At 61.3% G+C, this 54,409-nt stretch carries 55 protein-coding genes (2 of these 55 cut by a window edge); 20 read left to right on the top strand and 35 right to left on the bottom strand.

Annotated features, from left to right (window positions below; genetic code table 11):
- The 8 genes in view from rpsC to rpsJ are tightly spaced (at most 22 nt apart) and all read right to left on the bottom strand, a layout consistent with a single transcriptional unit that may run on beyond the window.
- Positions 1–635, bottom strand: the 5' portion of a protein-coding gene (gene rpsC, locus AB7E19_RS18740) for a 30S ribosomal protein S3 (protein ID WP_005331168.1). 79 nt of this gene lie to the left of the window's left edge; only the first 635 of its 714 coding nucleotides appear in the window; its start codon is at positions 633–635; its stop codon lies beyond the left edge, outside the window.
- 3 nt (positions 636–638) lie between these two features.
- The gene (gene rplV, locus AB7E19_RS18735; RefSeq protein ID WP_010672561.1) at positions 639–983 is read right to left on the bottom strand and encodes a 50S ribosomal protein L22; all 345 of its coding nucleotides are present in this window, start codon (positions 981–983) and stop codon (positions 639–641) included.
- Between the two features lie 10 nt (positions 984–993).
- On the bottom strand, positions 994–1,272 hold the full coding sequence (gene rpsS, locus AB7E19_RS18730) for a 30S ribosomal protein S19 (protein ID WP_005307960.1): 279 nt from the start codon (positions 1,270–1,272) through the stop codon (positions 994–996).
- A gap of 22 nt (positions 1,273–1,294) precedes the next feature.
- Positions 1,295–2,116: a 50S ribosomal protein L2 gene (rplB, locus tag AB7E19_RS18725; protein WP_010672560.1), complete on the bottom strand. Its 822-nt coding sequence runs from the start codon at positions 2,114–2,116 to the stop codon at positions 1,295–1,297.
- A gap of 15 nt (positions 2,117–2,131) precedes the next feature.
- Complete coding sequence (rplW, locus tag AB7E19_RS18720; RefSeq protein WP_005307955.1) at positions 2,132–2,434, bottom strand: 50S ribosomal protein L23; 303 nt, start codon at positions 2,432–2,434, stop codon at positions 2,132–2,134.
- A complete protein-coding gene (gene rplD / locus AB7E19_RS18715; protein ID WP_005340616.1) occupies positions 2,431–3,036 on the bottom strand; it encodes a 50S ribosomal protein L4 in 606 nt (201 codons plus the stop codon). The genes rplW and rplD overlap by 4 nt, the downstream gene beginning before the upstream one ends.
- 17 nt (positions 3,037–3,053) lie before the next feature.
- Positions 3,054–3,686: a 50S ribosomal protein L3 gene (gene rplC, locus AB7E19_RS18710; protein ID WP_010672559.1), complete on the bottom strand. Its 633-nt coding sequence runs from the start codon at positions 3,684–3,686 to the stop codon at positions 3,054–3,056.
- 22 nt (positions 3,687–3,708) lie between these two features.
- Positions 3,709–4,020, bottom strand: coding sequence for a 30S ribosomal protein S10 (gene rpsJ, locus AB7E19_RS18705; protein WP_005307944.1), 312 nt, complete (start codon positions 4,018–4,020; stop codon positions 3,709–3,711).
- Positions 4,021–4,374: 354 nt separating this feature from the next.
- On the opposite strand from rpsJ, the gene AB7E19_RS18700 reads away from it, so the two are divergent.
- Positions 4,375–5,289, top strand: a complete 915-nt coding sequence (locus AB7E19_RS18700; protein ID WP_322131264.1) for a DMT family transporter — start codon at positions 4,375–4,377, stop codon at positions 5,287–5,289.
- Between the two features lie 35 nt (positions 5,290–5,324).
- Here the strand turns inward: AB7E19_RS18700 and envZ are convergent, their stop codons facing one another.
- Both envZ and ompR read right to left on the bottom strand, forming a co-directional pair.
- A complete protein-coding gene (gene envZ, locus AB7E19_RS18695; RefSeq protein ID WP_010672557.1) occupies positions 5,325–6,635 on the bottom strand; it encodes a two-component system sensor histidine kinase EnvZ in 1,311 nt (436 codons plus the stop codon).
- Positions 6,632–7,351 carry a two-component system response regulator OmpR gene (ompR, locus tag AB7E19_RS18690; protein WP_010672556.1) on the bottom strand — a complete coding sequence of 240 codons (720 nt, stop codon included), beginning with the start codon at positions 7,349–7,351 and terminating at the stop codon, positions 6,632–6,634. Before ompR ends, envZ begins: the two co-directional genes overlap by 4 nt.
- 202 nt (positions 7,352–7,553) lie before the next feature.
- Between ompR and greB the strand changes: the two genes are divergently transcribed.
- A complete protein-coding gene (greB, locus tag AB7E19_RS18685; RefSeq protein ID WP_045522388.1) occupies positions 7,554–8,027 on the top strand; it encodes a transcription elongation factor GreB in 474 nt (157 codons plus the stop codon).
- 268 nt (positions 8,028–8,295) lie between these two features.
- Entirely contained in the window at positions 8,296–10,602 is a 2,307-nt protein-coding gene (locus tag AB7E19_RS18680; RefSeq protein ID WP_322131265.1) for a Tex family protein, read from the top strand.
- A gap of 58 nt (positions 10,603–10,660) precedes the next feature.
- Here AB7E19_RS18680 and AB7E19_RS18675 read toward each other — a convergent pair whose 3' ends face one another.
- The 3 genes from AB7E19_RS18675 to bioH form a co-directional block, all read right to left on the bottom strand.
- Entirely contained in the window at positions 10,661–11,422 is a 762-nt protein-coding gene (locus AB7E19_RS18675) for a putative metalloprotease CJM1_0395 family protein (RefSeq protein ID WP_236275850.1), read from the bottom strand.
- A gap of 1 nt (position 11,423) precedes the next feature.
- Complete coding sequence (locus AB7E19_RS18670) at positions 11,424–11,657, bottom strand: hypothetical protein (RefSeq protein WP_010672552.1); 234 nt, start codon at positions 11,655–11,657, stop codon at positions 11,424–11,426.
- Positions 11,658–11,729: 72 nt separating this feature from the next.
- Positions 11,730–12,494, bottom strand: a complete 765-nt coding sequence (gene bioH, locus AB7E19_RS18665; RefSeq protein ID WP_322131266.1) for a pimeloyl-ACP methyl ester esterase BioH — start codon at positions 12,492–12,494, stop codon at positions 11,730–11,732.
- 38 nt (positions 12,495–12,532) lie between these two features.
- On the opposite strand from bioH, the gene AB7E19_RS18660 reads away from it, so the two are divergent.
- A complete protein-coding gene (locus AB7E19_RS18660; RefSeq protein ID WP_427936204.1) occupies positions 12,533–13,261 on the top strand; it encodes a ComF family protein in 729 nt (242 codons plus the stop codon).
- Positions 13,262–13,409: 148 nt separating this feature from the next.
- Positions 13,410–13,988 carry a Fe-S biogenesis protein NfuA gene (nfuA, locus tag AB7E19_RS18655; RefSeq protein WP_010672549.1) on the top strand — a complete coding sequence of 193 codons (579 nt, stop codon included), beginning with the start codon at positions 13,410–13,412 and terminating at the stop codon, positions 13,986–13,988.
- Between the two features lie 83 nt (positions 13,989–14,071).
- Here the strand turns inward: nfuA and gpsA are convergent, their stop codons facing one another.
- From gpsA to AB7E19_RS18640, 3 genes are read right to left on the bottom strand one after another with little or no spacing between them, the layout of a single operon-like run.
- The gene (gene gpsA, locus AB7E19_RS18650) at positions 14,072–15,076 is read right to left on the bottom strand and encodes an NAD(P)H-dependent glycerol-3-phosphate dehydrogenase (RefSeq protein WP_214005877.1); all 1,005 of its coding nucleotides are present in this window, start codon (positions 15,074–15,076) and stop codon (positions 14,072–14,074) included.
- 2 nt (positions 15,077–15,078) lie between these two features.
- Complete coding sequence (gene secB / locus AB7E19_RS18645) at positions 15,079–15,549, bottom strand: protein-export chaperone SecB (RefSeq protein ID WP_010672547.1); 471 nt, start codon at positions 15,547–15,549, stop codon at positions 15,079–15,081.
- 47 nt (positions 15,550–15,596) lie between these two features.
- On the bottom strand, positions 15,597–16,028 hold the full coding sequence (locus AB7E19_RS18640) for a rhodanese-like domain-containing protein (RefSeq protein ID WP_010672546.1): 432 nt from the start codon (positions 16,026–16,028) through the stop codon (positions 15,597–15,599).
- A 348-nt stretch (positions 16,029–16,376) separates the two neighbouring features.
- On the opposite strand from AB7E19_RS18640, the gene gpmM reads away from it, so the two are divergent.
- Both gpmM and AB7E19_RS18630 read left to right on the top strand, forming a co-directional pair.
- Positions 16,377–17,906 carry a 2,3-bisphosphoglycerate-independent phosphoglycerate mutase gene (gene gpmM / locus AB7E19_RS18635; RefSeq protein ID WP_052816405.1) on the top strand — a complete coding sequence of 510 codons (1,530 nt, stop codon included), beginning with the start codon at positions 16,377–16,379 and terminating at the stop codon, positions 17,904–17,906.
- Between the two features lie 9 nt (positions 17,907–17,915).
- On the top strand, positions 17,916–19,319 hold the full coding sequence (locus AB7E19_RS18630; RefSeq protein WP_322131267.1) for a peptidoglycan DD-metalloendopeptidase family protein: 1,404 nt from the start codon (positions 17,916–17,918) through the stop codon (positions 19,317–19,319).
- Between the two features lie 205 nt (positions 19,320–19,524).
- Here AB7E19_RS18630 and AB7E19_RS18625 read toward each other — a convergent pair whose 3' ends face one another.
- Positions 19,525–20,175 (bottom strand): Qnr family pentapeptide repeat protein, encoded by a 651-nt coding sequence (locus AB7E19_RS18625; protein WP_322131268.1) that lies wholly within the window; start codon positions 20,173–20,175, stop codon positions 19,525–19,527.
- 88 nt (positions 20,176–20,263) lie between these two features.
- On the opposite strand from AB7E19_RS18625, the gene AB7E19_RS18620 reads away from it, so the two are divergent.
- Positions 20,264–21,271 carry a substrate-binding domain-containing protein gene (locus tag AB7E19_RS18620; protein WP_045522401.1) on the top strand — a complete coding sequence of 336 codons (1,008 nt, stop codon included), beginning with the start codon at positions 20,264–20,266 and terminating at the stop codon, positions 21,269–21,271.
- Positions 21,272–21,381: 110 nt separating this feature from the next.
- Entirely contained in the window at positions 21,382–21,771 is a 390-nt protein-coding gene (locus AB7E19_RS18615; protein WP_041214080.1) for a nuclear transport factor 2 family protein, read from the top strand.
- A gap of 55 nt (positions 21,772–21,826) precedes the next feature.
- Here the strand turns inward: AB7E19_RS18615 and AB7E19_RS18610 are convergent, their stop codons facing one another.
- The 4 genes from AB7E19_RS18610 to AB7E19_RS18595 form a co-directional block, all read right to left on the bottom strand.
- Complete coding sequence (locus AB7E19_RS18610) at positions 21,827–22,519, bottom strand: AraC family transcriptional regulator (RefSeq protein ID WP_322131269.1); 693 nt, start codon at positions 22,517–22,519, stop codon at positions 21,827–21,829.
- Between the two features lie 138 nt (positions 22,520–22,657).
- Positions 22,658–23,299 (bottom strand): bifunctional 4-hydroxy-2-oxoglutarate aldolase/2-dehydro-3-deoxy-phosphogluconate aldolase, encoded by a 642-nt coding sequence (locus AB7E19_RS18605; RefSeq protein WP_322131270.1) that lies wholly within the window; start codon positions 23,297–23,299, stop codon positions 22,658–22,660.
- A 9-nt stretch (positions 23,300–23,308) separates the two neighbouring features.
- Positions 23,309–25,105: a phosphogluconate dehydratase gene (edd, locus tag AB7E19_RS18600; protein WP_322131271.1), complete on the bottom strand. Its 1,797-nt coding sequence runs from the start codon at positions 25,103–25,105 to the stop codon at positions 23,309–23,311.
- A gap of 60 nt (positions 25,106–25,165) precedes the next feature.
- Positions 25,166–25,675, bottom strand: coding sequence for a gluconokinase (locus AB7E19_RS18595; RefSeq protein WP_039039504.1), 510 nt, complete (start codon positions 25,673–25,675; stop codon positions 25,166–25,168).
- A gap of 165 nt (positions 25,676–25,840) precedes the next feature.
- Between AB7E19_RS18595 and AB7E19_RS18590 the strand changes: the two genes are divergently transcribed.
- The 4 genes from AB7E19_RS18590 to AB7E19_RS18575 all read left to right on the top strand — a co-directional run bounded on the left by AB7E19_RS18590 (position 25,841) and on the right by AB7E19_RS18575 (position 33,271).
- Positions 25,841–27,202, top strand: a complete 1,362-nt coding sequence (locus AB7E19_RS18590; RefSeq protein WP_223931884.1) for a GntP family permease — start codon at positions 25,841–25,843, stop codon at positions 27,200–27,202.
- A 152-nt stretch (positions 27,203–27,354) separates the two neighbouring features.
- Positions 27,355–28,704 (top strand): CDP-diacylglycerol--serine O-phosphatidyltransferase, encoded by a 1,350-nt coding sequence (gene pssA, locus AB7E19_RS18585; RefSeq protein WP_427936197.1) that lies wholly within the window; start codon positions 27,355–27,357, stop codon positions 28,702–28,704.
- 176 nt (positions 28,705–28,880) lie between these two features.
- Positions 28,881–30,950 (top strand): ATP-dependent DNA helicase RecG, encoded by a 2,070-nt coding sequence (gene recG / locus AB7E19_RS18580; RefSeq protein WP_201970212.1) that lies wholly within the window; start codon positions 28,881–28,883, stop codon positions 30,948–30,950.
- Positions 30,951–31,204: 254 nt separating this feature from the next.
- A complete protein-coding gene (locus tag AB7E19_RS18575) occupies positions 31,205–33,271 on the top strand; it encodes an AsmA-like C-terminal region-containing protein (protein ID WP_322131273.1) in 2,067 nt (688 codons plus the stop codon).
- A 46-nt stretch (positions 33,272–33,317) separates the two neighbouring features.
- On the opposite strand, the gene AB7E19_RS18570 is transcribed toward AB7E19_RS18575, so the two are convergent.
- A complete protein-coding gene (locus AB7E19_RS18570) occupies positions 33,318–34,226 on the bottom strand; it encodes a bifunctional GNAT family N-acetyltransferase/hotdog fold thioesterase (protein WP_010672532.1) in 909 nt (302 codons plus the stop codon).
- Between the two features lie 173 nt (positions 34,227–34,399).
- Between AB7E19_RS18570 and AB7E19_RS18565 the strand changes: the two genes are divergently transcribed.
- The gene (locus tag AB7E19_RS18565) at positions 34,400–35,080 is read left to right on the top strand and encodes a methyltransferase domain-containing protein (RefSeq protein WP_319885385.1); all 681 of its coding nucleotides are present in this window, start codon (positions 34,400–34,402) and stop codon (positions 35,078–35,080) included.
- A gap of 66 nt (positions 35,081–35,146) precedes the next feature.
- Here AB7E19_RS18565 and dtd read toward each other — a convergent pair whose 3' ends face one another.
- The 3 genes from dtd to typA all read right to left on the bottom strand — a co-directional run bounded on the left by dtd (position 35,147) and on the right by typA (position 38,572).
- Entirely contained in the window at positions 35,147–35,584 is a 438-nt protein-coding gene (gene dtd, locus AB7E19_RS18560) for a D-aminoacyl-tRNA deacylase (RefSeq protein WP_319860251.1), read from the bottom strand.
- A gap of 126 nt (positions 35,585–35,710) precedes the next feature.
- On the bottom strand, positions 35,711–36,583 hold the full coding sequence (locus AB7E19_RS18555; RefSeq protein WP_039039511.1) for a virulence factor BrkB family protein: 873 nt from the start codon (positions 36,581–36,583) through the stop codon (positions 35,711–35,713).
- Between the two features lie 177 nt (positions 36,584–36,760).
- Complete coding sequence (gene typA / locus AB7E19_RS18550) at positions 36,761–38,572, bottom strand: translational GTPase TypA (RefSeq protein ID WP_043153538.1); 1,812 nt, start codon at positions 38,570–38,572, stop codon at positions 36,761–36,763.
- Positions 38,573–38,922: 350 nt separating this feature from the next.
- On the opposite strand from typA, the gene glnA reads away from it, so the two are divergent.
- The 5 genes from glnA (at position 38,923) to add (ending at position 44,806) form a co-directional block, all read left to right on the top strand.
- Positions 38,923–40,332 (top strand): glutamate--ammonia ligase, encoded by a 1,410-nt coding sequence (gene glnA / locus AB7E19_RS18545; RefSeq protein ID WP_010672526.1) that lies wholly within the window; start codon positions 38,923–38,925, stop codon positions 40,330–40,332.
- 191 nt (positions 40,333–40,523) lie between these two features.
- The gene (locus AB7E19_RS18540) at positions 40,524–41,093 is read left to right on the top strand and encodes a DUF4124 domain-containing protein (RefSeq protein WP_266109835.1); all 570 of its coding nucleotides are present in this window, start codon (positions 40,524–40,526) and stop codon (positions 41,091–41,093) included.
- Between the two features lie 86 nt (positions 41,094–41,179).
- The gene (glnL, locus tag AB7E19_RS18535; protein ID WP_010672524.1) at positions 41,180–42,235 is read left to right on the top strand and encodes a nitrogen regulation protein NR(II); all 1,056 of its coding nucleotides are present in this window, start codon (positions 41,180–41,182) and stop codon (positions 42,233–42,235) included.
- Positions 42,236–42,244: 9 nt separating this feature from the next.
- On the top strand, positions 42,245–43,663 hold the full coding sequence (gene glnG / locus AB7E19_RS18530; protein WP_010672523.1) for a nitrogen regulation protein NR(I): 1,419 nt from the start codon (positions 42,245–42,247) through the stop codon (positions 43,661–43,663).
- 141 nt (positions 43,664–43,804) lie between these two features.
- Positions 43,805–44,806: an adenosine deaminase gene (gene add / locus AB7E19_RS18525; RefSeq protein WP_124244936.1), complete on the top strand. Its 1,002-nt coding sequence runs from the start codon at positions 43,805–43,807 to the stop codon at positions 44,804–44,806.
- A gap of 67 nt (positions 44,807–44,873) precedes the next feature.
- Here add and hemN read toward each other — a convergent pair whose 3' ends face one another.
- The 4 genes from hemN to AB7E19_RS18505 form a co-directional block, all read right to left on the bottom strand.
- A complete protein-coding gene (gene hemN, locus AB7E19_RS18520; protein WP_041212163.1) occupies positions 44,874–46,247 on the bottom strand; it encodes an oxygen-independent coproporphyrinogen III oxidase in 1,374 nt (457 codons plus the stop codon).
- 28 nt (positions 46,248–46,275) lie between these two features.
- The gene (locus AB7E19_RS18515) at positions 46,276–46,716 is read right to left on the bottom strand and encodes a DUF2489 domain-containing protein (RefSeq protein WP_322131288.1); all 441 of its coding nucleotides are present in this window, start codon (positions 46,714–46,716) and stop codon (positions 46,276–46,278) included.
- Positions 46,717–46,727: 11 nt separating this feature from the next.
- Entirely contained in the window at positions 46,728–47,309 is a 582-nt protein-coding gene (yihI, locus tag AB7E19_RS18510; protein ID WP_042882258.1) for a Der GTPase-activating protein YihI, read from the bottom strand.
- An 800-nt stretch (positions 47,310–48,109) separates the two neighbouring features.
- Positions 48,110–48,727, bottom strand: a complete 618-nt coding sequence (locus AB7E19_RS18505) for a c-type cytochrome (RefSeq protein ID WP_266109836.1) — start codon at positions 48,725–48,727, stop codon at positions 48,110–48,112.
- Between the two features lie 143 nt (positions 48,728–48,870).
- Here AB7E19_RS18505 and yihA point away from each other — a divergent pair, with 143 nt between their 5' ends.
- Positions 48,871–49,524 carry a ribosome biogenesis GTP-binding protein YihA/YsxC gene (gene yihA, locus AB7E19_RS18500; RefSeq protein ID WP_128272511.1) on the top strand — a complete coding sequence of 218 codons (654 nt, stop codon included), beginning with the start codon at positions 48,871–48,873 and terminating at the stop codon, positions 49,522–49,524.
- A gap of 981 nt (positions 49,525–50,505) precedes the next feature.
- On the opposite strand, the gene aroE is transcribed toward yihA, so the two are convergent.
- The 6 genes from aroE to dprA all read right to left on the bottom strand — a co-directional run.
- A complete protein-coding gene (aroE, locus tag AB7E19_RS18495; RefSeq protein WP_201970206.1) occupies positions 50,506–51,327 on the bottom strand; it encodes a shikimate dehydrogenase in 822 nt (273 codons plus the stop codon).
- A 103-nt stretch (positions 51,328–51,430) separates the two neighbouring features.
- On the bottom strand, positions 51,431–52,339 hold the full coding sequence (gene hemF / locus AB7E19_RS18490) for an oxygen-dependent coproporphyrinogen oxidase (protein WP_103244068.1): 909 nt from the start codon (positions 52,337–52,339) through the stop codon (positions 51,431–51,433).
- 100 nt (positions 52,340–52,439) lie between these two features.
- A complete protein-coding gene (locus tag AB7E19_RS18485; protein WP_039039520.1) occupies positions 52,440–53,000 on the bottom strand; it encodes a Sua5/YciO/YrdC/YwlC family protein in 561 nt (186 codons plus the stop codon).
- 273 nt (positions 53,001–53,273) lie between these two features.
- On the bottom strand, positions 53,274–53,831 hold the full coding sequence (locus AB7E19_RS18480) for a DNA topoisomerase family protein (protein ID WP_080769941.1): 558 nt from the start codon (positions 53,829–53,831) through the stop codon (positions 53,274–53,276).
- Between the two features lie 55 nt (positions 53,832–53,886).
- A complete protein-coding gene (locus AB7E19_RS18475) occupies positions 53,887–54,360 on the bottom strand; it encodes a DUF494 family protein (protein ID WP_010672510.1) in 474 nt (157 codons plus the stop codon).
- Positions 54,353–54,409, bottom strand: partial view of a DNA-processing protein DprA gene (gene dprA, locus AB7E19_RS18470; protein ID WP_041212158.1) — the final stretch only. It continues 1,059 nt past the right edge of the window; the window shows 57 of its 1,116 coding nt (coding positions 1,060–1,116); its start codon lies off the right edge, out of view; the stop codon is at positions 54,353–54,355. Before dprA ends, AB7E19_RS18475 begins: the two co-directional genes overlap by 8 nt.

Raw genomic sequence — 54,409 nt, 5'->3', positions numbered from 1 at the left:
GCCAGACCGCCCAGAACTTCGCCCTTGAAGATCCAAACTTTAACGCCGATCACACCGTAAGTGGTGTGGGCTTCAGAAGTTGCGTAGTCGATGTCGGCACGCAGGGTGTGCAGGGGCACACGACCTTCACGGTACCATTCGGTACGCGCGATTTCAGCGCCGCCCAGACGGCCGGAAACTTCCACTTTGATGCCCTTGGCACCCAGGCGCATGGCGTTCTGTACGGCGCGCTTCATAGCACGACGGAACATTACGCGACGCTCCAGCTGGGAAGTGATGCTGTCGGCAACCAGTTTGCCATCCAGCTCCGGCTTGCGGACTTCGGAAATGTTGATCTGAGCAGGCACGCCAGCGATTGCGGCTACAGCTTTGCGCAGTTTTTCAACGTCTTCGCCTTTCTTGCCGATCACGACACCCGGACGAGCGGTGTGAATGGTCACACGGATGCTCTTGGCCGGACGCTCGATAGTGATCTTGGACAAGGAAGCGTTTTTCAGCTCCTTGGTCAGGAACTGGCGTACTTGGAAATCGCTGTACAGGTTGTCAGCGAAGTCTTTGGTGTTCGCGAACCAGGTAGAATTCCAAGGCTTGGTAATACCCAGGCGAATGCCATTAGGATGTACTTTCTGACCCATTGCTTATCTCCCAGCCTTAGCGTCGGATACCACTACAGTGATGTGAGCGGTACGCTTGAGGATACGATCCGCGCGACCTTTGGCACGCGGGCGGATGCGCTTCATGGAGGGACCTTCGTCTACCATGATGGTGGCAACACGCAGGGTGTCGATATCGGCACCTTCGTTGTGCTCAGCGTTGGCAATGGCAGATTCCAGCACTTTCTTCACCAGAACAGCAGCCTTTTTCGGGCTGAAGGTCAGGATGTTCAGAGCCTTGTCTACGGACAGACCACGTACTTGATCGGCTACCAGACGAGCTTTCTGGGCAGAAGTACGGGCATAACGGTGTTTAGCGATAGCTTCCATCATTTATCCCTTAGCGCTTCTTAGCCTTCTTATCAGCAGCATGGCCGCGATAAGTACGAGTCGGTGCGAATTCACCCAGTTTGTGACCGATCATTTCTTCGGTAACGAAAACCGGAACGTGCTGACGACCATTATGGACAGCGATGGTCAAACCGATCATGTTCGGGATGATCATTGAACGACGGGACCAGGTCTTAACCGGCTTTTTATCCCCGCTTTCCACCGCTTTCTCTACCTTCTTCAGCAAGTGCAGGTCGATAAATGGACCCTTCTTGAGAGAACGTGGCATGGTGATTCCTCTATGTTAACAATTACTTGTTACGACGACGTACGATGTACTTGTCGGTACGCTTGTTCTTACGGGTCTTGAAGCCCTTAGCCTTCTGGCCCCATGGGGACACAGGCTGCATGCCCTTGTTACGACCCTCACCACCACCGTGCGGGTGATCAACCGGGTTCATCGCCATACCGCGAACGGTCGGACGAATACCACGCCAGCGGTTAGCACCGGCTTTACCCAGTTGACGCAGCATGTGCTCGGAGTTACCCACTTCACCGATGGTAGCGCGGCACTCGGCCAGAACTTTACGTACTTCGCCGGAACGCAGACGCAGAGTTACATAGTTACCTTCACGAGCCAGGATCTGGATGAAAGTACCAGCGGAACGAGCCAGCTGGGCACCTTTACCAGGCTTCATCTCAACGGCGTGAACGGTAGAACCGACCGGGATGTTGCGCATCGGCAGGGTGTTACCTACCTTGATGGCAGCATCAGCACCAGAGGCGATTGCATCACCAGCTTTCAGGCCTTTCGGGGCCAGGATGTAACGACGCTCACCGTCTGCATACAGCACCAGGGCAATGTTTGCGGTACGGTTAGGATCGTATTCCAGACGCTCAACTTTGGCCGGAATGCCGTCTTTGTCGCGCTTGAAGTCGATCAGACGGTAGTGTTGCTTGTGACCACCACCGATATGACGAGTGGTGATACGACCGTTGTTGTTACGGCCACCGGACTTGCTTTTGCTGTCCAGCAGAGCGGCAAAGGGCTTGCCCTTGTACAGCTCTTGGTTGACGATCTTGACGACGTGGCGGCGGCCCGGAGAAGTAGGCTTGCACTTAACGATTGCCATTTTTCAGAACTCCTCTTACTCGGCTGCGCCCATGAAGTCGATGTCCTGACCAGCTTTCAGGGTCACATAAGCCTTTTTCCAATCGGAACGACGGCCTACGCGTGCACCTGCGCGCTTGGTCTTACCCTTCATGTTCAGGGTACGGACGGTCTCAACTTCGACCTCGAACAGTTTCGCAACTGCAGCTTTGACTTCCGCCTTGGTGGCATCAACAGCAACTTTGAACACGATAGTGTTCTGCTTTTCTGCGACCATGGTGCTCTTTTCAGAGATGTGCGGAGCCTTCAGAACTTTCAGCAGACGCTCTTCACGGATCATGCCAGCATCTCCTCGATTTGCTTAACTGCGTCAGCAGTCATCAGAACCTTGTCGAAAGCGATCAGGCTGACCGGGTCGATACCGGCAACGTCACGCACGTCAACTTTGTACAGGTTACGAGCAGCCAGGAACAGGTTCTCATCGACTTCAGCAGTCACGATCAGAACGTCAGTCAGTTCCATTTCTTTCAGCTTGGCGATCAGTTCTTTGGTCTTCGGCGCTTCGATGCCGAACTTCTCAACAACGATCAGGCGCTCTTGACGTACCAGCTCGGACAGGATGCTACGGATAGCGCCGCGGTACATCTTCTTGTTTACTTTCTGGCTGTGATCTTGCGGCTTAGCAGCAAAGGTCACACCACCGGAACGCCAGATGGGCGAACGGATGGAGCCAGCACGGGCACGACCAGTACCCTTCTGACGCCACGGCTTTTTGCCGCCACCAGACACTTCAGAGCGAGTCAGCTGCGCACGAGTACCCTGACGGGCACCAGCGGCATATGCAACGACAACCTGGTGAACCAGAGCTTCGTTGAATTCGCGCCCGAAGGTAGTCTCGGAAACTTCAAGAGCGCTCTTGGCGTCTTTCATTACCAATTCCATTACTATCTCCTCAGACGTTACGCTTTGACGGCAGGTTTGACGATCACGTTGCCGTTGGTTGCACCCGGTACTGCGCCTTTGATGAGCAGCAGGTTGCGTTCAGCGTCAACACGAACCAGTTCCAGGTTCTGAGTCGTTACACGCTCAGCACCCATGTGACCAGCCATCTTCTTGCCCTTGAATACACGGCCCGGGGTCTGGTTTTGACCGATGGAGCCAGGTACACGGTGGGACAGGGAGTTACCGTGGGTCATATCCTGGGTACGGAAGTTCCAGCGCTTAACAGTACCGGCAAAACCTTTACCCTTGGATGTGCCGGTAACGTCTACCAGCTTAACGTCAGCGAGAAGATCTACTTTCAGCTCGCTACCAACAGTGAAAGTTTCACCGTTGTTCAGGCGGAATTCCCACAGACCGCGACCGGCTTCTACACCAGCTTTGGCGAAGTGGCCAGCTTCCGGCTTGGTTACGCGGCTGGCTTTCTTGGCGCCAGTGGTAACCTGAATAGCGTTGTAGCCGTCGGTTTCTACAGATTTGACCTGAGTTACACGGTTAGCTTCAACTTCGATAACAGTCACCGGGATAGAAACGCCATCTTCAGTGAAGATGCGAGTCATACCCACTTTGCGACCTACAAGACCGATTGTCATTGTTATCAACCTCTTTCCGTAATTAACCCAGGCTGATCTGGACGTCTACACCAGCTGCCAGATCCAGACGCATCAGAGCGTCAACGGTCTTGTCAGTCGGTTCAACGATGTCTACCAGACGCTTGTGAGTGCGGATCTCGTACTGATCACGCGCGTCTTTGTTGACGTGCGGGGAGATCAGAACGGTGAAACGCTCTTTGCGAGTCGGCAGCGGGATAGGACCGCGAACCTGCGCGCCAGTGCGCTTAGCAGTTTCAACGATTTCCGCAGTGGATTGATCGATCAGGCGATGATCAAAAGCCTTCAGGCGGATACGGATTCTTTGGTTCTGCATTGACAGAGCTCCAATAGATAAAAGAACATAAATCAACACCGCCCGACCGGGACTACTCCCGCCAGAGGTGTGATTTTTCACGTTTCCTCCCATATCGGGAGGACTGTATGGCTGGCAACTCGTAAACGGGAAGCTCAGCAAGCAGACATATCGTCTGGCTGCCTCATGGGCAAGCGGAGGGGATTATACGGATTTTTTCCACTCACGCAAGTGAAGGCGGACAGATTGTGCGCAATGTTGTGTGGCAGATGGATCTCCAGGCGATCAAATCATCGCCATCGGCGAGACGGTAACGACAATGTTGCAAACAGGCTGATAGACTGCGCCCTCGCCCCAGTTTGCGGAACGCATCCCATGCTCAAGAATCAGAAGAAAGCCTACCAGTACGGGCTCTGTGCCATCGCCCTCTGGTCCACGGTGGCCAGCGCCTTCAAGATCTCCCTCGCCTACTTTGAACCGGTACAGCTGCTGCTGGTCGCGGCCTGCACCTCGACCCTGACCCTGGGGTGCATCGTGGCCTGTCAGGGCAAACTGCCGCTACTGCTCGACTACATCAAGAGTCGCCCCCTCTACTACCTCGCTCTCGGGGTCCTGAACCCCTTCCTCTATTACCTGCTGCTGTTCAAGGCATATGATCTGCTGCCCGCCCAGCAGGCACAGACTCTCAACTACACCTGGGCCATCACCCTCAGCCTGCTGGCCGTTCCCTTCCTCGGTCAAAAGCTGCGCCGCCGCGATGGCGTCGCCATCGTGCTCGGCTATTTCGGCGCCCTGGTGATCGCCACCAGGGGGGACGTGTTCGGTCTGCAGTTCGACAGTCCGCTCGGCGTCACGCTGGCGCTGGTGTCGACCCTGATCTGGGCCGGTTACTGGATCCTCAACACCCGCAATCAGGGGGATCCCGTCGTCAGCCTGCTGCTCGGCTTCCTCATCAGCCTGCCCTTCATCATCGTGGCGACCTGGTTGCTCTCGGACTTTGCCATGACTGCCTGGCAGGGATGGGCTGGCGCCATCTATGTGGGGCTGTTCGAGATGGGTTTCGGTTTCGTGCTCTGGCTGATGGCCCTGCGCCACGCCACCAACACGGCCCCCATCAGCAACCTCATCTTCATCTCGCCGTTTGCCTCTCTGGTGCTGCTCAACCTGTTGATCGGCGAAACCATTCACCCGGCAACCCCCATCGGGTTGGCTCTCATCGTCGCCGCCCTGCTTATCCAGCAACTCAAATATGGTAAGCGCTACCGCAAGGTGAGCGACCCCCACCCCTGACAGACAAAGGGCGCATCCCTCGATACGCCCTGCTTTCAATCCATCCACTCCAGCGGCTGGTTCTTGGGTAGCCGGATCTCCACCTGCAAGCCCCCCAGTTCGGAGCGCCCCAACCTGATGGTACCGTGATGCTGGGAGACTATCTTGGCAACGATGGCCAGCCCCAGCCCACTCCCGCCACCGGTGCGCGCCACATTGCCCTGGGTGAAGGGCTTGAGCACCCGGGAGTAGTCCTCTTCTGCGATCCCCGGGCCATTGTCGGAGAGTCGCAGCCGCACCCAGTGGCCATCATCCCTGAGCTCGGCCTGCAACCGGGTCGCGCCATAGCGCAGGGAGTTGCCCGACAGATTGTTGAGGATACGGCGAATACTGATGGGATGGCAGGCCACACGCACCGCCTCCTCCGGCAGGAGCAGCTCCACTTCCAGTCCCTGATCGGTCTGCATCAGCAACGCATCGTGAATGAGCTGGGTCAGGTCGACGGGTCGGGCATCGAGCCCCTCGTTCGGGCGAATGTAGTCGATGAACTGATCGATGATACCGTTCGACTCATCGATGTCCGCATTGATGCTCTCCTTGAGGTACTCATCCCCCGAGGACATCATCTCGGTCGCGAGACGAATGCGGGTGAGAGGGGTGCGCAAATCGTGGGATACCCCGGCCATCATCAGGTTGCGCTCCTCGATCAGCCCCTTGATGGAGCTCGACATGTGGTTGAAGGTGCGGGTCAGGCGGCGCACCTCCCGCGAGCCCTGCTCCCCCAGGGCATCGGGAAAGTTGCCGCGCGCCACCGCCACAGCCCCCGCTTCCAGATCCTCCAGCGGTCGCACCAGCTGACGGGCAAAACGCCAGGCCGCAAACAGGGTCACCACCAGCAAGACGCTCATATAGAGGATGAGCGGTTCGATGTCGTCATCTTCAATCTCCGTCAGGGGAATGCGCACCCACATCTGGCTGGCCTGGGGAGGCTGGATCCAGATAATGTAGTGATCCTGGATTTCAACCCTGACCCTGGTATCCCCTTTCAATTCGCGGCTGATGCTCTGCTCCAGATAGGGGTAGGGCTTGGAATCATTCAGCCCGTGCTGCTCCGCCTCGCTCTGGGTATAGATGTCGCTGCCAGTGGTCACATAGACCAGCGCCTCGGCATCTTCACTGAGCGCCAGCTGGTTGTTGTCCACCGGGAAGATGAGTTTGACCTGGTTTGCCAGCAGGTGGCTGATCTGCTTGACGGTCGGCGCCAGCAGGTAGTTGTAGAAGGTAACGTAGGAGACGACTTGATAGACCACCAGCACGGCAGCCAGAAACCAGAGCATGCGGGAGAACATGCTGCCCACTTTCTTCATGCGTTCTCACCGTCCGGTACGAACACATACCCCAGACCCCAGACGGTCTGCAGATAGCGAGGCTGGGCCGGGTCCTGTTCCAGCAGGCGGCGCAGGCGGGAGACCTGCACATCAATGCTGCGCTCGGTGGCCGTGTACTCGCGACCACGGGCCAGGTTCATCAGCTTGTCACGGGAGAGCGGTTCGCGAGGATGACTCACCAGCACCTTGAGCACGGCGAACTCCCCGCTGGTCAGGGCAACCGGTTCGCCATCACGGCTCAGTTCACGGGTCGCCAGATTGAGCTGGTAGGCCCCGAAACTCACCATCTTCTCCGCCGCGGAAGGGGCGCCGGGCAGCTCCACGGTATGGCGGCGCAGCACGGCGCGGATCCGGGCCAGCAGCTCACGGGGGTTGAACGGCTTGGGCAGATAATCGTCGGCCCCCATCTCCAGACCGACGATGCGATCCACTTCGTCCCCCTTGGCGGTGAGCATCAAGACAGGGATCTGGTTGCCGGCCTCGCGCAGGCGGCGGCAGATAGAGAGGCCGTCTTCCCCCGGCAGCATCAGATCAAGCACCATCAGGCTGAAGTTTTCACGCGTCAGCAGGCGATCGGCCTGCTCCCCGTTGGCGACACCTCGCACTACAAACCCCTGCTCGGTGAGGTAGCGCTCCAGCAAGGAACGCAGTTTCAGATCGTCGTCCACCACCAGGACCTTGTATTGCTGACTCATTGCCACCTCTCTTTTCTGTCTCCCCTCATACTAGAGCCGCCCCCTGCAACCACAAAGCATAAATATGTTACCGGTTATTGCCCTCATTCGGCCCCGGAGCCGGGAAGGATGGATGGCCAGCTCTGCTTTTTGCTCGACAGCGCGGCGACAATGACTAAGATCCCGAGCAACCGGATGCAATTGGCGAGGGAGTGATAACTCCATGAAAACCAAACTCATTACCCGTGAAGGCTACACCAGGCTCCGGCAGGAGCACGACATGCTCTGGCGGGAGGAGAGGCCCGATGTCACCAAAAAAGTGGCCTGGGCGGCGAGCCTGGGTGATCGCAGCGAGAATGCCGATTACCAGTACAACAAGAAACGCCTGCGGGAGATCGACCGCCGGGTTCGCTACCTGCGCAAGTGCCTGGAAGAGCTGACCATAGTCGACTACTCCCCCTCCCAGGAGGGCAAGGTCTTCTTCGGCGCCTGGGTCGAGGTAGAAAACGACGAGGGTGAGACCAAGCGCTTTCGCATCGTCGGCTATGACGAGATCTTCGGCCGCAAGGATTACATCTCCATCGACTCCCCCATGGCCCGTGCCCTGCTCAAGAAAGAGGTGGGCGATGAAGCCTTGGTGCAAACGCCAGTGGGTGACGCCTGCTGGTACGTCAATGAGATCAGCTATCCCAAATAAGCCAGGCCTAGCCTCACTGCCAAATCGGCTGAGAAGGCCAGGAGAGACCGAGCATGTCCGCCCACCGGGTATGAGAAACGTCATTTCTACCGGGGTGGCATCCCGCTGCCCGACCCCATATAGTGCTCACACCCGGCGCCTTGCGGCGCCAACCGGCCCGCGCGGCAGTGGCCTGGCAGGTATCTAAAGTATCGCCAGGACAGACCCCCTGTTCGGCGACATAGCCCCACGCTGGCCAGTTAGACAGGACCCGACCAAGAGACCCTCGATGCAAAGCCACGTAATAGAACATCAGATCGCCGGTGAGCTGAATGCCCGCCCGGAACAGGTGCAGGCAGCCGTTCGCCTGCTGGACGAAGGCGCGACCGTTCCCTTCATCGCCCGTTACCGCAAAGAGGTGACCGGCGGTCTGGACGACAGCCAGCTGCGTACCCTGGAGAGCCGCCTCGGCTACCTGCGTGAACTGGCGGATCGCCGCCAGGTGATCCTGCGCTCCATTGAAGAGCAGGGCAAACTGACCCCCGAGCTGGCCCGCGAGCTGAACGATGCCGACAGCAAGACCCGGCTGGAAGACCTTTATCTCCCCTACAAGCCCAAGCGGCGCACCAAGGGGCAGATGGCCATCGAGGCGGGGCTGGAGCCACTGGCGGATTTGCTGCTGGGTGACCCCATGAAGGATCCCGAGCAAGAGGCGGTTCGCTTCCTCAATGCCGAGCAGGGGATCCCCGACGGCAAGGCCGCCCTCGACGGTGCCCGTTACATCCTGATGGAGCGCTTCGCCGAGCAGGCCGATCTCCTTGAGAAGTTGCGGGACTACCTGTGGCACAACGCCACCCTGCGTGCCCGCGTGGTGGCCGGCAAGGAGCAGGAAGGGGCCAAATTCAAGGACTACTTCGAACACGACGAACCCCTGCACAAGGCCCCCTCCCACCGGGTGCTGGCCATGTTGCGCGGCCGCAACGAGGGGATCCTCAACCTGGCGCTGGTCACCGGCGAGGATGAGGGTACCAGCCCCTGCGAAGGGATCATTGCCCATCACCTCAGACTCAACCTGCAACACCGCCCGGCCGACAAGTGGCTGCAGGGGGTGGTGAGCTGGACCTGGAAGATCAAGCTCTCCCTGCAGATGGAAACCGAGCTGATCGGCCGTATCCGCGAGTCAGCGGAGGAGGAGGCGATCAAGGTGTTCGCCATGAACCTCAAGGATCTGCTGATGGCGGCACCGGCCGGCATGCGCTGCACCATGGGGCTGGATCCCGGCATCCGCACCGGGGTCAAGGTGGCGGTGGTGGATGCCACCGGCAAGCTGGTCGATCACGCGACCATCTATCCGTTCGAACCCAAACGCCAGGTTGACCAGAGTCTCAAGACCCTGAGCGAGCTGTGCCAGAAGCACAAGGTCGAGCTCATCAGCATCGGCAACGGCACCGCATCCCGGGAAACCGACCGCCTGGTGAGCGATCTGTTCGAGCGCTACCCGACCGCCAAGGCACAGAAGATAGTAGTGAGTGAAGCGGGGGCATCGGTCTACTCCGCCTCCGAGCTCGCCTCCCAGGAATTCCCGGATCTCGACGTCTCCATTCGCGGCGCCGTCTCCATCGCCCGCCGGTTGCAGGATCCCCTGGCCGAGCTGGTCAAGATCGATCCCAAGAGCATCGGTGTGGGCCAGTACCAGCACGATGTCGGCCAGAGCCAGCTGGCCCGCCGCCTCGACGCGGTGGTCGAGGATTGCGTGAACGCGGTGGGGGTGGATGTGAATACCGCCTCGGTCGCCCTGCTCAACCGGGTTTCCGGCCTCTCCCAGACCCTGGCCCAGAACATCGTCGCCTACCGCGACGAGAACGGCGCCTTCAAGAGTCGTCAGCAGTTGCTGAAAGTTGGCCGACTCGGGCCCAAGGCATTCGAGCAATGCGCCGGCTTCCTGCGCATTCGGGGCGGCAGCAACCCGCTGGACGGCTCGGCGGTGCACCCGGAATCCTACCCGGTGGTGGAGCGGATCCTCGCCAAGCTGGAGCAGACCGTGGACAGCCTGCTCGGCAACAGCAGCCTGCTGCGCACCCTCAAGCCCACCGACTACACCGACGAGCAGTTCGGGGTGCCTACCGTCACCGATATCATCGGCGAGCTGGACAAGCCCGGCCGCGACCCGCGTCCCGAGTTCAAGACCGCCACCTTCAAGGAAGGGGTGGAGAAAATCAGCGATCTGGTGCCCGAGATGGTGCTGGAGGGTGTGGTCACCAACGTCACCAACTTCGGCGCCTTCGTCGACATCGGCGTCCATCAGGACGGGCTGGTGCACATTTCTTCCCTCACCGATCGCTTCGTCAAGGATCCCCGCGAGGTGGTCAAGGCCGGTGACATCGTCCGGGTCAAGGTGCTGGAAGTCGACGTACCGCGCAAACGCATCAGTCTTACCATGCGTCTGGATGAAAAAGCCGGCCAGCCTGCACGCAAACCGGCCGAGCCGCGTCACACCGGCAACGCCCGACCGAAACAGGCGCCCCGTCAGAGCGCTCCGGCCGAGGGTGCCATGGGCAACGCCTTCGCGGCTGCCCTGTCGAAACTGAAGAAATAAGCCCCCAGAATGCAAAAAAGCCCCGAAAGGGGCTTTTTCATGCCAGCACAGAGCGGGATCAAACGTCCTGACTCAGGCTATGCGGGGAGGCTGGCCTCACCGCTTGCTGATAGTGCCTGGCAATCACCTGGTTTCGATTGTCCATATAAGCACCGAGCGGGCCTGTGGTTTCCTGCCTGAGGGTCATCAGATCCTTGCGGGCCTGTGCCTCCTTGCCAGAGGCGGCACGGGCCACACTCATGTCTTGTGACGATGGTTCATCGGGAGCCAGTGCAGCGGCACGCACCCGCTGCATCTTGGCGATGGTCGCGGCGGGATCCCCGGGAATGGTCCCCATGTCGATGACCACCTCCCCCCCGGTGGCATAACGCTTGCCATCCGGCCCACGGGAAAACTGGTAGGTAGGGCTCCCCGCATGCTCGCCGCCTGCTGCCTGGTGCGCCTGCTCGTGCTTGCGAACTTCGAGATCCCGTTCGACCAGCGCAGCCACCTGACGCTGCTGCTTTTGCTGCTCCTGCTGTTCACCCTCCTGGCGTTGTCGACGCTCCCCCTCCTCCCCCGTTGCCTCGACAAAACGGTGCGCCACCATCACGGGGCCGGTCTGGCCGTTCTCTTTCGTGGACGAGGATGGGGTGGCGGGATTGGCCTGGGCGGCCCGGGATCTCTCTTTCTGGGAACCGACGCCGGACTCGGCGTTGGACGCTTCGCTCTGGCGGCTGGGGGGCACCAGTTCTGCACGGCGGTTGTCAGTCTGCGCCGATTCCGTCTGCGGCTGCAGTTGATTCGGAATGATGGTCGGCAGACTGACGTTGATGTTCATGTCACACCCGGATATCGATCAGGGTGCCCAGCATGTCGCTGGCCGTCTGGATCACCTTGGCGGATGCCCCGGCATGCAGCTCGGCCACCTTGAGATTCACCAGTTCATCCGGCAACTGCACCTGATCACCCGCTGGCGTATTGAGACGGGCGATCTGGCTGGACGCCTGGCCCGCTAACTGCTCGGCCCGTTGGAACCCCTGCACGCCCGCCGTCATGGCTGATTCGATACGCATTGGCACACTCCTCTGTAGGGTTGGCTAATTATCCACCAACCTGACGAGTTATTGAAGCCTGCCGCTCAAATCTCAGTCAATGAACCGCCGCAGGAGGGTGATGAACTGCTCTGGATGGGAGATGAAGGGAGCATGGGATGCCTTCTCCAGCACCAGACTGTGGCTGGCAGGGTAGCGCGCATCCAGCAAGGGGATCGCCGCCTTCGGCACCAGGGTATCCAGCCTGCCGTAAAGACGCAGCCAGGGCAGATCCAGGCCGATCAGTTCATCCCGCAGATCGACCTCGGCCAGCAGGCCCAGACCCGCCTCCAGGGCCGCAAGCCGGGGAGCGGGTCGCTCCGCCAGCCAGTGACGCAACTGGCGAATGTCGTTTCTGGCATGCTCGCTGCCCATGGCCTGGATCGCGAGGAAGCGCTCTATGGTCTGCATGAAGTCGCCGGCCAGCATCTGGTTGAACCCCGCCAGCACCTTGGGGGCAATCCCGGGCCACTCGTCGCGGGCCATGAAGCAGGGAGAGCTGGCTACGGTAATGAGAGAGTGAAGGCGCTCAGGCATGGTCAGCGCCAACTGGCTCGCCACCAGACCACCGAGGGACCAGCCGAGCAGATGGCATTTTTCGGGCAATATGGCCGCCACCTGCTCTGCCAGCCAGGGCAGGGTGTAGTCTGTCCCTGCTTGCACGGGGCTGTTGCCAAAGCCGGGCAGGTCCACCAGATGCAGCCGATAGTGGGCAGCCAGTTCTTGGGCAATACCGTGCCAGACGGCCCCGTTCATGCCCCAGCCATGCAACAACACCAGGTCCGGGCCCTGGCCAAACCGCTCAACCGATACGCTCATCTAGACTCAAGATCCCTGTTTATCTGCTTGGAGCCTGCATGTTAAAGCGGCTGCTCGCCAAAGCAAGTCCGATCCTTGGCACCCAGTCCGACTGGCTCGGTCTGTGCCTGCTCTGTCGCCAACCCTGTGATGACACGCCCTTGTTGTGCTCCTGGTGTCGCCACGCCCAGCGCCAACACGACAGACGATGCCTGATGTGTGCAGCACCGCTGCCGGAGCAACATCGCGAGAGCGAACTGCTGTGCGGTCGCTGCCAGCGCAGACCCGCCCCCTGGGAGCGTTTGCAGGTGATCGGCGATTATCAGGCACCTTATGCCCAACTCATCCCCCGGCTGAAGTATTCCGGTCAGATCCTGCTCGCGCCGCTGCTTGCCCGCCTGCTGGCAGACCATCTGGACCTCTCCAACCCACCGCAGGTCATCATTCCGGTTCCCTTGCACTGGTGGCGCCAGTGGTGGCGCGGCTTCAATCAGGCAGAAGAAATCGGCCATGCCCTGAGCGCACTCACCGGCATTCCTTGCGACACCCGCGTACTGCGCCGGACAAGGTCGATCCCGCAACAGACCCGGCTCAGTGCCGGCCAGCGGCGATGCAATCTGCGTGGCGCCTTCGACATGGCACCTCACCACTACCGGCATGTGGCACTGCTCGATGATGTGGTCACCACGGGCGCCACCGCAGGTCAGCTCACCCGGTTGCTTCATGAGCACGGCGTCACCACGGTAGAGGTGTGGGCCATCTGCCGTACCCTCAGACACCTGAAATAACCGGGCAGGGATCCGGCCCGGGAGTCCGCTGGCGGCATGATTCCGATACGCCCGGGCTCACAGGCTCGCCATCGGCACGCTACCCAAGCCCCGCCAAGCGAGTTATCATGAATACCCTAGTCGTACACTCAGGTTTATGAGGATAGTGATGATCAGCATTTCCGACACCGCCCAGGCCCACTTCCGCAAGTTGCTGGAGAAGCAGCCTGATGGCACCAACATCCGGGTGTTTGTGGTCAATCCGGGAACCCAGAATGCCGAGTGCGGCGTATCCTATTGCCCACCCGACGCGGTCGATCCGGAAGATCAGCACCTGCCCTTCAGCGGCTTCGACTGCCTGGTCGATCCCCTGAGCGCCCCCTTCCTGGTGGATGCCACCATCGACTTCGTCACCGATCAGATGGGCTCCCAGCTCACCCTGAAAGCCCCCAACGCCAAGATGCGCAAAGTGGCCGACGACGCCCCGCTGATCGACCGTATCGAATACGTGTTGATGTCCGAGGTGAACCCCATGCTGGCCGGTCACGGCGGCAAGGTCACCCTGGTCGAGCTGACCGACGACAAACTGGCCATCCTGCAGTTCGGCGGCGGTTGCAACGGTTGCTCCATGGTCGACTACACCCTGAAAGAGGGGATCGAGAAGCAGTTGCTGGAGAAATTCCCGGGCGAACTCAACGGCGTCAAGGATGCCACCGAGCACCAGCGCGGCGATCACTCCTACTACTGATTTGCTGCCGCTGTCGCAAAGACATGCGGCAAAGAAAAGGCCCCGCCAGCTGGCGGGGCCTTTTGCATTCTGCAGCGGGCGGATCACTCGTCCTTCTTGTCTCGCGACAGCAGGGCGATGGCCGCCTCTTTCGGATTCTTGCCTTCGTACAGCACCTTGAAGATCTGCTCGCAGATGGGCATCTCGACGCCACAGCGGGCCGCCAGCAGATGCACCTCCTTGGTGTTGCGATAGCCTTCCACCACCTGGCCTATCTCGGTCATGGCGGTGTTCACATCCTTGCCGGCCCCGAGGGCCAGCCCGAAGCGACGGTTGCGCGACTGGTTGTCGGTACAGGTAAGCACCAGATCCCCGAGCCCCGCCATCCCCATGAAGGTCTTGGCGTCGGCACCCAGCGCAGCGCCCAGACGCTGCATCTCTACCAGGCCCCGGGTGATGAGCGCGGTCCTGGCGTTGGCGCCAAAACCGAGTCCGTCGGAGAGACCGGCACCGATGGCGATGACGTTCTTGACCGCCCCGCCCAGTTGCAGACCGATGAAGTCCGGATTGGTATAGACCCGGAACGAACGGCCACAATGCAGCAGGTGGGAGAGATCGTCGGCAAAGTCGTCGTGGGTCGAGGCCACCGAGATGGCGGTCGGCAGACCGGCAGCCAGCTCGCGGGCGAAGGTCGGGCCGGAGATGACCGCCAGTGGAATGGCATCCCCCAGCACCTCCCGCGCCACCTCTTGCAGCAGACGGCCGCTATCCGGCTCCAGCCCCTTGGTGGCCCAGGCGATCCGAGTATCCGGGCGCAGGAAGGGTTTGACCTGGGCCAGTACCTGGCCGAACACATGGCTCGGCACCACCAGCAGCAGCACGGGAGCGGCTTGCACCGCCGCCTGCAGATCCGACGTCAGTTGCAGATCGGCCGGGAAGGGGACATCCGGCAAGAATGCCTTGTTGCAGCGATCCTGTTCCAGCTCGGCGACATGGGCAGGGTCGTGACCCCACAGCAGGGTCGGATGACCATTGCGCGCCAGAGAAATGGCAAGGGCGGAGCCATAAGACCCCGCCCCCAGGACCGAGATTGCGATCTGGTCGGCCATTATCAGGCTTCCGCAGTCGCCTGCTGGGCCTGTACCTGCGCCATGTGCTGGGCGAACAGGGCGTCGAAGTTGACCGGTGCCAGGTTCAGTTGCGGGAAGGAACCCTTGCTCACCAGGTTGGACACCGCTTCGCGGGCATACGGGAACAGGATGTTCGGGCAGAAGGCCGCCAGGCAGTGGGCCAGTTGCGGCTCAGGCAGGTTGCCGATGGTGAAGATGCCGGCTTGCTGCACTTCGCACAGGAAGGCGGTCTCGGTTTCCAGCTTGCAGGTGACGGTCAGGGTCAGCACTACTTCATAGACGCTGTCGGCCAGGACATTGGTCTTGGTGTCCATGTCCAGCTTGACGTCCGGCTGCCACTCTTTCTGGAAGATGTGCGGGGTATTCGGGGCTTCGAAGGAGACATCCTTGGTGTAGACACGCTGGATGTGGAATTCCGGTTGCACTTCCTGGTTGTTGATTTCGTCAGCCATTTCGTTTGATTCCTTTTTAAGATAATGAGTGGGCGCAGGCCCTTAAATCAGCGTTTTTTGGTCACCGGCAGATTGTCTGCACGCCATTGGGCCATGCCACCGCTGAGCACATACACCTGCTTGAAACCGGCCTTGCTCAGTTGGCGACCCGCGCCACCAGCGGTCATCCCCGACTCGCACACCACTATGATGGGGGCATCCTTGTGCTTTTCAACCGGACCCAGATTATTCGCCTGGATCTGGGCGAGCGGCAGGTGATGGGCCCCGGCCAGATGGCCCTTGGCAAATTCATCCTGACTGCGAATGTCCACGACGGTGGCATTTTCACGGTTGATAAGCAGGGTAGCGGCGTGGTTGTTGACCGCCTTCACCGGAGAAAAACGAGCACGCACAGTGGTATACACCAGGGTGCCTGCCAGGCCCAACCAGGCTGCGGTCAGCAGCGGATTGCGGGCCGCGAAATCCAAATACTCTTGCATCTTCAACTATCCAGGGACCAAGACAAGGGCCCGAGTATACATGGGGCCCTGCATAAGATCAGCCATCTTGGCGGCAAAGCGAGAGCAAGCTCCCATCAAGGATGGCTGCCGATTCTTCCTCCTCCAACCGGGCCGAACGAGAGGATGCGCCATGCCGAAAAGAGGGGGGAAACAGAGGAAAGCCCGCCGCGGCAGACAAGCCGGCAACATGCCTAAAACAGCGGGATAACAGTTAAAAAGCGAGGCTGGAGAGGGACTTGGCTATCAGGTGACTATTTCGGCAGATGTAGTAATATTACGCTAGTTTCACTTCCCGCAATTCATTCCTATCCGAGAGGACATAGCCTTATGTCAACAGCTAAGAAACCGCTGGTTCTGGTCATCATGGACGGTTGGGGCTACAGCACCAAGCAAGAGTACAACGCCGTTGCTGCCGCCAAGACCCCCAATCTGGATCGCCTGGCCCGTGACTACACCAGCACCCTGATCTCCGGCTCCGGCCTGGACGTGGGTCTGCCGGACGGCCAGATGGGCAACTCCGAAGTGGGCCACACCAACATCGGTGCCGGTCGCGTCGTCTATCAGGAGCTGACCCGCATCTCCAAGGACATCCAGGACGGCGACTTCTTCCAGAACGTCGAGCTGGCCAAGGCTGTCGACGCTGCCGTGACCAAGGGCAAGGCCGTGCACATCATGGGTCTGATGTCCCCGGGTGGCGTACACAGCCACGAAGAGCACATCATGGGCATGATCGAGATGGCCGCCAAGCGTGGCGCCGAGCAGATCTACTTCCACGCCTTCCTGGATGGCCGCGACGTCCCGCCGCGCAGTGCCCAGTCCTCCATCGAGCTGTTCGACGCCCTGTTTGCCCGACTGGGCAAGGGTCGTTTCGCCTCCATGATCGGTCGTTACTACGCCATGGACCGCGACAACCGCTGGGATCGCGTACAGCAGGCCTATGACCTGATGACCCAGGGCAAGGGCGAATTCACCGCCGACAACGCCACCGACGCGCTGGCCGCCGCCTATGCCCGCGACGAGAACGACGAGTTCGTCAAGGCCACCCGCATCGGCGACGCTGTACCGATGATCGACGGCGATGCGCTGATCTTCATGAACTTCCGTGCCGACCGCGCCCGCGAGATCACCCGCGCCTTCGTCGATACCGACTTCACCGGCTTCGCCCGCACCGCCACCCCGGCGCTGCACTTCGTGATGCTGACCGAATACGCGGCCGACATCAAAACCGCCTGCGCCTATCCGCCCACCGCCCTGGTCAATACCCTGGGTGAGTGGCTGGCCAAGCAGGGCAAGACCCAGCTGCGCATCTCCGAGACCGAGAAGTACGCCCACGTCACCTTCTTCTTCAACGGTGGCGAAGAGGCGTGCTTCACTGGCGAAGATCGCGAAATCGTGGCGAGCCCGAAAGTGGCTACCTATGACCTGCAGCCGGAGATGAGCTCCGAAGAGCTGACCGACAAGCTGGTTGCGGCCATCAAGAGCGGCAAGTACGACGTCATCATCTGCAACTACCCGAACGGCGACATGGTCGGTCACACCGGCGTGTTCGATGCGGCCGTCAAAGCCTGTGAAGCGGTCGACCACTGCATCGGTCGCGTCACCGACGCCCTGGCGGAAGTGGGTGGCGAGTGCCTCATCACCGCCGACCATGGCAACGCCGAGAAGATGATGGACGAAGAGACTGGTCAGGCCCACACCGCCCACACCAATCTGCCGGTTCCCCTCATCTACTTCGGTCGTAAAGCCGAGGTCGCCGAAGGTGGCAAACTGTCCGATCTGGCCCCCACCATGCTGACCCTGATGGGTCTGCCGGTGCCGCCGGAAATGACTGGCAAGCCCCTGATGATTCTGAAATAATCCTGCCCCATGCGGGGATGCGAAATTATTTCACAGAAAACCAGTCGCGTCGGCCTGTTGGCCGGCGCGCTGTTTTTTTGCCTGATCTGCGGTACCGGCACAGCCCAGGCTGCGAACCAGCAGTTGGGGGCCATGCAGTCCCAGATCAAGGAACAGCAACAGACCCTCAAGCTCAGCAAGCAGGAGCTTGCCAAGCTCAACACCCAGCTCAAGGCTGACGAGCAGGCCATTTCGGCTGCCGCCGCCAAACTCGAGCAGACCAGACAGCAACTCCGGCAGAACCAGCAGAAGCTGGCGTCCCTGCAGCAGGACAAGCTGGCACTGGAGCAGCAAGCGAAACACCAGAAGCAGTTGCTGGCCAAGCAGGCAGAAAGCGCCTTCCAGGCGGGCAACCACGATTACCTCAAACTGCTGCTCAACCAGCAGGATCCGGCCAAGCTGAGCCGCGCCCTCGACTACTTCGACTACCTCAACAAGGCCCGTATCGAGGCCATTGAAGCCCTGCGCGCCACCCGTGACAAGCTGGCCAAGAACCAGCAGGCCACCAGGGAGACCGAGAACCGCCTCCAGACCCTGCTCGGCGAGCAGCAGGAGCATCACCAGAGCCTGCTGGCCAGCCAGCAGAGCCGTGCCAAGGTGCGTAACCAGTTGCAGCAGTCGGTGCAGGCCGACGAGCAGAAGCTCGACAAGCTGGTCAAGGCGGAGAAAGCGCTCAAGGCGCGGCTGGAAGAGCTGCGTCGCCAGCAGGAAGAAAAGGAACGCCGCGAACGGGCCGAGCGGGAGCGCCTTGCCAAGATCAAGGCCGAGCAGGAGCGCCAGCGCCGTCTGGAGGCCCAGCGCCTGGCAGCCGAGCAGAAGCGCATCGAGGAGCAGCAGCGGATCGCGGCCCAGCAGCGCCAGGTCGGCGAACAGCAGCGGCTGGCGGCCCAGCAGCAACGCGTCGCCGAACAGCAGGCCAAGGTGGCGCAGCAGCAAGCGGCCGCCCGCAACAGCGCCAAGGCAAGCAGCAACGGCTACGGCGGTCTGAGCACGGGTGGCAACCTGCGCTGGCCGGTGCAGGGCCCCATCCTCATCTCCTACGGCTCGCCACGTACCGCCGAGCTGAAGTGGAAGGGCACCCTGATCGGCGCCAGCGAAGGGACCCAGGTCAAGGCGGTGGCACCGGGCCAGGTGGTCTACGCCGACTGGCTCGACGGCTTCGGCATGCTGCTGGTCATCGACCATGGCAAGGGCTACATGAGCCTCTACGGCCACAACCAGTCGCTGCTGCGACAGGTGGGACAAAAGGTGGAGCAGGGTGAGCCCGTGGCCCTGGTCGGCGACAGCGGCGGACAGGAGCGCTCCGGCCTCTACTTCGAGATCCGCTATCAGGGCGAGGCCATCAACCCGACCAAGTGGCTGGCCAGACGCTAAGCCCGCCTTGTCGGTGCCCGAGTGGAGTCCGCTACCTCATCCCCAGCCCTTCTCCCGCGAGGGAACAGGGAGCAAAAGACAGCAACACCGCGTCGTTTAGCACTTCACCTGACAAAAAGTCTGCATCGCGCAGGCTTTTTGCTTGGCAGGGGAGGCACCACACCGCCCGCCCCGATGATGAAAACTTACCTCTTTTCCACCCCGCTCAGGGGAAGACCACCAGCCCGATCTGCTCCAGCAGCCCCTGCTGCTGATCTTCATTGATCTGCACCCCGGCGAGGTTGACCCGGCGCAGATCCAGACCGGGCAGATCGCACTGGCGCAGATCGCACCCTTGCAGGTTGAAGCTGGTCCAGTCGATTTGCCCGAACTCGGAGCCGCTGAGATCCGAGCCTGCCAGGGAGGCGCCCAGCAGGTTGGCCCCCTGCCAGCGGTTGCCGGCAAGCTCGCACCGCTCCAGCAGGCAGCTTTCGAAGTTTGCGTAGCTTAAGTTGTTGCCGGTGAGGTGGGCCTCGCAGAAATAGCTTTTGGCGGTGATCCGGTTGGCGAAGCTGGCATGGGCGAAGTTGATCCCCATGGCCTGGCAGTCGCGCATCTCCAGCCCAAGACACTGGCTGCGGCCGAAGTCCGCCAGGGTGAGATCGCAGCGCAGGAAGCTCGCCTCCCTCAGATCGCAGCCCTGAAACAGGCATCCCAGCTCCCGTTCCCTGTCATAGAAGCTGCAGTCGACGAAGCGGCTCTCCCCGAGATCGAGCCAGGAGAAGTGACAGCCGATGAAGCGGCACCCTTGGAACTGCTCCCCCTCCACCTCCTGCTGCTCGAAGTGGACCCCCTCGAAACACCTGCCCTTGATCATCCCCTGCCCCCTATTGATGGCGTCATATGCTGACATTGCCGTGCAAAAACGGTAATGTTACGTGTAACATTTTTTGCCGGATCCCCAGATGAACGACACCCGCAAGCGCCGCCCTACCCTGCAGGACATTGCCGACCTGACCGGTGTCACCAAGATGACCGTCAGCCGCTACCTGCGCGACCCGTCCGCCGTGGCCGAAGGGACCCGCGAGCGCATCGCCGCCGCGGTGGAGGAGCTCGGCTACATCCCGAACCGGGCGCCGGACATGCTGTCGAACGCCACCAGCAAGGCGATCGGCATCCTGATCCCCTCCCTCTCCAACCAGGTCTTCTCGGCGGTGATCCACGGCATCGAGGCGGTGACCCGGCCCGCCGGCTACCAGACCCTGCTCGCCCACTACGGCTACAGCCCGGAGCGGGAGGAGGAGCAGATCGCCTCGCTCCTCTCCTACAACGTGGACGGGCTCATCCTCTCGGACACCCAGCACACCGAGCGCACCCGCAAGATGATCGCCACCGCCGGCATCCCGGTGGTGGAAACCATGGATCTGCCCCTCTCCCCCATCGACATGGTGGTGGGCATGGATCACCGGGCCGCCGCCCGGGCCATGGTAACAGAGATGCTGCGCCGGGGACGGCGCAAGGTGATCTACCTCGGCGCCCGGCTCGACGTGCGCACCCAGCTGCGAATGGAAGGCTACTACCAGGCGATGGCCGATTTCGGTCTGACCGGCCAGCACCTGCTGACGGAGCAATCCTCCAGCTTCACCCTGGGGGGAGAGCTGCTGGCCCAGGCCATGGCGCGCTTCCCCGATCTCGACGGCCTGTTCTGCACCAACGACGACCTCGCAGTGGGGGCCCTGCTGCAATGCCAGGCCAGGTGGATCCCGGTGCCCCAGCAGGTGGCCATCGCCGGCAGCAACGCCCTCGACATCGGCCACGCCATGACCCCCAAGCTCGCCAGCATCGTCACCCCCCGCGAGACCATAGGTCGCGAAGCCGCCATCATGCTGCTGGCCCGCCTCGGCGGCCAGCCGCTGGCGACCAGGTGCAAGGACATCGGCTTCTCCCTCTATGAGGGGGAAAGCCTCGGCTGATCCCCGGCCATCATGGCGCGTTCGACCGCCATGATGGCGCCTTCTCCCCTCTCCCCTCGCCGCCCCCTGGCCTATGCTGGCTCCTCCATCCACCCTGTCAGGAGCAGACCATGCACCACACCGAACGATTGAAAGCCTGCCTGCAGCGCGTCATCTGCGATCCCGCCTTCCCTCTGGCGGAGCTCGACGCCTGGTTCACCCCCGACTACTGCCAGGAGGTGAACGGCGAGCGGCTCGACTACCCGGCGTTTCACCAGCACATCGCCACACTGCGCCGCCATCTGGCCGGGGCGAGCATCGAGTTTGTCGCCACCCTGGCGCAGGGGGAGCGGGTGCACTCGACCCATGTGGTACGGGCCACCCGCCAGGACGGCGGCACCCTGGTCTGCAAGGTGAGCGGCCTCTTCACCTTTCGCGGCGATCGGATCTGCCACACCGACGAGGTGACCTGTCTGCTGGCAGGCAGCAAGGAGGATGCGGATATCGGCTCGCGGCGCTGACTGCCGGCAACCCGCAGACACCGCCATGGCGGGCAGGAAGGCAGACGACGGGCCCTCAGGCCGCCGGTTCGCGCCGGGCAAGGCGCTGGAGGGCGCGGGACAAGGCGCCGGGATCTTCGTAGCCGAGCCGATCGGCGATCTGGGCCAGCGTGAGCCCCCGGTGCTGCAACTGGCGCGCCCGTCCCAGCACCACCTGCTCCCGCCACTGGCGAAAGCTGCACCCCAGCTGCTGGAGGAAAAGCCGGTTGAGGGTACGCACCGAGGCGCCGCAATCTGCCGCCAGCGCCGTCAGCGTCAGATGGATGGCGGGTGCCTGGCACACCCTGTCCAGCACCCGCAACAGGCGCGGGTCCAGCTCCCCGGTGAGGGGAATGCGCGCCGCGAGCGGGTCGGCGCACTCCAGCTCCTGGCCAAGCACCGTCAGATAGGCCCCCTTCACCTCCTCCTCGGCCAGCTCGGGCAGGCGGGCGAAGAGGCCCGCCAGCAGCGGGCTGGCCTGCAAGGGGCCGAAGGCGGTGCGGGCCGACGTCGGCACATAGAGGAGGGAGAGCCGGGAGCGGCGCAGCACGCGAAACTCGTGCTCCCACCCCGGCGGAATAAAGCAGATCTGGCCCGCCACCAGCAGTTCTCCCTCCCCTCGCCCCGTGATGATGCCGCCCCCGTCGTGCAGATAGCAGTATTGGGCATGGGGGTGGCAGTGCAGCGCGGTGAAGTGCCCTTGCGGGTAGGATGGATGCAGACAGGACATGAAGGCTCCAGGGGAGAGGGGCGGCCCCCGACCTTAAGCCAGGGCGAGGCCGGAAGCAAACGGCCCACCCCCTCCGGGGGCGGAAAAACAGCAGGCCACCCGGGGGTGGCCTGTTTAATTTTTCTAAACGATATTTGCTTAGCGTTTAACCAATTCAACCGCTTCCCGGGAGAGGCGGGTCACCTCCTCCCAGTTGCCGCTCTTGACGGCGTCTGCCGGCAGCATCCAGGAGCCGCCGACGGTGGCCACACATTTCAGCGCCAGGTAGTCGGCCACGTTTTTCGGGCCGATGCCGCCGGTGGGGCAGAATTTCACCTGGGGCAGGGGCGCCGCGATGGCGGAGAGTGCCTTGGTGCCGCCATTCGCCTCGGCCGGGAAGAATTTGAGGTGGTCGTAGCCCGCTTCCAGCGCCTGCATCACCTCGGACGGGGTGGCCACCCCCGGGATCAGCGGCGCCGTGCTCTTGGCCGCGTGGGCCAGCAGGGCCGGGGTCATGCCCGGGGAGATGACGAAGCGGGCACCGGCAGCGACAGCGGCATCAAACTGCGCGCAGTTGAGCACGGTACCGGCACCGACCATGGCATCCGGCATCGCCTTGGCGATGAGGGTGATGGCGTCCAGCGCCACCGGGGTGCGCAGGGTGATCTCGAACACCGAGATGCCGCCATCCAGCAGGGCCTTAGCCATCGGCAGGGCCTGCTCCAGGTCGTTGATGACCATCACGGGTACCAGGGGGGAGGCGGCAAACACCTCGGCAGGGGTCACTTTCCAGTTCTGCATAGCTCTTCCTCAGTCAAAGATGGTGGCGCCGCACTCGGCGCTCGATACCGCGCGACGCATCACGCTGAACAGTTCACGGCCCCACCCCTCTTGTTCCAGGGTGAGGTCGATCTCGGCCTGGGTACGGCCGCTCAAATCGGTCAGGCAGTCGAGGCGGCCGGACTCGGCATCCACCCGCAGCAGGTCGCCATCGGCAAGCAGGCCGATGGCCCCGCCGTGCAGCGCTTCCGGGGTGACGTGGATGGCGGCCGGGATCTTGCCGGAGGCGCCGGAGAGGCGGCCGTCGGTGACCAGAGCCACCTTGTGACCCGCCTTCTGCAGGTTGCCAAGTACTGGCATCAGCTTGTGCAGCTCCGGCATACCGTTGGCGGCCGGGCCGTTGTGGCGCACCACGATGACGGCGTCCTGGTTCAACTCACCGGCTTTGTAGGCTGCCTCCACCGCATGCTGGGAGGAGAAGACCCGGGCCGGGGCCTCGATGACCCGATACTCGGGCGCGACGGCGGAGACCTTGACCACGGCGCGGCCCAGGTTGCCCGCCAGCAGCTTGGTGCCGCCGGTGGCCTGGAACTCGCTGCCAGAGGGAGAGAGCACGCCCGGATCCGCGCTCTCGCCCACCGGTTGCCACACCAGCTTGCCATCCACCAGTGCCGGACGGCTGAGGTAGTCCTGCATCTCGCCGAAGACCGGGGTGGCATCCATGTGGATCAGCCCCTCTTCGGCCAGACGACGCATCAGGCCGGGCACGCCCCCCGCCTGTTCGAAGGCGTTGACGTCCGCCGGGCCGTTCGGGTACATGCGCACCAGGAGCGGCACCACGTCGGAGAGATCGCTCAGGTCGTCCCAGGTCAGCTCCAGCCCGGCGGCGCGGGCCAGCGCCACCATGTGGATGCTGTGGTTGGTGCTGCCGCCGGAGGCGAGCAGGGCCACCAGGCCGTTGACCAGGGCGCGCTCGTCGATCACCGCACTCAGGGGGCGATAGGCCGGGGAGCCCGGGATCATGGCGCTGATGCGGCGGGCCGCTTCCTCGGTGAGGGCGTGGCGCAGCTCGCTGTGCGGATGCACGAAGGCGGAGCCCGGCAGCATCAGGCCCATGGCTTCGAACACCAGCTGGTTGGTGTTGGCGGTGCCGTAGAAGGTGCAGGTGCCCGCCGCGTGGTAGGCGCCGCACTCCATCTTGAGCAGGGCGTCGCGGCCCACTTCACCGGCAGCGTACTGCTGGCGCACCTTCACCTTCTCGTCGTTGCTGATGCCGCTCGCCATGGGGCCGGCAGGCACGAAGGCGGTGGGCAGGTGGGCGTGGGAAAGCGCCCCCATGATCTGGCCCGGGGCAATCTTGTCGCAGATGCCGAGCAGCAGGGTGGCGTCGAAGGTGTTGTGGGAGAGGGAGACCGCGGTGGCCTGGGCGATGAGGTCCCGGGAGAAGAGGGACATGTCCATCCCCGGCTGACCCTGGGTCACGCCGTCGCACATGGCGGGTACGCCGCCGGCAACCTGGGCACTGTGGCCGAGCTCGGCCAGGGCGCCCTTGATGATGTCCGGGTAGCCCTGATAGGGCTGATGGGCACTCAGCATGTCGTTGTAGGCGGTGACGATGGCCACGTTGGCGCGGGTCATGTCGAGGATCCGCCCCTTCTCGTCACAGCTCGAGGCGGCCACGGCGTGGGCCAGGTTGCCACAGGAGAGGGAGGCGCGGGTCTTGCCCTGATCAGCCTGGCGCTGGATGCGGGCCAGGAAGCGGGCACGGCGGGCGGTGCTGCGCTCGCGGATGCGGTTGGTCACCTGGGTGATCACGGGATGGGTCATAGCTTTCTCTCCAACTCTATATACGGGCGCGGTCGGCTGCAGCCGGGCGCGCGACATGGCTCATTGCGCCTGCGTCAGCGCGGTGACGGCACGGTCGACCACCTGTTCGAAGGTCCCGTCGATATCGATGCGAAACACGCCGGGCTCGCCATCCGGTCGCTCCAGGGTATCAAACTGGCTTTGTACCATGGCTTCGCGCATGAAGTGGCCCTGCCGTGCCCGCATCCGTTCGAGAATGAGGGACTGGCTGCCATCCAGAAACAGGAAACTCACCGAGTCGTTGCCCTCGCGGATCTGGTCGCGGTACTGCTTCTTGAGGGCCGAGCAGACGATGACGCCGAGCTCGTTCTTGCGCTCCAGGCTGTAGGCCGCATCGCGGATACGCTCCAGCCAGGGGGCCCTGTCTTCGTCGTTGAGCGGGTTGCCCGCCGCCATCTTCTGGATGTTCGCGCGAGGGTGCAGATCATCGCCGTCGATGAACTTGGCCCCCAGGGCATTGGCCACCTTGAGGCCGATGCTGGACTTGCCGCTGCCACACACACCCATCACGATAATGCACTTGCCCGCCATTATTTGACCTCTCTCTCACTTTTCAAAAAACGTTCGCCTGATGGGTTCTAAGCTACCACGTTACCGGTAACATGTTACCGGTAACGTTTCGCAATGTGAAGTGCAGCACAGAAATGTGCAGAACAACAACTAGAACCATTTGAGGACAATTTTATGAACGGAGCAATGAACACACCCGATGTCGCCTATCTGCTCTCGGTAGCGGGCGGAGCCATTGTCATGTTGCTGGTGCTGATCATGCGATTCAAGGTACATGCCTTCGTGGCATTGACCCTGGTCAGCATGCTGACGGCCCTGGCCACCGGGGTCACCTATGACCAGGTGATCCCCACCATGCTGACCGGTTTCGGCGGCACCCTGGCCTCGGTCGCGCTGCTGGTCGGCCTCGGCGCCATGATAGGCCGGATCCTGGAGATGACGGGGGGCGCCAAGGTACTGGCCGATACCCTGATCAACCGCTTCGGCTCCCACCGCGCCCCCTTCGCGCTGGGTGTGGCCTCCCTGCTGTTCGGCTTCCCGATCTTCTTTGACGCCGGCCTCATCGTCATGCTGCCCATCATCTTCAGCGTGGCGAAGCAGTTCGGCGGCTCCGTCCTCAAGTATGCCCTGCCCTCCGCCGGTGCCTTCGCGGTGATGCACGCCTTCCTGCCGCCCCACCCGGGTCCGGTGGCCGCCAGCGAGCTGCTGGGTGCCAACATCGGTCTGCTCACCATCGTGGGCCTGCTGGTCGCGCTGCCCACCTGGTATCTGGGTGCCTACCTGTTCGGGCTCTGGTCCGGCAAGAAGTTTGAGCTGCCCCTGCCCCCGAGCTTCACTGCCAGCGCCGAGCAGCTCTCCGACAAGGCGCCGAGCTTCGGCCAGGTGATCTCCATCCTGCTGCTGCCGCTGGTGCTCATCTTCATGGATACCGGCCTCAATACCCTGGGCGTCATGGGCGTCATCGACAAGGGTGCGGACTGGGTCAACGTGCTGCGCATGGTCGGCAAGACCCCGGTCGCCCTGCTCATCACTGTGCTGTACGCCCTCTGGATGTTCCGCCAGAGCCAGGGCAAGGTGCAGCTCGAGAAGTTCTGCAACGACGCCCTGGCCCCGGTCTGCGCCGTCATCCTGGTCACCGGTGCCGGCGGCATGTTCGGCGGCGTATTGCGGGCGAGCGGCATCGGCACCGCGCTGGCCGACGTGCTCTCCGATACCGGCATGCCGGTGATCCTCGCGGCCTTCCTGGTATCCGCCGCGCTGCGGGTTGCCCAGGGTTCCGCCACCGTGGCCCTGACCACCACCGCCGCCCTGATGGCGCCGACCGTGGCCGCCACCACCGGCCTGAGCGAGCTGGACCTGACCTTCATCGTCATCGCCATCGCCGGGGGCGCCACCGTGCTCTCCCACTTCAATGACTCCGGCTTCTGGCTGGTCAGCCGCTTCCTCAACATGGACGAGAAGACCACCCTCAAGACCTGGACCGTGATGGAGACCCTGCTCGGCACCATCGCCTTCCTCATCGTGGCCACGGCCAGCGCCATCCTCTGACGGAAACACATCGGGGCCGCATCCGTCGGCCCCGATGTGATATTGCACCGACTTTTTACGGATTCTTGCTTGGGCCCATCGCCACAGATTGCTAGAATTGCCTATTCTTCGCCCCGAGTGGAACGCTTCATCCCGTGATTTCAGGCTTCTCTATGCATTCATCGGCACATTATCGACAGTTGCTGACCCGCTTACCCCAGATCGCGGTTGCCGCGGATCAGTTCCAGATACTCAGCAGCGCCAAAGACTTCAAGAGCCGGATCCTGTCGCTCATCGCCCATGCGACCCAGCGCATCTATCTGATCGCGCTCTATCTGCAGGATGACGAGGCGGGACGGGAGATTCTCTCCGCCCTCTATGCCGCCAAGCAGCGTAACCCGGCCCTCGACGTCAAGGTGTTCGTCGACTTCCACCGCGCCCAGCGCGGCCTGATCGGCAAGGGCAAGCAGGGGGGCAACCACCTGATGTACCAGGCCATGGCCGCTCGCCACGAGCACCAGATCGAGATCTACGGCGTGCCGGTCAAGGGCCGCGAGCTGCTCGGGGTGCTGCACCTCAAGGGCTTCATCTTCGACGACACCCTGCTTTACTCCGGCGCCAGCCTCAACGACATCTACCTGCACCAGCAGGAGCGCTACCGCTTCGATCGCTATCACCAGATCCACAGCCCGGCACTGACCCGCAGCATGGTCAACTACGTAGATGACGTCTTCCTCGGCAGCGAGGCCGTCCAGCGACTGGATCGCACCGGCATCCCCGGCGCCAAGCAGCTCAAGGGACCGATCCGCCGCTTCAAGCAGCGCCTGCGCCTCTGCCAGTACCGCTTCGAGAGCATCCAGCCCAACGATCGGGAGATCGCCGTGACCCCCATGGTGGGCCTGGGCAAGCGGGGCAACCAGCTCAACCGGATGATCCGCAACCTGGTGCGGGCCACCGAGCGGGAGATCTTCATCTGCACCCCCTACTTCAACCCCCCCAAGGAGTTGAACAAGGACGTGGAGGCACTGCTCAAACGCGGCTGCAAGGTGACCATCGTCGTGGGCGACAAGACCGCCAACGACTTCTTCATCCCCCCGGAGGAGAAGTTCTCCACCATCGGCGGTCTGCCCTATCTCTACGAGACCAACCTGCGCAAGTTTGCCGAGCGCAACCAGCACCACATCGACAACGGCCGGCTCAACCTCATGCTCTGGTGCTGCGAGAAGAACTCCTATCACCTCAAGGGGATCTTCGTGGATGAGGAGTGGGCCCTGCTCACCGGCAACAACCTCAATCCCCGAGCCTGGGCGCTGGATCTGGAGAACGGCCTGCTGGTACACGACCAGCACCATCACCTGCGCGAGCAGTTCAGTGCGGAGCGGGAGAACATCCTGGCCCACACCCGCCGCATCAGTCACTTCGACCAGATAGAGCAGATCAAGGATTACCCGGATCAGGTGCGCAAGCTGCTGGCCCGGATCCACAGGGTCAAGGCTCACCTCCTGCTCAAGCGCATCATCTGACCGCCAGGGCGCCCCGTCAGTGAAAAGGCCTGCCGTTTCCGGCAGGCCTTTTTCATGGGTGACCCTCCCCCCGCTCCCTTGCCCACCAGCCCGGAACGGCACAACGCGGCTTGCATCGAGGCCGCAACAACCCCTATCATCTGGACATATTTACAGTGTTTTCGGGCATCTAATTGATGAAATTGGATAAAATCTCCCTCGACAGCCTCAAGGGTGTCGGCAGCAAGATGCTGGAGAAACTCGAGCGGCTGGGGCTGGCCACGGTACAGGACCTGCTGTTCCACCTTCCCCTGCGCTACGAGGACCGCACCCAGGTGTGGCCCATCGGCGATCTGCCGCCCGGCCTGCACGGTGCCGTCGAGGGCGAGATCCAGGACACCCAGCTGGTGATGGGGCGCCGCCGCATGCTGGTGTGCCGTATCAGCGACGGCACCGGCAGCCTGACCCTGCGCTTCTTCAATTTCACCGCTGCCCAGAAAAACAGCCTGGCCCAGGGCCGCCTTATCCGCTGCTTTGGCGAGACACGTCCCGGCAAGTACGGCCTGGAGATGGCCCACCCCGAGTACAAGCTGCTCGGCGAGGAGCAGGCCGGCCAGACCGAAGAGGCCCTCACCCCCGTCTACCCCACCACAGAGGGGCTGCGCCAGCTCACCCTGCGCAGCCTCACGGATCAGGCCCTGGCCCAGCTCGACCTCTACGGGGTCGAGGAGCTGCTGCCTGCCGGCCTCTATCCCCAACAGATCGATCTTGCCGCCGCCCTGAAGCTGCTGCACCGCCCGCCTCCCTCGGTGGCGCTGGCCCTGCTCGAGAGCGGCCAGCATCCGGCACAGCAGCGGCTGGTACTGGAAGAGCTGCTGGCCCACAACCTCTCGGTCTTGAAGGTGCGGGCCCAGGCACAGACCCAGCTGGCCCGTGCCCTCAAGCCCGCTCCCGAGCTGGTCCGGCAGCTGCTCGGCGCCCTGCCGTTCACCCCCACCGGTGCCCAGAGCCGGGTGGTGGCGGAGATCGGCCGGGATCTGCAACAGAGCCACCCCATGATGCGGCTGGTGCAGGGGGACGTGGGCTCAGGTAAAACGCTGGTCGCGGCGCTGGCCGCCCTGCAGGCCATCGGCAACGGCTGCCAGGTGGGGCTGATGGCACCGACCGAGCTGCTGGCCGAACAGCACGCCATCAACTTCGCCAGGTGGCTGGAACCGCTCGGCATCAAGGTGGGCTGGCTGGCTGGCAAGCAGAAGGGCAAGGCGCGGGAAGAGGCGCTGGCCGCCATCGCGGACGGCAGCGTCAAGATGGTGGTGGGCACCCACGCCATCTTCCAGGAGCAGGTGGTATTCCAGCGCCTCGCCCTGGTCATCATCGATGAACAGCACAGGTTCGGCGTGCATCAGCGCCTCGCCCTGCGGGAAAAAGGGGAGCGGGAAGGGGTGCATCCCCACCAGCTCATCATGACCGCCACCCCCATCCCCCGCACCCTGGCGATGACCGCCTATGCGGACCTCGACACCTCGGTCATCGACGAGCTGCCGCCGGGCCGCACTCCCATTACCACGGTCGCCCTGCCGGACAGTCGCCGCCAGGACGTGATCGAGCGGGTGAGGCTCGCCTGCGAGGAGGGCAAGCAGGCCTACTGGGTCTGCACCCTGATCGAGGAGTCGGAGGTGCTGGAGTGCCAGGCCGCCGAAGACACCGCCGCCGAGCTGCAAACCCTGCTGCCCGGCCTGCACATCGGCCTGGTACACGGCCGGATGCGCCCCGTCGAGAAACAGCGGGTGATGGAGGAGTTCAAGGCGGGCATACTGCAACTGCTGGTCGCCACCACCGTCATCGAGGTGGGGGTGGATGTGCCCAATGCCAGCCTGATGATCATCGAAAACCCGGAGCGGCTGGGGCTGGCCCAGTTGCACCAGCTCCGCGGCCGGGTCGGGCGGGGGTCGGTGGCCTCTCACTGCGTGCTGCTCTATCATGCCCCCTTGTCCAAGACCGCCCAGAGCCGCCTCGGGGTACTGCGGGAGACCAATGACGGCTTTCTCATCGCCCAGCGGGATCTGGAGCTGCGTGGCCCAGGCGAGCTGCTCGGTACCCGCCAGACCGGCCTGGCCGATCTCAAGATCGCCGATCTGGTGCGCGACCAGCCGCTCATCCCTCAGGTGCAGAAGATGGCGCGCTTCCTGATGGACAAACACCCGGCTCATGTCGAGCCCCTGATCCGCCGCTGGTTGGGCCTGCGGGACCACTACTCCAATGCTTGACCAGGGCAGATGCAGAAGAGGGTCACCTTGCCTGATGGATAAACTCCCGGCTCATGTCGAGCCCCTGATCCGCCGCTGGCTGGGCCTGCGGGACCACTACTCCAATGCTTGACCAAGGCAGATGCAGAAGAGGGTCACCTTGCCTGATGAATAAACACCCGAGCCGTGTCGAACCCTTGATACGATGCTGGCTCGGTCTACGGGATCACTACTCGAATGCCTGACCAAGCAACAGAAACAGGAGGAAAGCACTGATGAATTCCTGGCTGCGCGGCCTGCTCTACACCTTTGCCTTCCTGCTGCTCTTTGTCTGGGTCGGTCTCGGCCTGTTCGATGCAGAGCGCGCCAAAGGCCCCATCGCCAACTGGCTCAGCCAGCAGACCGGGGTGCCCGTCACCATAGGCCGGCTGGTGTTCAATCCGCTGCACCCCTACACCCTGCTGGCGGAACAGGTGCGCTATGGGGATGCGGTACAGCTGGAAAAACTCTATCTGGAGATCGAGCACATCGACTGGTTGAACCGGGATGTGCGCATCGCCCACCTGGACCTCATCCGTCCCGTCATCAAGCTGCCGCTCCCCAACCAGTTGCCAAGCCTGCCGGTTCACTCCCTCACCATCAGCGACAGCACCATCGACAACCTGAGCCTGCAGAGCGAGGCCCTGACCCTGCGCGGCCTCAGTGCGTCCCTGAGTGACTGGGAACTGATCGACCCGAGACGCCAGCCCCAGGCCAACCTCACCCTAGGCATCAACCAGCTGGAGACCCCCATGTTCACCCTGGCCCGTCTCAGCCTCAAGGGGCGGCTGGAGGGGCAGGTGCTCAGCACCGACAGACTGAGCACCAACCTGTTCGACGGCCTGCTCGAGACCGGCATGGTGCTGAACTGGCCAGAGCGCAGCCTGCAACTGCACGATCTCAAGGCCCGCGCCATGCGCCTCGAGCTTGGTGACATTCCCCCTGGCGAGCTCCCCCTGCGCCGCATCACCCTGGACAGGGGTCAGCTTGCCCAGATGAGCATCAATGCCATCGATCAGGAGCTCTCCCTCAACAACTTCAACGGCCAGCTCACCGCCTTCGACTGGCAGGCGGGCAGCCAGCCCAGCGGCTACCTGGCGGGCACCCTGGGCGACATGGGCCGCGGCTTGTTCCAGCTTGAGGCCGTCGAGGGCAAGCTCGCCTTCTCCCCCCGGCAGCTGGATGCCGAGCTGCGAGGCAAGGCATACGAAGGGGAGTTCAACGTCGAGCTGGCCCTCGACACCCAGCAGCAGAAGCTCACCCTGAAGGATCTGGCCCTGAGCGGCATGGACATCAGTTTGCCCCAGGGGTGGTGGCAGGATTGGCAGGGCTGGCGCCCGCAACAGATCGACATCCGCAAACTGGCCTTCGACAAGCTCAAGGTGCTCTCTTTCGACGACACCCTGCCCCTCTCCCTGACCGGCTGGCAACTCTACCTGAACGATCTCGCCCTACGGGGCAACCAGCCAGGCCCCCTGCTGGGGCGAGCCCGCATCGAGAGCAAGTGGTTCGAGCTGGTGTGGGACGGTCTCAGTGCCCGCAACGGCACCCTGGATGGCGAGCTGACCCCCAGCTCCTGGCAGCTCAACACCCTCGCCACCTCCCTGCCCGACGAGGGCTCCCTCAACCTGAGCGGCCAGTGGGGCAGAACGCCCGGGCAGGAGAGCCGCCTGCAGTTGCAGGGCAAGCAGCTGGATCTGGAGCAGTGGGGCAAGCTGCTGCACTCCCCCGTCTCCTTCGCGGGCAAGGTGGATCTGGCAGCAGATCTGCAGGCCGACCTCAACGGGCAACCCGGCGAGCAGACGGCCAACTGGCGCCGGACCCTTCAGGGCAGCCTGAGCCTGGAGAGCAAGGATCCCTTCTGGGACAAGGTCGGCATCGACCCCCTGCTGGATGACTGGTTCAGGGAGCAGACCCCCCCCGATCTGACACCGCAGACGCTGTGGCAGGCGATGCAACGCGGAGACACCCCCTTTTATCAGATCAGGCTGGATGCCAGGGCGGAGCAGGGCAAGGTGCGGATCGAGCAAGGCGGTGCCTCCACCATCACCCACCTGCTGGCACTGCAAGGGGGTGTCGACCTGGCCGCAGACCAGTGGCAGCTCGACCTCGGGGTCCTGAACAAGGGACGCTGCGCCGAGCTGCTCGCCCGCTGGCGCGGCCCCCTCAATGCACCCGACCTGGGCTGGAGTTTCCCCACTGGACAGGACGCCTGTGGCTGGGAGGCGGGTGTGCGCTACCCCGCCCAGGGACGAAGCGGCCCGCTCTGGCGCCCCCGGCCCCCGGCCCCTGCCGCCCAATAACGAACAAGGCTTCGCGAAGAGGCCTTGTTGCTGTGAACACCAGGGATCAGCGTGCGCCGCGCTTGATGGGCAGTACCACATACTGACCGACAAACTCCACCGCCAGCTTGCGGCCGCTGAACAGCTGCACCCGCAGGCTGAACTTGGCGGATTCTCCGCCCCTCAGCGGCTCGAGCACGGCGGGCATGCCCTCCCGGGCCACCCGCGCCTCCGGCTCTTCGCTCACCGGCCGATAATACTTGATGTTGCCCTCGGCCAGCACGGTATCCCCTCCCAGCCCTGCCTCCTTGAGCTGCAACCAGATGAGACCCCAGCCCGCCAGCACGCACTGGCTGTAGATGCTGCCGGCGAACATGGTGTCGTGGACGTTGAGATTGGCCGCCAGGTTGGCCTTGAGGTGGAAGGTCTGGCCATCGTAGTGGGTGATGTGCACCCCCATCTTCTCGCTGATGGGAATACCCCGCGACCAGCGGGTGGTGAGATCCTGGCACCACTCCGGACGGTACTGGATGGTCTGCATGGGACTCAGGGACTTGATCATCTGGCGGTGAGGGATGCGGCCGAAGGAGACGGGGCCTTCCCCTACCTCGAGGAAGCCGCAGCGGCGATAGAACTCCACCGCCTCCTGGCGGGCGTTCATCACCAGCCGTTTCACCTTCTCGTCGCGGGCAAGCTGCTCGAGATCCTCCACCATGCGGGCGCCCAGCCCCTGGCCGCGAAATTCGGGTCGCAGCGCCATAAAGCGGATTTGGGCTTCATCGCCGCCCACAAAGAGGCGACCCACGGCGATGGGCGTTCCGTCGGGTGAGAGCATCAGCCGGTGAATGGCGACGGTATCGTACTCGTCACGCTCGGAGCCAAGGGGCAGATTGAAGGGTTTGCGCAGTAGTTCCCAGCGCAACTGATAGTAAGCATCCAGCTCCGCTGGTGTTTCTGGGGTGACTACCCGGTACATAAAGCGATCCTTGAGTGTGCGCCGACTGGCAGATGGAAGGACTGACGCAACCATTTCTCCCGGCGCAGCCTGTAGTAGGTATCCAGCTCGGCTGCCGTTTGGGGGGTGACCACCCGGTACATAACAACATCCTTGAGTTACACTGGTCGAAAGCCATCTTGCCGTGCAAATTCATGGACTTCAATCTGCAAGCGTACCAAGCCGATCACTTATTGCACCTCAGTGCCAAACCCGAACGCCGCGTTTCGGTGCTTGAAAATGCCCGTCATCGCTGGCTGGAAATGGACGGCGTGGTGCAATCCGCCATGAGCCTCCACCAGCCGGCCCGCCTCTGTCTGCCTCATCAACGGAGCATCGCGGAGCAGTTGCCAAAGCAGGCAAGCCGGATCCTGGAGCTGGGGCTGGGCGGAGGGGATCTCACCCGTCACCTGGCGGCACGCTGGCCCGATGCCCACCACGACTGCGTGGATCTGGATGCCGAGATCCTCACCCTGTTCCAGCAGTTCTTCCTCCCCTCGTCAGGGGGCTCGCCTCGGCTGCATCACGCCGATGCGCTGCACTTCCTGCACCAGAGCCAGGAGATCTACGATCTGGTGCTGCTGGATTTGTTCAGCCAGGACGGCAACCCCCTTCTGCTGTTCCAGGCTCCGCTCTATCAGGCACTGGCCAGCCGCCTGAGCGGAACCCTCATCATCAATCTGCTGCCCCGCACCCGGCTCGAACAGGCACAGGCTCTGCGACTGGCAGAGGAGTGGATAGGCCCGACCCACGTCCACGACGTGCCCGGCTACCGCAACGTCATCCTGCACGCGACCCGTCAGCATGGCCAGGGCGGGCGAGTACCGGCAGGGTGAAGAACCTGCGAAGTGTGCAGGCATCGCGTCCTGCCCCTCCGGTGAGGCCTGCCCTGCCTGCCACCCTTATACCTGCAGCCAGAAGGTGACGGGGCCGTCGTTGAGCAGCCTGACCTTCATGTCGGCGGCGAAGCGGCCGGTTTCGGTCGGCACGCCGCTCTCCCTGGCGCGAGCCACGAAGTACTCATAGAGTCGCTCTGCATCTGCGGGATGGGCGCCACCGGAGAAGCTGGGTCTCATCCCCTTGCCGGTATCCGCCGCCAGGGTGAACTGGGAGACCACCAGCAGGCTGCTGCTCACCTGGCTCACGTTGAGGTTCATCTTGCCGTTCTCGTCAGAGAAGATGCGATAGCCGCTCACCTTGTGCAGCAGCTTGTCCGCCTTGGCCTCGTCATCCCCCTGCTCCACCCCGAGCAGCACCAGCAACCCCTGGCCGATGGCCCCGGTCACCTCTCCCTCTACCGTTACGCTGGCCTCGCTGACCCGCTGAATCAGTGCAATCACATCCCTCTCCTCTCAAAACAGCACGACCGCCCATCCTGCGGGATGAGCGGTCGTCGATGCTACCAATAAATGCCCTGCCCGGGCCAACGTCTTTGTGCCGGGATCCGGTGTGATGGCCGGCCGGCGTCAGGCCAGCTCCTCTGCACCGGGCTTCTCGTACTCCCCGAGGCAGGCGGTGGTCTCGGCCCCCAGCAACACCACCAGCCAGCTCAGATACACCCAGACGAACAGGATGGGAATGGTCGCCAGGGCGCCATAGATGGCCTGGTAGGAGGGGAAGTTGGTGATGTAGATGGCAAAGCCGCGCTTGGCCAGCTCGAACAGGGTGGCCGCCACCAGGGCACCGATGAAGGCGTGGGTCAGCCGCACGCGGCAGTTGGGCACCACGGTATAGATCAGCAGGAAGGTGAGCACGGAGAAGAGGAACGGCAGGCTGCGCAACAGCAGATAGCCGATACCGAACAGGCTGTCAGCCGCGAACAACCTGAGCGAGAGAATGTAGGAGGAGATGGCGATGCTGGCACCGATGAGCACGGGGCCCAGGGTCAGGATCATCCAGTACATGGCGAATGCCTGGGCCAAGGGCCGGCTTCGGGTGGACCGCCAGATGTAGTTGAGGTTCTTGTCGATGGCCGAGATGAGCATCAGGGCCACCACGATCAGGGCACCGATACCGACGGCCGTGGTGTTGGTGGCGTTGGCCACGAAGCCGTCGATGTACTCCTTGAGCATCTCCCCGGCGGTGGGGACGAAGTTGTGATAGACGAACTGCTCCATCGCCTGCTTCAGGCTCTGGAACACCGGAAAGGCCGACATCATGCCGAACACCACGGCGATCATGGGCACCAGGGAGAGCAGGGTGACATAGGCCAGGTAACCGGCGGTCACCGTCAATCTGTCCTGCTGGAAGCGGCCCCAGACAAACTGGGCGAAGTGGGCACCATCGTGGCGCAAGAAGGAGAGTGCATGGGCCAGACGGCCGCGGATCTGCTGCTGCATCTTGTTTCTCGTAAGCGTGATCATGCAGACATTGTGTCAGATAGGGTGGTCATTTGGCCACCCGCAGACCGGCCGGATGCGCCGCCATCGAGCTCAAACCCCATGCGCCCTCATGTCGAGCCCATAAAAAAAGAGGCCATAAGGCCTCTCTTTGGTCTGTCGATGAACAGCTATCGATCAAGCACGACCGGCGCGCTTGCGATCCATCTCGGTCAGCAGTTTCTTGCGGATACGGATGGCTTTCGGGGTGATCTCCACCAGCTCGTCGTTGTCGATGAACTCGAGAGCCTGCTCCAGGGTCATGCGGATCGGCGGAGTCAGCACCTGGGCTTCGTCGGTACCGGAGGCACGCATGTTGGTCAGCTGCTTGCCTTTCAGGCAGTTGACGGTCAGGTCGTTGGAACGGGAGTGGATACCGATCACCTGGCCTTCGTACACTTCGGTCGCGTGACCGATGAACAGACGACCACGATCTTGCAGACCGAACAGGGCGAAGGTCAGGGCCTTGCCGGTGGCGTTGGAGATCAGCACGCCGTTTTGACGCTCACCGATGCTGCCACCCTTGTGCGGACCGTAGTGGTCGAAGGTGTGGTACAGCAGACCGGTACCAGAGGTCATGGTCAGGAACTCGGTCTGGAAGCCGATCAGGCCACGGCTCGGGATGATGAAGTCCAGACGGACGCGACCCTTGCCATCCGGGGTCATGTTGGTCATCTCGCCTTTACGCAGGCCGAGCTGCTCCATCACGGAACCCTGATGCGCTTCTTCCACGTCCACAGTAACGGTTTCGAACGGTTCTTGCAGTTCGCCATCCACGGTACGCAGGATAACTTCCGGACGGGATACCGCCAGTTCGTAACCTTCGCGACGCATGTTTTCGATCAGGATGGAGAGGTGCAGTTCACCACGGCCGGAGACGCGGAACTTGTCCGGATCTTCGGTCTCTTCCACGCGCAGGGCCACGTTGTGGACCAGTTCCTGGTTCAGACGCTCCAGAATATTGCGGGAGGTGACGAACTTGCCTTCTTTACCGGCGAACGGCGAGGTGTTGACCTGGAAGGTCATGTTCACGGTCGGCTCGTCCACGGAGAGCGGCGGCAGGGCTTCGACGGCACTGTTGTCACAGATGGTGTCAGAGATCTTCAGCTCGCCCAGACCGGTGATGGCGATGATGTCGCCCGCTTGCGCGTCGGTCACTTCGGTACGGGACAGGCCCAGGTAGCCCAGCACCTGACCGACCTTGCCGGTACGCGGTTTGCCGTTGGCACTGACGATGGTGACCTGCTGGTTGGTCTTGACGCGACCACGAGTGATGCGGCCGATACCGATGACGCCCACGTAGGAGTTGTAGTCCAGCTGGGAGATTTGCATCTGGAAGGCACCGTCAACGTCGCCCTTCGGGGCTTCCACGTTGTCGACGATGGCCTGGAACAGAGGTTCCATGTTCTCGGACGGGACGTCCTGATCCAGGGTGGCCCAACCGTTCAGTGCAGAGGCGTAAACAACCTTGAAGTCCAGTTGCTCATCGGTGGCACCCAGGTTGTCGAACAGATCGAAGACCTGATCCATTACCCAGTCAGGACGAGCACCCGGACGGTCGATCTTGTTGATGACCACGATGGGCTTCAGACCCTGGGCGAACGCCTTCTGGGTCACGAAACGGGTCTGCGGCATCGGGCCGTCAACGGCGTCGACCAGCAGCAGCACGGAGTCAACCATGGAGAGTACGCGCTCAACTTCACCACCGAAGTCGGCGTGACCCGGGGTATCCACGATGTTGATGCGGTAGTCGTTCCAGCGGATCGCAGTGTTCTTGGCGAGAATGGTGATGCCACGTTCCCGTTCCAGATCATTGGAGTCCATGATCCGTTCCTGACCTTCGCTGGTGCGATCCAGAGTGCCGGATTGCTGCAGCAGCTTATCAACCAGAGTCGTTTTGCCGTGGTCAACGTGCGCAATAATCGCAATATTGCGTAAATTCTCTAACATTCTCGCCTCAAATCACCGGGTAAAATTGGGCGCTAATTGTACTCTCGCCTTTGTGATCTGCCTAGCAGAATTGCAACACATTCACACACAACAAAGGATCAGGATCATGGACCCCGCGGCAAAAGGCTGCTTAGATGGCCTGGATACGCTGGCGCACCATCTCGGTGCACCAAAACGATCCAAGGTTGCACCACTTTAATGCAGCAACCGGCATGAGAACGGGTTTCTCGACAGCCTGAAACGGTGCAAGTGCCCTGAAATCAAGCTGTCACAAACTTGGCACGATACTGGCTTATGTGAATGTGACGACGCATTCACCCAAAGAGTTTTAACACCGGAGGTTACTTAGCATGTCAGCCCAGAACGTTTTGGCCCTGATCCAGGAACACGAAGTCAAGTTTGTTGATCTGCGTTTTACCGACACCAAGGGTAAAGAGCAGCACGTATCCATCCCTTCCCACCAGGTTGACGAAGACTTCTTCGAAGACGGCAAGATGTTCGATGGTTCCTCCATCGGCGGCTGGAAGGGCATCAACGAGTCTGACATGGTGCTGATGCCGGACCCGGCTTCCGCCAAACTGGACCCGTTCACCGAAGAGACCACTCTGAACATCGTCTGTGACGTGCTTGAACCCGCCACCATGCAAGGCTATGACCGTGATCCGCGCTCCATCGCCAAGCGTGCCGAAGATTTCCTGAAGTCCAGCGGCATCGCTGACACCGTGCTGTTCGGGCCGGAGCCGGAATTCTTCATGTTCGACAACATCACCTTCTCCAACACCATGGGCCACAGCTTCGTGAAGATCGAATCCGAAGAAGCTGCCTGGAACTCCGGTACCGACTACGAGCACGGCAACAAGGGTCACCGTCCGTTCGTCAAGGGTGGTTACTTCCCGGTTGCCCCGGTTGACTCCTCCCAGGACATCCGTGCCGCCATGTGCCTGGTGCTGGAAGAGATGGGCCAGGTCGTCGAAGCTCACCACCACGAAGTGGCGACTGCCGGTCAGAACGAGATCGCAACCCGCTTCAACACCCTCACCCTGAAGGCTGACGAAGTGCAGGTCCTGAAGTACGTGATCCACAACGTGGCCCACGCCTACAACAAGACCGTCACCTTCATGCCGAAACCCATGTTTGGCGACAACGGCTCCGGCATGCACTGCCACCAGTCCCTGGCCAAAGACGGCGTCAACCTGTTCGCAGGTGACCTGTATGGCGGTCTGTCCGAGATGGCACTGCACTACATCGGCGGCATCATCAAGCACGCCAAGGCCATCAACGCCTTCGCCAACCCGACCACCAACTCCTACAAGCGTCTGGTGCCGGGCTATGAAGCACCGGTCATGCTGGCCTACTCCGCCCGCAACCGCTCTGCCTCCATCCGTATCCCGGTCGTGCCGAGCCCGAAAGCCCGCCGCATCGAAGTACGCTTCCCGGATCCGGCTGCCAACCCGTACCTGGCCTTCGCTGCCCAGCTGATGGCCGGTCTGGACGGTATCATCAACAAGATCCATCCGGGCGATGCCATGGACAAGAACCTGTACGATCTGCCGCCGGAAGAAGCCGCCGAAGTGCCGACCGTTGCCGGTTCCCTGGACGAAGCGCTGTCCGCACTGGATGCAGACCGTGAGTTCCTGACCCGTGGTGGCGTGTTCAGCGATGACTTCATCAACTCCTACCTGGAACTGAAACAGCAGGATGTTGACCGCGTGCGCATGACCCCGCACCCGCTGGAGTTCGAGCTGTACTACTCCGTCTAATCCGCTTTCCCATGACAAACCCGCCATCTGGCGGGTTTTTTTCATTCTGGCAACGGAAATACCGCCGAACGGGCACGATCATGCAGAAAGATGATCCCGTTCACGGAGCCGTACCACCCTCGGCTGTTCACACCCCGACCCCGTGGTTTTTCTCTGATAGGATTAAGGTGAACCCCGTCAAGGAGAGATGGATGAACACTGTACCCTGGCTGCTGAGCCTCCTGCTGATGGCCTCCTCTTCCGCACAGGCCGCCCGCGTCTACTCCTGGGTCGATCCCCAGGGGGTGACCCACTACACCGATGCCCCCCCTCCCGGCAAGAGCGCAAAAGAGGTGGACCTGCGGGTCTCGCCGCTCATCGGCACAGCCCCCCACTCGGTCCAGGTGGACAACTTCAACAGCCTGACCGGTGTCGATGCCAGGAAAGCCCTGGAAGCGGCTCCCCTGGAGATCGATCTCATCTCTCCGGAACCGGGCAGCACATTGCGCGACAATACCGGCAACATCGTCTTCCAGGGCGAGATCTCTCCCCAGGTCCCGGTGCAATACGATGTTCGCCTGATCCTGAACGGCAAGGCGGTGCCCCTGGTTCACAACAGCCTGGCCATACGGGTGGAAAACCTCGATAGGGGCGCCTATGAGGCACGGCTCGAGTTGCTCGCCAAAGACGGTACGATCCTTGCTAAATCTAAGCCAACCACCTTTTACCTGCACAGGGCGTCGGTGAATCAGGCTCCCAGAGCCGCCCCCAAGGCCAATTAGGGGTGATGTGACGCACCGATGCGGGTAAACTTGATGCACTATATTGGTGCATTCTAGGTGTACAGCACCGTTTTAGGGAGAAACCTGTGCCAACCCGCTCGGACAACGCCAAGACACTCTTGGACAACCTGCTGACCGCCGTCATTCTCATGGATGAGCGTCTCTGCATTCAATTCGTCAACCCGGCGGCAGAGCAGCTGCTTTCCCTCAGCGAACGACGACTGATCGGCATCGAACTGCCCCACCTGCTGGAACACATCTCTCTCGATCTGCAGCGTTTCAAACAGTGCCTCATTTCGGGGCAGGGCTTCACCGACAGCGAAGTCACCCTGGTGGTGGAGGGGGAGCCCAGGCTGGTGGAGATCAGCGTCAGCCCCATGGCCGATCATGAACAGCGACTGATGGTGGTAGAGCTGCGCAAGATCGATCAGCAGAAGAAGATCAGCCAGGAGCTGCAGCAACACGCCCAGCAGCAGGCCGCCAAGGAGCTGGTGCGCGGCCTGGCGCACGAGATCAAGAACCCCCTGGGGGGATTGCGCGGCGCGGCCCAACTGCTGCAAAAGGAGTTGCCCGACCCGGCCTTGCGTGAATACACCGGCATCATCATCGAGCAGGCCGATCGCCTGCGGGTGCTGGTCGACAGGTTGCTCGGTCCCCAGCGTCCCGGCCGTCACCAGATGCACAATGTTCACTCAGTGCTGGAACAGGTGCGCCGTCTGGTGGACCTGGAGCTGCCGCCGCAGATCCGCATCGAGCGGGACTACGACCCCAGCATCCCCGAATTCGAGATGGAATCGGACCAGCTGCAACAGGCGTTCCTGAACATAGTGCGCAACGCCGCCGAGGCCCTTGGGGATCAGGACGGCCTCATCCGCATCAAGACGCGCACCGCCTTCCAGATCACCATCCATGGCCAGCGCTATCGCCTGGCGGCCGAAATCAAGATCATCGACAACGGCCCCGGCATTCCCGACGCCATTCGCGACACCCTCTTCTACCCCATGATCACCGGCAAGGAAGGGGGAACGGGCCTGGGCCTCTCCATCGCCCAGAACCTGATCGATCAGCACAAGGGTCGCATCGACTGCATCAGCTGGCCGGGCCACACCGAATTCACCATTTATCTACCACTTCGCAAATAAGGGAACCTCATGACAGCAAAAGTGTGGATCGTCGATGACGACAGCTCCATCCGGTGGGTTCTGGAGCGCACCCTTGGCAGCGAAGGCTTCGAATGCGAAAGTTTCGCCGACGGCGAAGCCCTGCTGAGTTCACTGGAGATGCGCTCACCGGACGTGATCCTCTCGGATATCCGCATGCCGGGCATCGACGGCCTGAGCCTGCTGGAGCAGATCCATCGCCGCCAGGCCGATCTGCCCATCATCATCATGACGGCCCACTCGGACCTCGACAGCGCGGTCAACGCCTACCAGCGCGGTGCCTTCGAATACCTGCCCAAGCCGTTCGACATCGACGAGGCGGTCACCCTGGTACGCCGGGCCGAGAACCACCTCAAGGAGCAGCGGACCAAGCGCAAGGCTCGCCAACAGGAAGCCACCACCACCCCGGAGATCATCGGCGAAGCCCCTGCCATGCAGGAGGTGTTCCGCGCCATCGGCCGGCTGTCGCGCTCCAGCATCTCGGTGCTCATCAACGGTCAAAGCGGTACCGGCAAGGAGCTGGTTGCCCATGCCCTGCACAAGCACAGCCCCCGGGCCCACAAGAACTTCATCGCCCTCAACATGGCGGCCATCCCGAAAGATCTCATCGAATCCGAGCTGTTCGGTCATGAGAAGGGAGCCTTCACCGGCGCCAACAACATTCGTCACGGCCGCTTCGAACAGGCCGATGGTGGCACCCTGTTTCTCGACGAAATAGGCGACATGCCGCTGGACGTGCAGACCCGGTTGCTGCGGGTACTGGCGGACGGGCAGTTCTACCGGGTTGGCGGCCACCAACCGGTGCAGGTGGATGTGCGGATCATTGCCGCCACCCACCAGAATCTGGAGAAGCGGGTCGCCGACGGCGAGTTTCGGGAAGATCTGTTCCACCGCCTCAACGTCATCCGCATCCATATTCCGGCCCTCAAGGAGCGCCGGGAGGACATCCCCCAGCTGGCCCAGCACTTCCTGCTGCGAGCCGCCAAGGAGCTGAACGTGGAGGCCAAGAGCCTGCACCCGGATACCCAGACCTACATCAGCCGCCTCCCCTGGCCGGGCAACGTGCGCCAGCTGGAGAACGTCTGCCGCTGGCTGACGGTGATGGCCTCGGGCCAGGAGGTGCTGGTAGGCGATCTGCCCACCGAGCTGCTGACTCCCATCACCAGCACCGCCGAGCCGGGCCAGCCCGCCCTGACCGGTGGCTGGCAGCAGCAGTTGCAGGACTGGGTGGCCGCCAAGCTGGCGCTGGGGGAGACCGATATCCTGGCGGATGCCATGCCCCAGTTCGAACGGATCATGCTGGAGACGGCACTGGATCACACCCACGGTCACAAGCAGGAGGCTGCCCGCCTGCTCGGCTGGGGCCGCAATACCCTGACCCGCAAGCTCAAGGAGCTCGACATTCCCTGAGCCTGCGGGAAAAACGATTCCCATCACGCCTTGAGGGAAAGCCTGACCAATCACACCCCGTTTGCTTGCAAACGGGGTATCTTTTTCAGGCGCCCCGCCTAGAATGGCAGGCTTTCCAACCCGACTCGCAGAAGGTGCCCCATGATTGACAGATCCCTCCCCCTGACCGACCTGCATCGCCATCTGGATGGCAACATCCGCCCGCAGACCATTCTCGAGCTGGGACGTCAGCACAACATCCGACTGCCGGCCGACGAGCTTGAAGCCCTGCGCCCGCACGTGCAGATCGTCGAGAACGAGCCGAGTCTGGTGGCCTTCCTGAAGAAACTGGACTGGGGTGTAGCCGTGCTGGCCGACTACGATGCCTGCCGCCGGGTCGCCTACGAAAACGTGGAAGATCTGCTGCGTGCCGGGATCGACTATGCCGAGCTGCGCTTCAGCCCGGCCTACATGGCGATGACCCACAAACTTCACCCGCAGGGCGTGGTCGAAGCCATCATCGACGGCGTGGCCGCAGGCAGCCGTGACTTCGGCATCAAGACCAATCTCATCGGCATCATGAGCCGTACCTTCGGCACCGAGCAGTGCAAGCAGGAGCTGGATGCCTGTCTGGCTCATCGCGATCGCCTGGTCGCCATCGATCTGGCCGGCGACGAACTGGGCTTCCCGGGCGAACTCTTCACCGACCACTTCCGCCGGGTGCGGGATGCAGGCATGCGGGTCACCGTGCACGCCGGTGAAGCCGCCGGCCCCGAGAGCATGTGGCAGGCCATTCGCGAGCTGGGAGCCGAGCGCATCGGCCACGGTGTCAAGGCCATCCAGGATCCGGCCCTGATGGCCTATCTGGCCGAACACCGCATCGGCATCGAGTCCTGCCTCACCTCCAACCTCCAGACCACCACGGTGGCGAGTCTGCCCGATCACCCGATCCGCCAGTTCCTGGCAGCCGGCGTGCTGGCCTGCCTCAATACCGACGATCCGGCGGTGGAGGGGATCGACCTGCCCCATGAATACGAGGTGGCGGCCCCTGCTGCCGGCATGACGGTGAGCGAGATCCGCACCGCCCAGCAGAACGGCCTGACCCTGGCCTTCCTGAGCGAAGCCGAGAAGGCCGAGCTGAGTGCCCGCGCGGCTCAACGCTGAGCAGGGGTAAAGCCCAATAAAAAACCGCCGAAAGGCGGTTTTTTATTGTCCAACGACATTGCCCGGCCTAGATCACCCGGGAGAACTGCTGCTGGCGCGCCTTGTTGCGCAGGTAGACATCGAAGCACATGCAGATGTTGCGGATCAGCAGCTGACCGGTGGAGACCACCTCCAGCCCCTCTTCGGTCATGCGCACCAGACCGTCGTCGATGAAGGTCTGCAACAGCTTGAGATCCTCGGCAAAATACTCCTTGAACACCAGACCGTGGGCCTGCTCGACGGCGGCGAAGTTCAGGGAAAAGTCGCAGATGAGGCGCTTGATCACCTCACGGCGGATCAGATCGTCCCGATTGAGGGAGCACCCCTTCCACTGGGCATGGCCCAGTGACTCGACCTGGGCGTAGTAGGTTTTGAGATCCTTCTGGTTCTGGGAATAGGCATCCCCCATCATGCTGATGGAAGAGACCCCCAGCCCCAGCAGATCGCAATCCCCCTGGGTGGTATAGCCCTGGAAGTTGCGATGCAGCTTGCCCTCGCGCTGGGCGACGGCCAGCTCGTCATCGGGCTTGGCAAAGTGGTCCATGCCGATGAACTGATAACCCTGGCCGGTCAGGAAGGCAATGGTGTCCTGCAGCATGGCCAGCTTCTCCTGCGGCGCCGGCATGTCCGCTTCTTTCAGCTTGTGCTGGGCGGCAAAACGGCTAGGCAGGTGGGCATAGTTGAAGATGGAGAGGCGGGCCGGGTCGGTCTTGAGCACCTCTTCCAGGGTGTGATGGAAGCTCTCCCGGTTCTGGTGCGGCAGACCGTAGATGAGATCCAGATTGGTGGAGCGGAACCCCAGCTCGCGGGCACGAACCAGCATGGCGCGGATGAAGTCGTTGTCCTGCTCCCGATTGACCGCGACCTGGACCGCCTTGTTGAAGTCCTGAACGCCAAGGCTGATGCGGTTGAAACCGAGCTCCCGCAACACATCCAGCATGGACAATTCGATCTCGCGGGGATCCACCTCGATGCTGATCTCCCCCTCCTCGGCGAAGTGGAAGTGCTCCCGCAACATGGCCATCAGGCGACGAGTCTGGGGTTCGCTCAGATAGGTGGGTGTGCCGCCACCCCAGTGCAGCTGGGTGACCAGTCTCTCCTTGAACAGGGGGGCCTGGGCCTTGATCTCCTGTTCGAGGTAGTCGAGGTATTGATCTGCCTTGTGCTGGTGCCGGGTAATGACCTTGTTGCAGCCGCAGTAGTAGCAGAGCTTGTGACAGAAGGGGATATGCACGTAGAGCGACAGATTGCGTGCAGGGTACTGGCCCGCTGCCTGGACGAAGTCCGGATAGCCGAACCCCTCGTTGAACTCCAGCGCAGTGGGATAGGAGGTGTAACGCGGACCACTGTAGTTGTATTTTTCGATCAGAGCCTGATCCCACACAATCTGTTCTGCTTGCACGCTTGCTTCCTCTGTCTTTGTCATGGGCTCACCGGCTTAACTGAAAATCCTTCAGTCTGGCGACATCCTCAAGGATCAGCGCCTCCAGCTCGGCCTCGTAGCCGCTGCGTTCGAGATCCATCTTCATCACTTCATTGCGCTTGAGTGCCCGCCTCGCCTCATGGGTCGGCATCTCCTTCACCTTCTCATAGAGGCCGTAGAGCCCCGGGAACTCGGTGGCAAAGGCGCGGCCCCCCTTTATTTGCAAGGCATCCAGCAGATTGGTCAGCCGGATGGCACCTTCTGAGTAGTCGCACTGACCATCTCGTACCGCGTGGGCGATCACCCTGACACTCTCCAGGATCCGCTCGTTGCGGGCCGCAATGGCGTGCTGCTGCATCTCTTGCTGGCGTTTGAGACGCGCCATCAGGGTGCCGGCATAGACGGCCAGCCCCAGCAAAATCAGGCCACCCAACAGGGCGGCCAGCATCCATCCACTCATCACTTTTTCTTCGGCTCGGGTTTGGCTTCAGGCTGGTAGTCTGCCTGAGAGAAACGCTCCCACAGCTCCTCTTCGGAGGCAGGCTGACTCGGCTCGTCAAAATCGGCATCATCAAAATCCATGTCGCCATCTTCGTCATCGTCGCTGTCGATGATACCGAGCTCGTCCATCAGCTCCTGATAACGGTCAACCCGCTGATCGACCCATGCCTGCTCTGCGGCCTCCAGGGTTTCACCGGCATCCAGACGATCCAGCAAGGCATTGAGGCGATCATCATTCTCGATGGACGCCAACTCCTGCTCGGGGGTCATCACCACCCGCTTCTCTTTCGCAGGCTTGGTCGCCACCGGCTTGCTGCCCTTCTCGTCGGCAATCAGCGCGATGGGCTTGCGAGAGCCGATGCGTGGATCCTTGGCCTGCTTGGAGCCGCTCTTTTTGCCCGCCTGCTCGACCTGTTGGCGGGAGCCCGCCTTCAGGCCCTTGCGCTTGGCGGCGCGCTTGCGCTCACGACCTTCCTGGGCACTGGCATCTGATTCTTTGCGCTTGCCGGTAGGCTTGCGGTTGGGTTGTTTGGCCGACATGAATGACTCCGACAAATAACTGAATGGAAACCCCCGGAGCGTGTCGTCCGGGGAGGATGCTGAAGCGGGGAACAGTAAATATGGAACAAGAGTGGGATCCCGCACCAATTCGACCACTTTGAGTCGCTGAACACCGCAGGATCGGCATCCTCTGGGCATGTTGCTGGTATTTTGACACAGAATGTCTTGGCGGGTTAATGACCCAATAGAAAAAAGGCAGCCGAAGCTGCCTTTTTCCATCATGCGAGTGCCATTCCCTGGTAGCCAATCGCCTTATCCCTGGGCGAACCACGGCGCATCATTTCGTTGGATCATCCTGATCCTTATTGACCAGTCCTGAGTGTGCGTGTGTTTGTTTGTCTAACCCAAACCGGCGACATCCTGCCTCCCATCGGGGTGGTTGCCTCCCGCAGCCCCGCTCATCCCTGGCGGTCACCATCCTGGCTTTTTGCATCTATTGCTCATCGCATGCTCCGAGCCGACATCCTGTCAAACCGAAGACGAGTCTTGCACCCTCTCTCCGGCCAATCCTGATTGCCTACTGTAACTTCTTCGCTGGATGACTCAATCAACCAAAGCACATTTCGAACTGGTACAAACTGATGATTTATTTCTTAATTCATTGAAAAACAAAACATAAAAAAATATACGTGAGCAATCTTTCAGACACGACCAGCCCCGTATATAGAAGATCTCTTACAGCAATGCAGGCTGTTTACGGGCGATCGCTACAACCTCAAAAAAGAACAGGGAACACAATGGTTCCCTGTTCTTTTCAACAAGATAACTAACAGTCTATATCAGTGAAGCCCCGCCACATACTTGGAGAGCGCCTCGATGTCCTGATCCGTCAGCTTCTTGGCCACATCCCGCATCATGCCATTGGGATCGTTGTCGCGTGTCGCCGAACGAAAAGCGGTGAGCTGGGCCTTGATATAGGCGGGATGCTGCCCTGACAGGCTGGGATACTTCGCTTGCTCGACGCCGGAACCCCGTGGGCCATGACAGGCGGTACAGGCGGCCAGGCCTCGCTCCATGTCTCCCCCCATATAAAGCGCCTTGCCTGCGGCAACCACATCATCGGGCACGGCAACCGGCGTCACCTTCTGGCTGGAGAAATAGGCGGCAAGATCGTCCATATCCTGCTCGGACAACGGCAACGCCATGGGTCCCATGACGGACGCAACCCGACCAGTTTGGCCAGAAGCTGCAGCCTTCAGTTCAACTAATTGTTTTTTGATATATGATGCGTGCTGACCAGCAATCTTGGGATACATGTCGACTGGGCTGTTGCCGTCCGGTCCATGACAGGCCGCACAGACGGCAGCCTTGGTTTGTCCCGCAGCGGCATCGCCCTTGGCTTGTGCCATCCCAGTTACGCCAACCATCAGAGCAAGTGTAATGACTAGGTTCTTCATGGCGTTCCAACTTTCTCGTTATTAGGCTTCCAGATCCCATGCCGCTGAAGGCATGTTAAAATAAACGCGTTCAAGCGACGCCATTTTACACTATTTCACAAAAAAGTAACTCTATAACCCTCTATCTCTATGGGGAATTTACGTTGGATACACAAACTCTGAATTTCAATAAGGTGCATTTTGTGACCAGCGCACCCGACATCCGCCACCTGCCAAATGATGGGGGTGTCGAGATTGCGTTTGCCGGTCGTTCCAACGCTGGCAAATCGTCTGCATTGAATACCTTGACCAAACACAAGAACCTGGCACGTACCAGTAAGACCCCTGGCCGTACTCAGCTGATCAACCTGTTTGAGCTGGAGCCGGGCAAACGCCTGGTCGACTTGCCCGGCTATGGATATGCCCAGGTTCCGCTGGAAATGAAGCTCAAGTGGCAAAAGTCACTGGCTGAATACCTGCAACGACGGGAGTCCCTGAAAGGGCTGGTGATCCTGATGGACATCCGCCATCCGCTCAAGGAAACCGACATGAACATGCTGGAATGGAGTTCACACCGTGAACTGCCGGTGATGCTGTTGCTGACCAAGGCGGACAAGTTAAGCCCGGGGCCCCGCAACAACCAGGTGATCAAGGTTCGTCAGGCGGTGGCTGAACTGGGCCCGCAGATCCAGGTTGAAGCATTCTCTTCTCTGACCAATATCGGCGTCGAGAAACTGGCCCAGACCCTGAGCGGCTGGTACCTGTCCGAAGCAGACAACGCCCAGGTAGACGACGAAGATCATCAGAACGAGGAGTAAACGACTCCTCTCCCTGGCTGCAATTGGCGGAGTTGGACCTCCGCTGATTGAAAGGCTTTCATGATCCCCGCATCTCCGAGCCCTCCCTCCCCGCCTTCGCCACCTCTGAAGAAAAACCTCAAAAAATATATTTAAATCATACTGATAACATGTTTAGACGCGAAAAGAATTAACTAATCATCAACCTGATACCGTTTTCATGAATATCGAGTAAAAAATCAGACTTGAAGGCTGTAACAAACGAAACTGAAATTTAATTACACGATGAGGCAATATAGGGATAAAAATGAGGCCGGTCTTGTCATTACAAACCGGCCTGAAGAAATGAGTTCAAAAATTTGGGAAAAAGCGAGTTCTCGAGAACAAAGACGATTGGTTTTCCTCAAGAAACGCCTTCATTCTAACAAAGAACGGCAACAATTAAAGCATTTACTCTAAATGTTGCTCATAAAAAAACGCCCCGACGATGACTCATCGGGGCTGCTATTCAGCCACATTCAATTACGTGAAATAAAAGGTCTGAAAGATAGAACATCTTACCTCTGTACCCTACGCCGACAACTGTACAGCAAAGCAGCAGAAAGTGAAAGTAATTTATGTAATTTAGTTTCAATGGTAGGAAAAAGAAAAAATATTCATAATTTTCATGCAGATAAAAAAATCCCCAGTACGAATACCGGGGAGTTATAAAGGTGACTAGCTAGCACTTCCTCAACTATCCAGTTAGTCAGCAGTCCGTTACAGAAGTTCCGCTGCTTTGAGAAAAAACTCAAAAAAATTCTGCGCGCTACAGCAAATTAAAAGTAACTTATTGTTAGATAATGATTTTATAAAATGGTGCCTGTTCTGCCACACCCCCACCGCAGAACAACCGTTTCACGTCACACGTGTCGTGCCGCATCCTGATGGATGCCCCCTATCCAGAGATGCAGAATCTCTACATCAGACCTGCCGACAGCCCAATAGAACGCACAAGCTGGTTCACACGACGCCCAGATTGCGCTGCAACTCTCTCAATACCTGCTTGGTGCCGGGCCGGATCCCTCGCCATACGGTAAAGGCCTCAGCAGCCTGCTCGACCAGCATGCCCAATCCATCCATGGTATGGCGCGCGCCATGTTGTTTGGCCCAGCCGATGAAGGCTGTGTCCGTTGCGCCATACATCATGTCGTAGATCGCGATGTCCGGGTGGATAAGGGTTGTCGCCAAAGGTGGCAACTCACCTTGCAGACTGGCTGAGGTGGAATTGATGATGAGATCGAACGGCCCCACCAGCTGTTCATAGGATTGAGCAGTGATGCTGCCCAGATCCCTGAACTCCACAGCCAGCTGTTCCGCCTTGGCATGGGTACGGTTGACCACGACGATCTTGCCCGGCGCTTCCGCCAGCAGGGGGGCCAGGGCGCCACGAGCTGCGCCACCGGCCCCCAGAAGCAGGATCCTGCTACCGGCAAGGTTCACTCCGTGAGCCTTGAGATCGGCGACCAGCCCGGCGCCGTCGGTATTGTCACCCAGCAGCACACCATCATCAGTCAGTTTGATGGTGTTGACCGCTCCCGCCCGCTTGGCCCTGGGGCTCAGCCGCTCCACCAGCCCGAAGGCTTGCTCCTTGAAAGGTACGGTCACGTTGCACCCCTTCCCTCCTTCGGCGAAGAAGTGGTTCAGAGCGCTGGCAAACTCATCGACAGCAGGTTCTGCCAGACCATACTCCAGCGCTTGCTGGGTCTGCCTGGCAAACAGGGTATGAATGAAGGGTGATTTGCTGTGGCGCACGGGGTGGCCAAAAACCAGATAACGATCCATCAAGGCGTTCCTTTTGAGAGCAATATCCCGATTTAACGGGTTTTCTCATGAAGGGACAAGCCGAATATCGGCCAATAAGAAGGGGCCATCATGGCCCCTCTGGTCACAACCACTCGCGCGGTTTGAGGTAGTCGCTGTAGAGCAATGCCTCCGGGCTGCCAGCCTCCGGCTGCCAGTCGTACTCCCAGCGCGCCAGCGGCGGCATCGACATCAGGATGGATTCGGTGCGCCCCCCCGTCTGCAGTCCGAACAGGGTCCCGCGGTCGTAGACCAGATTGAACTCCACGTAGCGGCCACGGCGATAAAGCTGGAATGCCCGTTCCCGCTCCCCATAAGCAAGCTCCTTGCGTCGCTCGACAATCGGCAAGTAGGCCGCCAGGTAACCCTCACCCACTGCACGCATGAAGGCAAAGCAGTCGGCAAAGGGCCAGCGGTTCAGGTCATCGAAGAAAAGACCACCCACCCCGCGCGTCTCGCCCCGATGCTTGAGGAAGAAGTAACGATCGCACCAGGATTTGAACTCGGGATAAATGTCGGTGCCGAACGGCTGACAGAGCTCATGGGAGACCTGGTGCCAATGCCTCACGTCCTCTTCGAACGGATAGAAAGGCGTCAGGTCGAAGCCGCCACCAAACCACCAGATCGGCTCCTCCCCCTCTTTCTCGGCGATGAAGAACCGCACATTCGCATGGCTGGTCGGTACATAGGGATTATGCGGGTGGATCACCAGCGATACCCCCATGGCCTCAAACCTGCGGCCAGCCAGTTCGGGACGATGTGCGGTCGCGGATGCCGGCATGGCATCGCCATAGACATGGGAGAAGTTGACCCCACCTTGCTCGATCACCGCCCCCTGACGCAGCACCCGTGTTCTACCGCCACCACCACCTTCGCGACTCCAGGCATCTTCCACAAAGCGCCCGCATCCATCGGCCTGCTCCAGGCCACGGCAGATATCATCCTGCAATTGCAGCAGGAAGGCTTTTACCTGGGCCACATCCGGTTTGCTCATTTTATCTCCTGTCAGACAGGCATCATGCATGCACTGCCTGCACTTCTCGTATTGTCATGACCTCATCGCACAACCTGCATGAAACAGGGCCGTGCCCAACTCAGGATGGGCGAATGATGGCCCCGGTGCGGGCGTCCTTGATTTCGGACGGGTTGGCTTGCCCCCCGACTTCGCCGGGCAGAATGTAAGCCAGCTGGCTTGCCAGCAGATCGCCAATATCAGCCACCCGGCGAGCGGGCTCCTCACCGGTGAGATTGGCACTGGTGGACACCAGCGGTTTGCCAAATGCCCGGCAAAGCCCTTGCACCTGGGGATGGCCTGTGACCCGCACCGCCAGGGTCTCGAACTGACCGGTCAACCAGGACGGCGTCGTCGCGCGAGCGGGCATGATCCAGGTGAAGGGACCAGGCCAGCTCGCCTGCACGCGAGCAAGCTGCTCATCGCTGAGCTGGCTCAGGTCGATGTAGTCCTGCAATTGCGCCAGATCTGCCGCGATCAGGATCAATCCCTTCTCCACCGGCCGCTGCTTGATGGCCAGCAGCCGCTGCACGGCGGCTTCGGAATCAGGATCACACCCCAGACCAAACACGGCTTCGGTGGCATAGGCGATAACCCCTTCTCCTTGAAGGGCGGCAACCGCTTGTTCAAATTCATTTGGCATAAGCACATGCGACAGCCACGCTGCCGCCTCTCATCACTGGATTGTATGTTGAACCGACATGACGGCATCGGGGCCATCACTGCTGCGATATGGGCTATATCCCTGCTCCTCTTCAGTCATGCATTTCGGCTCAGACGCTTGCGTGCATCAGTGAACCGAACAACCGCAGGGAGCTTGAGATGGCGATCAGGAGCAGGGCGACTTGGGCGATGCGCATCGGCTCACAACCTCACGCTGACCAGCAATCCGCCTGCCTGATCACGGGCGGCGAGATTATACCCGCTCAATCTGGTGGGAGCATTTCTTTTGCGGGCAGACCCAGCGCAGGTTTCCCCGCACCTTCTTCTCGACCATGATGCCCCAGCCACACTCGGGACAGGGTATGGGAACCGGCTTGTCATTCACCACATACTTGCAGTGAGGATAGGCGTCACACGAGTAGAACTGTTTGCCATAACGGGATGTGCGGCTCACCAGATGACCTTTGCCACACTCCGGGCAGAGGATTTGGGTATCGTCACTCTCCTGAAGGGATTCGATATGCTGACAGGCCGGGTACTGGGTACATCCCACAAACAGACCGTAACGACCCTTCTTGATGGCCAGTGGATGGCCACAATCCGGACAGGACGACCCCTCGAGCACTTTCTCTATGTCGCGGCCAGAGGGGGTGAGGGAGCGAATGTAATCGCAAGCGGGATAGGCTGAACAACCAAGGAAGGGACCGTGCTTGCCCTGGCGGATCACCAGTTCAGCACCACACTGCGGACACGGCTCGCGCTCGAAGGCATGTTCGTGGGCAGAGAAGAGGTGGTGATCGATCTTTGACATGGGCCGCGCCTTGAAATCCAGATGGCCTGAATTCTACCAGCGCGGCACCGGGCTGTCAGTGGATGACGCCGTCCGACTCGTCAAACACCAGCTCTTCCATCTGCTGGTAGGCGTTTTCGCTGCCTGGCACATTGAACAGCACCATCATGACGACCCACTTCAGATCGTCCAGCTCGATGTCCGGCTTGTCCAGCTCGAGCAACCGTTCAATGCAGATTTCACGGGTTTCGGCATTCAGCACTTGCGCCTGCTCCAGGAACAGCAGGAAACCGCGACATTCAGTACTGAGGCGAACCAGCTCCTGCGGCGCATAGATCCGCATAGAGCCCTGCTGGCTTGCGGTGACATAGACTTCCCGCTCGCTGTCGTGCAGGTTGGCCAGTCGCTCCAGCCAGTTGAGCGCTTTCTCGATCTCGTCCTTGTCGAAACCGGCCCGGCTCAGTTCGTCGGTGAGTTCATCCTGCTCGACCATCACATCTGCATCGCTGTGGATGTAGGTCTCGAAAAGGTACATCAATACATCAAACATGATTCGCCCTCCTCGCTCTGACGTATCCACCGGCTACCGCCATCACTGC

The sequence above is a fragment of the Aeromonas sp. genome (assembly GCF_050252055.1).
GTDB lineage: Bacteria > Pseudomonadota > Gammaproteobacteria > Enterobacterales > Aeromonadaceae > Aeromonas > Aeromonas caviae.
Note: the sequence above shows the minus strand (reverse complement) of the source record. Positions and strands in the feature narration are given on the sequence as shown.

Excerpts from the sequence above, each read along its gene's own strand:
- rplV (WP_010672561.1), bottom strand. The coding sequence starts at position 983 with ATGGAAGCTATCGCTAAACACCGTTATGCCCGTACTTCTGCCCAGAAA.
- rpsS (WP_005307960.1), bottom strand. The coding sequence starts at position 1,272 with ATGCCACGTTCTCTCAAGAAGGGTCCATTTATCGACCTGCACTTGCTG.
- rplB (WP_010672560.1), bottom strand. The coding sequence starts at position 2,116 with ATGGCAATCGTTAAGTGCAAGCCTACTTCTCCGGGCCGCCGCCACGTC.
- rplW (WP_005307955.1), bottom strand. The coding sequence starts at position 2,434 with ATGATCCGTGAAGAGCGTCTGCTGAAAGTTCTGAAGGCTCCGCACATC.
- rplD (WP_005340616.1), bottom strand. The coding sequence starts at position 3,036 with ATGGAATTGGTAATGAAAGACGCCAAGAGCGCTCTTGAAGTTTCCGAG.
- rplC (WP_010672559.1), bottom strand. The coding sequence starts at position 3,686 with ATGACAATCGGTCTTGTAGGTCGCAAAGTGGGTATGACTCGCATCTTC.
- rpsJ (WP_005307944.1), bottom strand. The coding sequence starts at position 4,020 with ATGCAGAACCAAAGAATCCGTATCCGCCTGAAGGCTTTTGATCATCGC.
- AB7E19_RS18700 (WP_322131264.1), top strand. The coding sequence starts at position 4,375 with ATGCTCAAGAATCAGAAGAAAGCCTACCAGTACGGGCTCTGTGCCATC.
- envZ (WP_010672557.1), bottom strand. The coding sequence starts at position 6,635 with ATGAAGAAAGTGGGCAGCATGTTCTCCCGCATGCTCTGGTTTCTGGCT.
- ompR (WP_010672556.1), bottom strand. The coding sequence starts at position 7,351 with ATGAGTCAGCAATACAAGGTCCTGGTGGTGGACGACGATCTGAAACTG.
- greB (WP_045522388.1), top strand. The coding sequence starts at position 7,554 with ATGAAAACCAAACTCATTACCCGTGAAGGCTACACCAGGCTCCGGCAG.
- AB7E19_RS18680 (WP_322131265.1), top strand. The coding sequence starts at position 8,296 with ATGCAAAGCCACGTAATAGAACATCAGATCGCCGGTGAGCTGAATGCC.
- AB7E19_RS18675 (WP_236275850.1), bottom strand. The coding sequence starts at position 11,422 with ATGAACATCAACGTCAGTCTGCCGACCATCATTCCGAATCAACTGCAG.
- AB7E19_RS18670 (WP_010672552.1), bottom strand. The coding sequence starts at position 11,657 with ATGCGTATCGAATCAGCCATGACGGCGGGCGTGCAGGGGTTCCAACGG.
- bioH (WP_322131266.1), bottom strand. The coding sequence starts at position 12,494 with ATGAGCGTATCGGTTGAGCGGTTTGGCCAGGGCCCGGACCTGGTGTTG.
- AB7E19_RS18660 (WP_427936204.1), top strand. The coding sequence starts at position 12,533 with ATGTTAAAGCGGCTGCTCGCCAAAGCAAGTCCGATCCTTGGCACCCAG.
- nfuA (WP_010672549.1), top strand. The coding sequence starts at position 13,410 with ATGATCAGCATTTCCGACACCGCCCAGGCCCACTTCCGCAAGTTGCTG.
- gpsA (WP_214005877.1), bottom strand. The coding sequence starts at position 15,076 with ATGGCCGACCAGATCGCAATCTCGGTCCTGGGGGCGGGGTCTTATGGC.
- secB (WP_010672547.1), bottom strand. The coding sequence starts at position 15,549 with ATGGCTGACGAAATCAACAACCAGGAAGTGCAACCGGAATTCCACATC.
- AB7E19_RS18640 (WP_010672546.1), bottom strand. The coding sequence starts at position 16,028 with ATGCAAGAGTATTTGGATTTCGCGGCCCGCAATCCGCTGCTGACCGCA.
- gpmM (WP_052816405.1), top strand. The coding sequence starts at position 16,377 with ATGTCAACAGCTAAGAAACCGCTGGTTCTGGTCATCATGGACGGTTGG.
- AB7E19_RS18630 (WP_322131267.1), top strand. The coding sequence starts at position 17,916 with ATGCGGGGATGCGAAATTATTTCACAGAAAACCAGTCGCGTCGGCCTG.
- AB7E19_RS18625 (WP_322131268.1), bottom strand. The coding sequence starts at position 20,175 with ATGATCAAGGGCAGGTGTTTCGAGGGGGTCCACTTCGAGCAGCAGGAG.
- AB7E19_RS18620 (WP_045522401.1), top strand. The coding sequence starts at position 20,264 with ATGAACGACACCCGCAAGCGCCGCCCTACCCTGCAGGACATTGCCGAC.
- AB7E19_RS18615 (WP_041214080.1), top strand. The coding sequence starts at position 21,382 with ATGCACCACACCGAACGATTGAAAGCCTGCCTGCAGCGCGTCATCTGC.
- AB7E19_RS18610 (WP_322131269.1), bottom strand. The coding sequence starts at position 22,519 with ATGTCCTGTCTGCATCCATCCTACCCGCAAGGGCACTTCACCGCGCTG.
- AB7E19_RS18605 (WP_322131270.1), bottom strand. The coding sequence starts at position 23,299 with ATGCAGAACTGGAAAGTGACCCCTGCCGAGGTGTTTGCCGCCTCCCCC.
- edd (WP_322131271.1), bottom strand. The coding sequence starts at position 25,105 with ATGACCCATCCCGTGATCACCCAGGTGACCAACCGCATCCGCGAGCGC.
- AB7E19_RS18595 (WP_039039504.1), bottom strand. The coding sequence starts at position 25,675 with ATGGCGGGCAAGTGCATTATCGTGATGGGTGTGTGTGGCAGCGGCAAG.
- AB7E19_RS18590 (WP_223931884.1), top strand. The coding sequence starts at position 25,841 with ATGAACACACCCGATGTCGCCTATCTGCTCTCGGTAGCGGGCGGAGCC.
- pssA (WP_427936197.1), top strand. The coding sequence starts at position 27,355 with ATGCATTCATCGGCACATTATCGACAGTTGCTGACCCGCTTACCCCAG.
- recG (WP_201970212.1), top strand. The coding sequence starts at position 28,881 with ATGAAATTGGATAAAATCTCCCTCGACAGCCTCAAGGGTGTCGGCAGC.
- AB7E19_RS18575 (WP_322131273.1), top strand. The coding sequence starts at position 31,205 with ATGAATTCCTGGCTGCGCGGCCTGCTCTACACCTTTGCCTTCCTGCTG.
- AB7E19_RS18570 (WP_010672532.1), bottom strand. The coding sequence starts at position 34,226 with ATGTACCGGGTAGTCACCCCAGAAACACCAGCGGAGCTGGATGCTTAC.
- AB7E19_RS18565 (WP_319885385.1), top strand. The coding sequence starts at position 34,400 with ATGGACTTCAATCTGCAAGCGTACCAAGCCGATCACTTATTGCACCTC.
- AB7E19_RS18555 (WP_039039511.1), bottom strand. The coding sequence starts at position 36,583 with ATGCAGCAGCAGATCCGCGGCCGTCTGGCCCATGCACTCTCCTTCTTG.
- typA (WP_043153538.1), bottom strand. The coding sequence starts at position 38,572 with ATGTTAGAGAATTTACGCAATATTGCGATTATTGCGCACGTTGACCAC.
- glnA (WP_010672526.1), top strand. The coding sequence starts at position 38,923 with ATGTCAGCCCAGAACGTTTTGGCCCTGATCCAGGAACACGAAGTCAAG.
- AB7E19_RS18540 (WP_266109835.1), top strand. The coding sequence starts at position 40,524 with ATGAACACTGTACCCTGGCTGCTGAGCCTCCTGCTGATGGCCTCCTCT.
- glnG (WP_010672523.1), top strand. The coding sequence starts at position 42,245 with ATGACAGCAAAAGTGTGGATCGTCGATGACGACAGCTCCATCCGGTGG.
- add (WP_124244936.1), top strand. The coding sequence starts at position 43,805 with ATGATTGACAGATCCCTCCCCCTGACCGACCTGCATCGCCATCTGGAT.
- AB7E19_RS18515 (WP_322131288.1), bottom strand. The coding sequence starts at position 46,716 with ATGCTGGCCGCCCTGTTGGGTGGCCTGATTTTGCTGGGGCTGGCCGTC.
- yihI (WP_042882258.1), bottom strand. The coding sequence starts at position 47,309 with ATGTCGGCCAAACAACCCAACCGCAAGCCTACCGGCAAGCGCAAAGAA.
- AB7E19_RS18505 (WP_266109836.1), bottom strand. The coding sequence starts at position 48,727 with ATGAAGAACCTAGTCATTACACTTGCTCTGATGGTTGGCGTAACTGGG.
- aroE (WP_201970206.1), bottom strand. The coding sequence starts at position 51,327 with ATGGATCGTTATCTGGTTTTTGGCCACCCCGTGCGCCACAGCAAATCA.
- hemF (WP_103244068.1), bottom strand. The coding sequence starts at position 52,339 with ATGAGCAAACCGGATGTGGCCCAGGTAAAAGCCTTCCTGCTGCAATTG.
- AB7E19_RS18485 (WP_039039520.1), bottom strand. The coding sequence starts at position 53,000 with ATGCCAAATGAATTTGAACAAGCGGTTGCCGCCCTTCAAGGAGAAGGG.
- AB7E19_RS18480 (WP_080769941.1), bottom strand. The coding sequence starts at position 53,831 with ATGTCAAAGATCGATCACCACCTCTTCTCTGCCCACGAACATGCCTTC.
- AB7E19_RS18475 (WP_010672510.1), bottom strand. The coding sequence starts at position 54,360 with ATGTTTGATGTATTGATGTACCTTTTCGAGACCTACATCCACAGCGAT.